Source organism: Metabacillus sp. cB07, from assembly GCF_016839225.1.
Taxonomy (GTDB): domain Bacteria; phylum Bacillota; class Bacilli; order Bacillales; family Bacillaceae; genus Bacillus_P; species Bacillus_P indicus.
Map to the genome: position 1 here is coordinate 2,853,697 of NZ_CP069296.1, position 57,671 is coordinate 2,911,367.

At 40.3% G+C, this 57,671-nt stretch carries 61 protein-coding genes and 1 pseudogene (2 of these 62 only partly in view); 21 read left to right on the plus strand and 41 right to left on the minus strand.

Annotated elements, in window-relative coordinates; translation table 11 throughout:
• Positions 1–389: the 3' portion of a Na/Pi symporter gene (locus JOJ89_RS14710; protein WP_035207214.1), read on the plus strand. The gene continues 559 nt to the left of window position 1, outside the view; 389 of the gene's 948 nt are visible here — the last part of the coding sequence; the start codon falls outside the window, past its left edge; its stop codon occupies positions 387–389.
• A gap of 39 nt (positions 390–428) precedes the next feature.
• Here JOJ89_RS14710 and deoC read toward each other — a convergent pair whose 3' ends face one another.
• The 13 genes from deoC to gpr form a co-directional block, all read right to left on the minus strand.
• Entirely contained in the window at positions 429–1,100 is a 672-nt protein-coding gene (gene deoC / locus JOJ89_RS14715; RefSeq protein ID WP_203288129.1) for a deoxyribose-phosphate aldolase, read from the minus strand.
• A gap of 520 nt (positions 1,101–1,620) precedes the next feature.
• On the minus strand, positions 1,621–2,979 hold the full coding sequence (gene mtaB / locus JOJ89_RS14720; RefSeq protein ID WP_029279562.1) for a tRNA (N(6)-L-threonylcarbamoyladenosine(37)-C(2))-methylthiotransferase MtaB: 1,359 nt from the start codon (positions 2,977–2,979) through the stop codon (positions 1,621–1,623).
• 5 nt (positions 2,980–2,984) lie between these two features.
• A complete protein-coding gene (locus JOJ89_RS14725; RefSeq protein WP_029279561.1) occupies positions 2,985–3,740 on the minus strand; it encodes a 16S rRNA (uracil(1498)-N(3))-methyltransferase in 756 nt (251 codons plus the stop codon).
• A 13-nt stretch (positions 3,741–3,753) separates the two neighbouring features.
• Complete coding sequence (gene prmA, locus JOJ89_RS14730) at positions 3,754–4,692, minus strand: 50S ribosomal protein L11 methyltransferase (protein WP_029279558.1); 939 nt, start codon at positions 4,690–4,692, stop codon at positions 3,754–3,756.
• A 20-nt stretch (positions 4,693–4,712) separates the two neighbouring features.
• Positions 4,713–5,828: a molecular chaperone DnaJ gene (gene dnaJ / locus JOJ89_RS14735; protein WP_203288130.1), complete on the minus strand. Its 1,116-nt coding sequence runs from the start codon at positions 5,826–5,828 to the stop codon at positions 4,713–4,715.
• A 454-nt stretch (positions 5,829–6,282) separates the two neighbouring features.
• Positions 6,283–8,112: a molecular chaperone DnaK gene (dnaK, locus tag JOJ89_RS14740; RefSeq protein WP_029566732.1), complete on the minus strand. Its 1,830-nt coding sequence runs from the start codon at positions 8,110–8,112 to the stop codon at positions 6,283–6,285.
• A gap of 25 nt (positions 8,113–8,137) precedes the next feature.
• Positions 8,138–8,734, minus strand: a complete 597-nt coding sequence (gene grpE, locus JOJ89_RS14745) for a nucleotide exchange factor GrpE (RefSeq protein WP_029279552.1) — start codon at positions 8,732–8,734, stop codon at positions 8,138–8,140.
• Positions 8,735–8,819: 85 nt separating this feature from the next.
• Positions 8,820–9,848, minus strand: a complete 1,029-nt coding sequence (hrcA, locus tag JOJ89_RS14750) for a heat-inducible transcriptional repressor HrcA (RefSeq protein WP_203288132.1) — start codon at positions 9,846–9,848, stop codon at positions 8,820–8,822.
• 143 nt (positions 9,849–9,991) lie between these two features.
• Entirely contained in the window at positions 9,992–11,149 is a 1,158-nt protein-coding gene (hemW, locus tag JOJ89_RS14755) for a radical SAM family heme chaperone HemW (RefSeq protein WP_203288134.1), read from the minus strand.
• A 96-nt stretch (positions 11,150–11,245) separates the two neighbouring features.
• A complete protein-coding gene (lepA, locus tag JOJ89_RS14760) occupies positions 11,246–13,069 on the minus strand; it encodes a translation elongation factor 4 (protein WP_035207325.1) in 1,824 nt (607 codons plus the stop codon).
• A gap of 623 nt (positions 13,070–13,692) precedes the next feature.
• Entirely contained in the window at positions 13,693–14,034 is a 342-nt protein-coding gene (locus tag JOJ89_RS14765; protein WP_029279542.1) for a YqxA family protein, read from the minus strand.
• A 24-nt stretch (positions 14,035–14,058) separates the two neighbouring features.
• Positions 14,059–15,258 (minus strand): stage II sporulation protein P, encoded by a 1,200-nt coding sequence (gene spoIIP, locus JOJ89_RS14770; protein ID WP_203288136.1) that lies wholly within the window; start codon positions 15,256–15,258, stop codon positions 14,059–14,061.
• Positions 15,259–15,326: 68 nt separating this feature from the next.
• Positions 15,327–16,445 (minus strand): GPR endopeptidase, encoded by a 1,119-nt coding sequence (gpr, locus tag JOJ89_RS14775; protein ID WP_203288138.1) that lies wholly within the window; start codon positions 16,443–16,445, stop codon positions 15,327–15,329.
• Positions 16,446–16,649: 204 nt separating this feature from the next.
• On the opposite strand from gpr, the gene rpsT reads away from it, so the two are divergent.
• A complete protein-coding gene (rpsT, locus tag JOJ89_RS14780; RefSeq protein WP_029279536.1) occupies positions 16,650–16,916 on the plus strand; it encodes a 30S ribosomal protein S20 in 267 nt (88 codons plus the stop codon).
• A 37-nt stretch (positions 16,917–16,953) separates the two neighbouring features.
• Here the strand turns inward: rpsT and holA are convergent, their stop codons facing one another.
• On the minus strand, positions 16,954–17,982 hold the full coding sequence (gene holA, locus JOJ89_RS14785; RefSeq protein WP_203288146.1) for a DNA polymerase III subunit delta: 1,029 nt from the start codon (positions 17,980–17,982) through the stop codon (positions 16,954–16,956).
• Between the two features lie 294 nt (positions 17,983–18,276).
• On the opposite strand from holA, the gene JOJ89_RS14790 reads away from it, so the two are divergent.
• Positions 18,277–18,411 carry a YqzM family protein gene (locus tag JOJ89_RS14790; RefSeq protein ID WP_029279532.1) on the plus strand — a complete coding sequence of 45 codons (135 nt, stop codon included), beginning with the start codon at positions 18,277–18,279 and terminating at the stop codon, positions 18,409–18,411.
• Between the two features lie 36 nt (positions 18,412–18,447).
• Here the strand turns inward: JOJ89_RS14790 and JOJ89_RS14795 are convergent, their stop codons facing one another.
• The 3 genes from JOJ89_RS14795 to JOJ89_RS14805 form a co-directional block, all read right to left on the minus strand.
• Positions 18,448–20,796, minus strand: a complete 2,349-nt coding sequence (locus JOJ89_RS14795) for a DNA internalization-related competence protein ComEC/Rec2 (RefSeq protein ID WP_203288147.1) — start codon at positions 20,794–20,796, stop codon at positions 18,448–18,450.
• A 5-nt stretch (positions 20,797–20,801) separates the two neighbouring features.
• On the minus strand, positions 20,802–21,350 hold the full coding sequence (locus JOJ89_RS14800; protein ID WP_029566739.1) for a ComE operon protein 2: 549 nt from the start codon (positions 21,348–21,350) through the stop codon (positions 20,802–20,804).
• Between the two features lie 68 nt (positions 21,351–21,418).
• Positions 21,419–22,048 (minus strand): helix-hairpin-helix domain-containing protein, encoded by a 630-nt coding sequence (locus JOJ89_RS14805; RefSeq protein WP_203288149.1) that lies wholly within the window; start codon positions 22,046–22,048, stop codon positions 21,419–21,421.
• 85 nt (positions 22,049–22,133) lie between these two features.
• Here JOJ89_RS14805 and comER point away from each other — a divergent pair, with 85 nt between their 5' ends.
• Positions 22,134–22,958: a late competence protein ComER gene (comER, locus tag JOJ89_RS14810; RefSeq protein ID WP_029279526.1), complete on the plus strand. Its 825-nt coding sequence runs from the start codon at positions 22,134–22,136 to the stop codon at positions 22,956–22,958.
• Between the two features lie 83 nt (positions 22,959–23,041).
• On the opposite strand, the gene JOJ89_RS14815 is transcribed toward comER, so the two are convergent.
• The 8 genes from JOJ89_RS14815 to JOJ89_RS14850 are packed head-to-tail and all read right to left on the minus strand — an operon-like array spanning position 23,042 to position 28,069.
• Complete coding sequence (locus JOJ89_RS14815) at positions 23,042–23,797, minus strand: class I SAM-dependent DNA methyltransferase (protein WP_029279524.1); 756 nt, start codon at positions 23,795–23,797, stop codon at positions 23,042–23,044.
• On the minus strand, positions 23,794–24,123 hold the full coding sequence (gene rsfS / locus JOJ89_RS14820) for a ribosome silencing factor (protein ID WP_029279522.1): 330 nt from the start codon (positions 24,121–24,123) through the stop codon (positions 23,794–23,796). Before rsfS ends, JOJ89_RS14815 begins: the two co-directional genes overlap by 4 nt.
• Positions 24,124–24,146: 23 nt before the next feature.
• Positions 24,147–24,725 carry a bis(5'-nucleosyl)-tetraphosphatase (symmetrical) YqeK gene (gene yqeK, locus JOJ89_RS14825; protein ID WP_029279520.1) on the minus strand — a complete coding sequence of 193 codons (579 nt, stop codon included), beginning with the start codon at positions 24,723–24,725 and terminating at the stop codon, positions 24,147–24,149.
• On the minus strand, positions 24,715–25,284 hold the full coding sequence (locus JOJ89_RS14830) for a nicotinate-nucleotide adenylyltransferase (protein ID WP_029279518.1): 570 nt from the start codon (positions 25,282–25,284) through the stop codon (positions 24,715–24,717). The genes yqeK and JOJ89_RS14830 overlap by 11 nt, the downstream gene beginning before the upstream one ends.
• 15 nt (positions 25,285–25,299) lie before the next feature.
• Positions 25,300–25,593, minus strand: coding sequence for a ribosome assembly RNA-binding protein YhbY (gene yhbY / locus JOJ89_RS14835; RefSeq protein ID WP_029279516.1), 294 nt, complete (start codon positions 25,591–25,593; stop codon positions 25,300–25,302).
• Positions 25,587–26,429 carry a shikimate dehydrogenase gene (aroE, locus tag JOJ89_RS14840; protein WP_029279514.1) on the minus strand — a complete coding sequence of 281 codons (843 nt, stop codon included), beginning with the start codon at positions 26,427–26,429 and terminating at the stop codon, positions 25,587–25,589. Before aroE ends, yhbY begins: the two co-directional genes overlap by 7 nt.
• Positions 26,430–26,444: 15 nt before the next feature.
• Positions 26,445–27,551 carry a ribosome biogenesis GTPase YqeH gene (yqeH, locus tag JOJ89_RS14845; protein WP_029279512.1) on the minus strand — a complete coding sequence of 369 codons (1,107 nt, stop codon included), beginning with the start codon at positions 27,549–27,551 and terminating at the stop codon, positions 26,445–26,447.
• 2 nt (positions 27,552–27,553) lie between these two features.
• Positions 27,554–28,069 (minus strand): YqeG family HAD IIIA-type phosphatase, encoded by a 516-nt coding sequence (locus tag JOJ89_RS14850; RefSeq protein ID WP_029279510.1) that lies wholly within the window; start codon positions 28,067–28,069, stop codon positions 27,554–27,556.
• A gap of 380 nt (positions 28,070–28,449) precedes the next feature.
• On the opposite strand from JOJ89_RS14850, the gene sda reads away from it, so the two are divergent.
• The 4 genes from sda (at position 28,450) to JOJ89_RS14870 (ending at position 30,594) form a co-directional block, all read left to right on the plus strand.
• Complete coding sequence (sda, locus tag JOJ89_RS14855) at positions 28,450–28,590, plus strand: sporulation histidine kinase inhibitor Sda (protein ID WP_029279508.1); 141 nt, start codon at positions 28,450–28,452, stop codon at positions 28,588–28,590.
• 423 nt (positions 28,591–29,013) lie between these two features.
• Positions 29,014–29,553, plus strand: coding sequence for a CDP-diacylglycerol--serine O-phosphatidyltransferase (gene pssA, locus JOJ89_RS14860; protein WP_029279506.1), 540 nt, complete (start codon positions 29,014–29,016; stop codon positions 29,551–29,553).
• Positions 29,554–30,270: 717 nt separating this feature from the next.
• Positions 30,271–30,411 carry a YrzI family small protein gene (locus tag JOJ89_RS14865; protein ID WP_081414168.1) on the plus strand — a complete coding sequence of 47 codons (141 nt, stop codon included), beginning with the start codon at positions 30,271–30,273 and terminating at the stop codon, positions 30,409–30,411.
• Positions 30,412–30,453: 42 nt separating this feature from the next.
• Positions 30,454–30,594 carry a YrzI family small protein gene (locus JOJ89_RS14870; RefSeq protein ID WP_081414169.1) on the plus strand — a complete coding sequence of 47 codons (141 nt, stop codon included), beginning with the start codon at positions 30,454–30,456 and terminating at the stop codon, positions 30,592–30,594.
• Between the two features lie 172 nt (positions 30,595–30,766).
• On the opposite strand, the pseudogene sigK reads toward JOJ89_RS14870, so the two are convergent.
• From sigK to JOJ89_RS14885, 3 genes and pseudogenes are all read right to left on the minus strand, one after another.
• Positions 30,767–31,312 (minus strand): annotated as a pseudogene (gene sigK / locus JOJ89_RS14875) (RNA polymerase sporulation sigma factor SigK); the annotation flags it as partial.
• Positions 31,299–32,927 (minus strand): recombinase family protein, encoded by a 1,629-nt coding sequence (locus JOJ89_RS14880; RefSeq protein ID WP_203288151.1) that lies wholly within the window; start codon positions 32,925–32,927, stop codon positions 31,299–31,301. The gene JOJ89_RS14880 and the pseudogene sigK, both read right to left, overlap by 14 nt.
• Positions 32,928–32,949: 22 nt before the next feature.
• Positions 32,950–33,099 carry a hypothetical protein gene (locus JOJ89_RS14885; RefSeq protein ID WP_203288153.1) on the minus strand — a complete coding sequence of 50 codons (150 nt, stop codon included), beginning with the start codon at positions 33,097–33,099 and terminating at the stop codon, positions 32,950–32,952.
• A gap of 143 nt (positions 33,100–33,242) precedes the next feature.
• Between JOJ89_RS14885 and JOJ89_RS14890 the strand changes: the two genes are divergently transcribed.
• From JOJ89_RS14890 to JOJ89_RS14905, 4 genes are all read left to right on the plus strand, one after another.
• Positions 33,243–34,124, plus strand: a complete 882-nt coding sequence (locus JOJ89_RS14890; RefSeq protein WP_203288155.1) for a tyrosine-type recombinase/integrase — start codon at positions 33,243–33,245, stop codon at positions 34,122–34,124.
• Between the two features lie 218 nt (positions 34,125–34,342).
• Positions 34,343–36,049, plus strand: coding sequence for a recombinase family protein (locus JOJ89_RS14895; RefSeq protein ID WP_203288157.1), 1,707 nt, complete (start codon positions 34,343–34,345; stop codon positions 36,047–36,049).
• Between the two features lie 344 nt (positions 36,050–36,393).
• Positions 36,394–37,314 (plus strand): tyrosine-type recombinase/integrase, encoded by a 921-nt coding sequence (locus JOJ89_RS14900; protein ID WP_203288159.1) that lies wholly within the window; start codon positions 36,394–36,396, stop codon positions 37,312–37,314.
• Positions 37,298–37,807, plus strand: coding sequence for a hypothetical protein (locus JOJ89_RS14905; RefSeq protein ID WP_203288161.1), 510 nt, complete (start codon positions 37,298–37,300; stop codon positions 37,805–37,807). Before JOJ89_RS14900 ends, JOJ89_RS14905 begins: the two co-directional genes overlap by 17 nt.
• A 73-nt stretch (positions 37,808–37,880) precedes the next feature.
• On the opposite strand, the gene JOJ89_RS14910 is transcribed toward JOJ89_RS14905, so the two are convergent.
• Entirely contained in the window at positions 37,881–41,057 is a 3,177-nt protein-coding gene (locus tag JOJ89_RS14910) for a type ISP restriction/modification enzyme (protein ID WP_203288163.1), read from the minus strand.
• A gap of 1,028 nt (positions 41,058–42,085) precedes the next feature.
• Here JOJ89_RS14910 and JOJ89_RS14915 point away from each other — a divergent pair.
• Together JOJ89_RS14915 and JOJ89_RS14920 are read left to right on the plus strand one after the other, a co-directional pair.
• On the plus strand, positions 42,086–42,460 hold the full coding sequence (locus JOJ89_RS14915) for a hypothetical protein (RefSeq protein WP_203288165.1): 375 nt from the start codon (positions 42,086–42,088) through the stop codon (positions 42,458–42,460).
• An 87-nt stretch (positions 42,461–42,547) separates the two neighbouring features.
• Positions 42,548–42,949, plus strand: coding sequence for a DUF3888 domain-containing protein (locus tag JOJ89_RS14920; RefSeq protein ID WP_203288167.1), 402 nt, complete (start codon positions 42,548–42,550; stop codon positions 42,947–42,949).
• Positions 42,950–42,996: 47 nt separating this feature from the next.
• Here JOJ89_RS14920 and JOJ89_RS14925 read toward each other — a convergent pair whose 3' ends face one another.
• Positions 42,997–43,605: a hypothetical protein gene (locus JOJ89_RS14925; protein WP_203288169.1), complete on the minus strand. Its 609-nt coding sequence runs from the start codon at positions 43,603–43,605 to the stop codon at positions 42,997–42,999.
• A gap of 119 nt (positions 43,606–43,724) precedes the next feature.
• Here JOJ89_RS14925 and JOJ89_RS14930 point away from each other — a divergent pair, with 119 nt between their 5' ends.
• From JOJ89_RS14930 to JOJ89_RS14950, 5 genes are all read left to right on the plus strand, one after another.
• Complete coding sequence (locus JOJ89_RS14930; RefSeq protein ID WP_203288171.1) at positions 43,725–44,033, plus strand: hypothetical protein; 309 nt, start codon at positions 43,725–43,727, stop codon at positions 44,031–44,033.
• A 186-nt stretch (positions 44,034–44,219) separates the two neighbouring features.
• Positions 44,220–45,170 carry a DUF4288 domain-containing protein gene (locus JOJ89_RS14935; RefSeq protein WP_203288173.1) on the plus strand — a complete coding sequence of 317 codons (951 nt, stop codon included), beginning with the start codon at positions 44,220–44,222 and terminating at the stop codon, positions 45,168–45,170.
• A gap of 78 nt (positions 45,171–45,248) precedes the next feature.
• Positions 45,249–45,926: a DUF2711 family protein gene (locus JOJ89_RS14940; RefSeq protein WP_203288175.1), complete on the plus strand. Its 678-nt coding sequence runs from the start codon at positions 45,249–45,251 to the stop codon at positions 45,924–45,926.
• A gap of 194 nt (positions 45,927–46,120) precedes the next feature.
• Positions 46,121–46,495 carry a tetratricopeptide repeat protein gene (locus JOJ89_RS14945; protein WP_203288177.1) on the plus strand — a complete coding sequence of 125 codons (375 nt, stop codon included), beginning with the start codon at positions 46,121–46,123 and terminating at the stop codon, positions 46,493–46,495.
• Between the two features lie 93 nt (positions 46,496–46,588).
• The gene (locus tag JOJ89_RS14950; RefSeq protein ID WP_203288179.1) at positions 46,589–47,044 is read left to right on the plus strand and encodes a hypothetical protein; all 456 of its coding nucleotides are present in this window, start codon (positions 46,589–46,591) and stop codon (positions 47,042–47,044) included.
• A gap of 336 nt (positions 47,045–47,380) precedes the next feature.
• On the opposite strand, the gene JOJ89_RS14955 is transcribed toward JOJ89_RS14950, so the two are convergent.
• The 4 genes from JOJ89_RS14955 to JOJ89_RS14970 form a co-directional block, all read right to left on the minus strand.
• Positions 47,381–48,685 carry a hypothetical protein gene (locus JOJ89_RS14955; RefSeq protein ID WP_203288181.1) on the minus strand — a complete coding sequence of 435 codons (1,305 nt, stop codon included), beginning with the start codon at positions 48,683–48,685 and terminating at the stop codon, positions 47,381–47,383.
• 12 nt (positions 48,686–48,697) lie between these two features.
• A complete protein-coding gene (locus tag JOJ89_RS14960) occupies positions 48,698–49,630 on the minus strand; it encodes a hypothetical protein (RefSeq protein ID WP_203288183.1) in 933 nt (310 codons plus the stop codon).
• Positions 49,608–50,753, minus strand: coding sequence for a hypothetical protein (locus JOJ89_RS14965; protein ID WP_203288185.1), 1,146 nt, complete (start codon positions 50,751–50,753; stop codon positions 49,608–49,610). Before JOJ89_RS14965 ends, JOJ89_RS14960 begins: the two co-directional genes overlap by 23 nt.
• 336 nt (positions 50,754–51,089) lie before the next feature.
• The gene (locus JOJ89_RS14970; protein ID WP_481825261.1) at positions 51,090–51,299 is read right to left on the minus strand and encodes a hypothetical protein; all 210 of its coding nucleotides are present in this window, start codon (positions 51,297–51,299) and stop codon (positions 51,090–51,092) included.
• Positions 51,300–51,536: 237 nt separating this feature from the next.
• Between JOJ89_RS14970 and JOJ89_RS14975 the strand changes: the two genes are divergently transcribed.
• Positions 51,537–52,283 carry an SGNH/GDSL hydrolase family protein gene (locus tag JOJ89_RS14975; protein WP_029279502.1) on the plus strand — a complete coding sequence of 249 codons (747 nt, stop codon included), beginning with the start codon at positions 51,537–51,539 and terminating at the stop codon, positions 52,281–52,283.
• 47 nt (positions 52,284–52,330) lie between these two features.
• Here JOJ89_RS14975 and JOJ89_RS14980 read toward each other — a convergent pair whose 3' ends face one another.
• From JOJ89_RS14980 to JOJ89_RS15000, 5 genes are all read right to left on the minus strand, one after another.
• Entirely contained in the window at positions 52,331–52,570 is a 240-nt protein-coding gene (locus JOJ89_RS14980) for a YrhC family protein (RefSeq protein WP_029566742.1), read from the minus strand.
• A gap of 87 nt (positions 52,571–52,657) precedes the next feature.
• A complete protein-coding gene (locus tag JOJ89_RS14985) occupies positions 52,658–53,791 on the minus strand; it encodes a bifunctional cystathionine gamma-lyase/homocysteine desulfhydrase (protein ID WP_203288187.1) in 1,134 nt (377 codons plus the stop codon).
• A gap of 1 nt (position 53,792) precedes the next feature.
• Positions 53,793–54,716, minus strand: coding sequence for a PLP-dependent cysteine synthase family protein (locus tag JOJ89_RS14990; protein ID WP_203288189.1), 924 nt, complete (start codon positions 54,714–54,716; stop codon positions 53,793–53,795).
• A gap of 82 nt (positions 54,717–54,798) precedes the next feature.
• Entirely contained in the window at positions 54,799–55,497 is a 699-nt protein-coding gene (gene mtnN, locus JOJ89_RS14995; protein WP_203288191.1) for a 5'-methylthioadenosine/S-adenosylhomocysteine nucleosidase, read from the minus strand.
• A gap of 62 nt (positions 55,498–55,559) precedes the next feature.
• Complete coding sequence (locus tag JOJ89_RS15000; RefSeq protein WP_203290359.1) at positions 55,560–56,201, minus strand: class I SAM-dependent methyltransferase; 642 nt, start codon at positions 56,199–56,201, stop codon at positions 55,560–55,562.
• Between the two features lie 362 nt (positions 56,202–56,563).
• On the opposite strand from JOJ89_RS15000, the gene JOJ89_RS15005 reads away from it, so the two are divergent.
• Entirely contained in the window at positions 56,564–56,764 is a 201-nt protein-coding gene (locus JOJ89_RS15005) for a DUF2536 family protein (protein WP_029279492.1), read from the plus strand.
• A gap of 29 nt (positions 56,765–56,793) precedes the next feature.
• On the opposite strand, the gene JOJ89_RS15010 is transcribed toward JOJ89_RS15005, so the two are convergent.
• A complete protein-coding gene (locus JOJ89_RS15010; protein ID WP_203288193.1) occupies positions 56,794–57,483 on the minus strand; it encodes a DUF1510 family protein in 690 nt (229 codons plus the stop codon).
• Positions 57,484–57,537: 54 nt separating this feature from the next.
• Positions 57,538–57,671: the final stretch of a peptidoglycan D,D-transpeptidase FtsI family protein gene (locus JOJ89_RS15015; protein ID WP_203288195.1), read on the minus strand. Its footprint extends 1,609 nt past the window's final position; 134 of the gene's 1,743 nt are visible here — the last part of the coding sequence; its start codon lies off the right edge, out of view — the gene reads right to left on this strand; the stop codon is at positions 57,538–57,540.

The window sequence follows — 57,671 nt, forward strand, 5'->3', positions numbered from 1 at the left end:
TCATTCACTCAAGCGCTGCAGCCGCAGGCATCATTATGAGCTTTATGAATGCAGACCTACTGACTCTCAGCGCCGGCATAGCCTACATTCTCGGAGCCAATATCGGAACGTGCATCACCGGTTTGATGGCATCAGCCGGAGCCGGGCATGAAGCCAAACTGACAGCCTATGCCCATGTCTGGCTCAATGTCCTTGGAGTCGCTGCCTTTTATCCATTTATTGCTTTCTGCAGCGGTATTGCAGAGCATTTTGCAGCCGAGCCTGATTTGCAGCTGGCCCATTTCAGTCTCGTGTTCAATGTCGTCAGTTCGATTGCCGTCCTTCCTTTTGCTGAACCATTCGGAAGATTTGTGGAGTCTTCGGCCAGGTTTGTTAATAGAAAGCATTAAAAAAAGCTGCCGGATTTCTCCGTCAGCTTTTTGCTGTTATTAATAATCTGAAGTTGACGTTTCACCATTTACAATGGCAATTCCAGCACTTGCACCGATGCGCGTAGCGCCTGCTTCAACCATAGCCAGTGCACCTGCACGGTCACGGACTCCGCCTGAAGCTTTAACGCCGATATCAGGGCCTACTGTTTTGCGCATAAGAGCGATGTCTTCTACAGTTGCGCCTCCAGTTGAGAAGCCAGTAGATGTTTTAACAAAGTCAGCTCCTGCTTTTACAGAAAGCTCGCATGCTCTGACTTTTTCTTCGTCAGTCAGAAGGCATGATTCAATGATTACCTTCGTAAGCGCTTTTCCTTTAGCTGCATCGACAACTGCGCGGATGTCACGCTCAACAAGCTCATCGTTTTTGTCTTTTAGGGCACCGATGTTGATGACCATGTCTACTTCAGTTGCACCTTTTGCAATTGCATCGCCTGTTTCAAATGCTTTCGTTTCAGGAGTAGATGCTCCAAGCGGGAAACCGATTACTGTGCAAACTTTTACTTCTGTGCCATTTAGAAGGGCTGCTGCTGTTTCAACCCAAGTCGGGTTTACACAGACAGATGCAAATTTATATTCTTTCGCTTCTGCGCATAATGTTTCGATTTGTGATTTAGATGTTTCAGGCTTTAAAGCCGTATGGTCGATCATACTGCCAATGTTTACTGACATATGTACTACCCCTTTTCCATTATTATAGTCGTCTGACCTCTTACATCTTATCATTTTTTTGATTGAAATACGAGTACAAGTTTAATTTACACCGGGAAAATAATTATAAACCTGCTTTCGGTAATTCTTTTCAATTGGGTTTGTATTTGTACCCGCTCCCTTTCGCTCCAGTCACTTGCTTTCCGCGGGGAGTGCCTGAAGCTTCCTCGCTGCGCTTGCGGGATCTTCAGTGCCCTCTTTATGCCCCAGAAAAGCGGAAGCGCCCGTTTTGCTCCGGCAGTCAGAAAAGAAATCACCCGAAAAGTCCGGTTTTGACTTTTTGGGGGATTTTGTTCTGACAGAGGAGTTGGGCGCTGGAGCTGGACAAGGAGTCAAGTGCCTTCCGCTGCAGTCCACTGGAGTTTTAATTTCGCTCGCTGAAACGTAAGTACTCTCTAAAATAAAACTTTACTTTTAGGAGCCTTTCAAAAGAAAAAAATCCGAACTAAGTAATTCCCAGTTCGGATTTTTCTTTTGCTGTTTATGAAATCTGGCGGACCGCTTCTGCTGTGGTGTCTTCGTCCATGACACGGACGAATTGTCCTTCTGAGTACGGATAGCCTGCTTTTGTGATTTTTACTTTTACGATTTTGCCGACCATTTCTTCAGAAGCCGGGAATACGACTTTCAGATAGTTGTCAGTATATCCTACATAAAGGCCGCTCTCGGGAGATTCTTTGTACTCTTCTTCAGGAATGACCTCAAGTACTTCTCCTTCGTAATCTGAAGCATATTCTTTTGCAAGCTGGTCTGACAGTGCAATCAGCTGATGAACGCGTTCGTTTTTAATCTCTTCGTCCACCTGATCTTCCATTCTTGCAGCAGGTGTTCCGGTACGTTTCGAGTACGGGAATACGTGAAGCTCGGAAAATTTGTGCTCTTTAATAAAGTTGTAGGTTTCCATGAATTCTTCTTCTGTTTCGCCAGGGAAGCCGACAATGACGTCAGATGTAACAGCAAGGCCCGGCAGCGCTTGTTTCAGGCGCGTTAGACGCTCTGCGAAAAATTCCATTGTGTACTTGCGTCTCATTCTTTTCAGCACTGTGTTAGAAGCGGATTGAATTGGAATGTGCAGATGACGGACAATTTTGTCCGACTGATCCAGTACTTCAATCACTTCGTCTGTAATTTGGCTTGCTTCAATAGATGAAATCCGGATGCGTTTCAGTCCTTTTACCCGTGCATCAAGATCGCGGAGAAGCATCGCAAAGTTGTAATCTTTCATATCTTCGCCGTATCCGCCTGTGTGAATGCCGGTCAGAACAATTTCTTTGTATCCAGCATCAACAAGCTGCTGAGCCTGATTGATGACTTCCTCAGGGTCACGTGAACGCATGAGTCCGCGTGCCCAAGGAATAATGCAGAATGTGCAGAAGTTATTGCACCCTTCCTGGATTTTCAGGGAAGCACGTGTGCGGTCTGTGAAGGCAGGAACGTCCAGTTCTTCATAGACGCGCGCCTTCATGATGTTGCTGACGCCGTTGATTGGCTGTCTTTCTTTTTTGAACTGCTCGATATAATCAAGCATTTTAATGCGGTCGGATGTTCCAACTACAATATCGACTCCTGGAATAGCCATAATTTCAGCAGGAGAAGTTTGTGCATAACAGCCGGTTACACAGATGACGCCGTCCGGATTTTTTCTGATGGCGCGGCGGATGACCTGGCGGCTTTTTTTATCGCCCGTATTTGTAACGGTGCATGTATTAATAACATATACGTCTGCTTTGCTTTCAAATTCAGACCGCTCATAGCCTGATTCTTTGAACAGCTGCCAGATCGCTTCTGTTTCGTAATGATTTACTTTACAGCCAAGTGTATGAAAAGCTACTGTTGGCATGGGATTCACCTCGATAATTCAAAATGATAGGAAACAGCAGACAAAAGGTATAGAGGAGCCGTTTCCGTCCTTAAAATTCTTGGCCCAAGTCCGCAAAGGTTGAATCCTGCGGCTGTCAGCTGCTCTGTTTCTTCTTTCGTCAGGCCGCCTTCCGGTCCAAACACAGCAAGAACCGACTGCCCCGGACTGCACGACTGCAGCACCTTTGCAAGGTTCGACATCTCGCCTGTTTTGGCTGATTCCTCGTAAGCGGCAATTTTATAATCATAAGACTCTGAATGTCTTAAAAGCTCTTTAAAACTTTGAGGCTCAGAAACATCGGGAATCACATTCCTGTACGATTGCTCTGAAGCTTCTTTCACGATCTTTCTCCAGCGGTCCGCTTTCTTGCCTGCTTTTTTTTCATCAAGCTTGACAACGGAACGGGCAGCATTAAAAGGGATAAACGAAGAAGCACCAAGCTCAGTGCCCTTTTGGAAAATCCACTCGAGCTTATCCCCTTTAGGCAGCCCGCTCGCAATCGTGACCTTCACAGGCAGTTCATTGTCCGCATCCTGCCATTCCAGGACAGAACATACAACCGCATCTTCGTGAAGCTCTGCGATTTCACACAGCGCAGAAAAACCGTCTGCTGTACAGCAGACAATTTCATTGCCGGGCTTCATACGCATGACACGGGAGATGTGATGAACATCGTCTCCCGTGATGGTTATTCTGGATGGACTATTTTCTTTTGTTTCCTCGATAAAATAACGCTGCACCGATGAGCACCTCTTATTTTTTTCTGGCGATAAAGGCCACCCAGTCTTCCATGACCACTGTTTCTTCAATCTCAAAACCGGCTTCGATCAGGCCATTTCTGACTTCTGCCTTTTTGTTTAGGATAATGCCTGAAGTAATGAATAATCCGTCCTGCTTCAGGATTTGATTGGCGTCACCTGCAAATCTCAGAATGACTTCAGCCAAAATATTCGCAACAACAACATCAACCGGCCCTTCGACACCGTTCAGGAGGTTGTTCTGTGTAACCGTGACTGTCTCATGCACTTTGTTGAGCTTTGTATTAAGCCGTGCCGCATCTACTGCAACCGGATCAAGATCCATTGCCTGTACATGTTTTGCCCCAAGCATTGCGGATGCAATGCTTAGAACGCCTGAACCGGTACCGACATCGACAACCGTGTCATTTTCTTTTACAGAGCGCTCAAGCGCCTGAATGCATAAAACGGTCGTCGGATGTGTTCCTGTGCCAAATGCCATTCCAGGATCAAGCTCAATGATGAGCTCATCCGAATGGACGGGAGTATAGGTTTCCCATGTTGGAACAATTGTGAACCGCTCTGAAATTTTGACAGGGTGGTAGTACTTCTTCCAGGCTGTAGCCCATTCTTCCTCATTCACTTCACTGATTGATATATCATTCTTCCCTAAATCAATATCATGAATAAGCAGATTGTTCACAGCTTCTTTAATTTCTTCCACCGTTTCCCCGAGAAAACTGTTTACGGGAAGATATGCTTTAATAATAACACCTTCATCAGGATAATCATCAGAATTGAGGTGGTAGATTTCTCCATACACACTTTCGCGCTCTTTTAACAGATCCATCTGATCTTCAATTACGACTCCGCTAGCTCCCGCCTCATGCAGGATATTGGAAATCGGCTCAACCGCTTCCTGTGTTGTATGAATACTTAACTCAGACCATTTCATTCTACCAGCTCCACTTCTGTTTATTCACCCTTGAAAGCACGTTTCACTTTATCAAAAAAACTTTCTTCATGCTCATCCGGTCTGCCGCCGCTCATTTCAGCAAATTCGCGCAGCAGTTCTTTTTGTTTTTCATTAATATTAGTAGGTGTAAGCACCCGGATAACAATGTGCTGATCTCCCTGGCCATAGCCGCGCACATTCGCGACGCCTTTGCCCTTCATGCGGAATTTGGTGCCCGTTTGTGTACCTGCAGGCACCTTCAGCTTCACTTTGCCGTGAAGGGTCGGAACCTCAATTTCATCTCCAAGAGCAGCCTGTGCAAATGTCAGAGGCATTTCGCAGTAGATGTCATCGCCGTTGCGTTCGAAAAACTCATGAGGCCTTACATTAAAGACAACATAAAGGTCTCCTGCTGGACCGCCGTTTACGCCTGGCTCACCCTGTCCGGATACTCTCAGCTGCTGGCCGTCATCAACACCGGCAGGAATCTTAACCGAGATTTTCTTGCGCTTCTGCACTTTTCCGGCTCCGCCGCATGTTGAACATTTGTGTTTGATTTGTTTGCCTGTCCCGCTGCAGTAATGACATACTCTGCGGTTGACAATTCTTCCAAATGGCGTGTTCTGTTCAACGTTCAGCTGGCCTGAACCGCTGCAGTGCGAACAGGTTTCAGGTTTTGTTCCGGGCTTGGCTCCGGATCCGTCACACGTGTCACATGTTTCTTCTCGCGGAATTTCGATGGTTGTTTCTTTGCCGAATACAGCTTCTTCAAAGGCAATCGTCATTGTATACTGCAGGTCTGCACCCTGTCTCGGCGCATTAGGGTCGCGTCTTCTTCCGCCTCCGAAAATAGAGCTGAAGATATCGTCAAAACCGCCGAATCCTCCGCCAAAGTCAGAACTGCCAAAGCCCTGATTTGGATCAGCATGGCCGAATTGATCGTATTGAGCCCGTTTTTGGTCGTCAGAAAGGACTTCGTATGCTTCTGTAATTTCTTTAAATTTATCTGAAGCGTCTGCTTCTTTGTTAATATCAGGATGATATTTTTTTGACAGCTTGCGGTACGCTTTTTTCATCTCATCCTTAGACGCGCTCTTACTTACTCCAAGCACTTCATAGTAATCACGCTTGCTCATAATTGCTCACTCCCGAATTCTCACATAAAGTAAATTGTATCACTCGATTTGGCATGATTGCAAGATAATGTTTGTATGGGCATTTCTGTACCTATACATTATTCTTGACGGCTGAAAGTGTCTTTGTAATTTGTCAGTTTCAGCATAAATTGATCACTCTGCAGTCATACCCGTCCCTTTCGCTCCAGTCACAAGATTACCGCGGGGGGTGCCTGGAGCCTCCTCGCTGCGCTTGCGGGGTCCCCAGTGCCCTCTTCATCCCGCAGGAGTCAAGTGCCTTCCGCTTCAGTCCGCTGGAGTTTTGGTGACATATGAAAAAACATAGCCATTTACAAATAGATCCATGATTAAAAAACTATCCTGCTTTTGGCAAATCTCCAATCGCATGTTCTTTCTTCATCAAAAAAAGCCAAAGTCAAGACAAGCCTGACTTTGACTTTCGGGATGGCGACACTTATTTCTTGTCGTCATTTACTTCTTCGTATTCTGCATCAACGACATTGTCGTCCTGGTTAGAAGCGCCTTGTGCACCTTCAGCACCCTGCTGCTGTTTTGCAGCTTCTTCGTACAGTTTCATTGACAGCTGCTGAACGATTTCCTGAAGCTCGTCTTTTTTCGCTTTGATTTCTTCAAGTTCGTTTTTCTCAATGGCTGCTTTTAAAGCGTCTTTTGCTTCATTTGCTTTAGCAACTTCCGCTTCGTCCACTTTGCCTTCAAGATCTTTCAGTGTCTTTTCTGTTGCGAAGACAAGCTGATCTGCTTCATTGCGAAGTTCTACTTCTTCTTTGCGCAATTTATCTGCTTCAGCATTTTCTTCTGCTTCTTTTACCATGCGTTCGATCTCGTCATCGCTCAGGCCTGTAGAAGACTTGATTGTGATCGCCTGCTCTTTATTTGTTCCAAGATCTTTTGCACGCACGTTTACGATACCGTTTTTATCAATATCGAATGATACTTCGATTTGAGGTACTCCGCGCGGTGCCGGCGGAATGTCAGTAAGCTGGAAACGGCCAAGCGTTTTGTTGTCTGCTGACATTGGACGCTCACCTTGAAGAACGTGAATGTCTACAGCTGTCTGGCTGTCTGCAGCTGTTGAGAACACTTGGGATTTGCTTGTTGGAATCGTCGTGTTGCGCTCGATTAATTTCGTGAACACGCCGCCCATTGTTTCAATTCCTAGTGAAAGCGGAGTTACGTCAAGAAGAACAACATCTTTAACGTCTCCAGTAATAACGCCGCCCTGAATTGCTGCTCCAAGCGCCACTACTTCATCAGGGTTAACGCCTTTTGACGGCTCCTGGCCAAGCTCTTTTTTGATTGCTTCCACAACGGCAGGAATACGCGTTGATCCGCCGACAAGGATAACTTTATCGATTTCTGATTTAGATAGACCTGCATCTTTAAGAGACTGGCGAACCGGTCCCATTGTTCTTTCAACAAGGTTTGAAGAAAGCTCTTCAAATTTAGCTCTTGATAATGTTACTTCCAGGTGAAGCGGTCCAGCTTCTCCAGCTGTAATGAATGGAAGTGAGATTTGTGTAGATGAAACGCCTGAAAGATCTTTTTTCGCTTTTTCAGCTGCATCTTTAAGACGCTGAAGAGCCATTTTGTCTTTAGAAAGATCAATGCCGTTTTCTTTTTTGAATTCAGCTGTAAGGTAGTCAATAATCACTTGGTCAAAGTCATCTCCGCCAAGACGGTTATCACCTGCAGTTGAGCGTACTTCAAATACTCCGTCGCCAAGTTCAAGAACAGAAACGTCAAATGTACCGCCGCCAAGGTCGTATACAAGAATCGTCTGATCCTGATCTGTTTTATCCAAACCATATGCAAGTGCTGCAGCAGTTGGTTCGTTGATGATGCGCTCTACTTCAAGACCAGCGATTTTACCTGCATCTTTAGTAGCCTGGCGCTCTGCATCATTGAAGTATGCAGGAACAGTAATAACGGCTTTCGTTACAGGCTCGCCAAGATAGTCTTCTGCATAAGCTTTCAGATGCTGAAGGATGATTGCAGAGATTTGCTGAGGCGTATTTTCTTTGCCCTCAACCTCTACTTTGTAGTCTGTACCCATGTGGCGTTTAATGGACATGATTGTGTTAGGGTTTGTGATCGACTGACGCTTCGCAACTTCCCCAACCTGACGCTCGCCATTTTTGAATGCAACGACTGAAGGAGTCGTGCGGTTGCCTTCTGCGTTTGGAATAACCTTAGGTTCGCCGCCTTCTAATACAGCGACACATGAGTTTGTAGTACCTAAATCGATGCCGATAATTTTCCCCATCGTAGAAAACCTCCTGATATGTAGTTTATTGATTCACTTTCACCATTGCTGGTCTGATGATGCGGTCTTTTAGCTTATACCCTTTTTGGAACTCTTCAATAACCGTTCCCGCTTCAAAATTCTCATCTTCCACCTGCATGACAGCCTGGTGAAGATGCGGGTCAAACGGCTGGCCTTCTGCCTGAATGGCTTCAGCGCCTTCGTTTTGAAGTGCCTGGATCAGCTGGCGGTATACCATATCCATGCCTTGCAGCAGAGACTGTGTTTTTTCGTCATCTGTATCTATTTTTAACGCTCTTTCAAAGTTATCAAGAGCTGGCAGAATGTCGGTAATGAGATTTTGAGAACGATACTTTTGAGCAGATTCCATATCAAGGCGGGCACGTCTTCTGAAGTTATCTAAATCCGCCTGAAGACGGTACATGCGGTTTTCTGTATCGCTGAGCTTTGCTTCAAGCTCCTCAATTTTAGCTTTCGCATCAGATAACTCGCCTGAATCCTGCTCCTGAGCTTCCTCCTGGCCGGCCTGAGCTTCAGCTGCCTCTTCTTCCTGGCTGATCACTGTTTCTTCTTGCCCGGCTGCCCCATTTTCTTTTAAGCTTTCTTTTGCTTCGTTAGTCAATTTCTTTCACCTCCCTTAAAGGATAAACATCATGGAAAGGAGCGGAAAACGGTTTTTCCGCTCTCTTACAATATGGACAATTGTTTTACGAGTGATACAAATTTGTCAGCGCCTTGGACATGTCTTTTGTCACTCTCTGCAGCAGGCTGATAACCCGCGAATATTCCATTCTCGTCGGGCCAAGCACGGCAATGCGGCCGATCTGCCTGTTGTCAACGGAGTAGGTTGCGGTGATCAGGCTGCAGTTTTCCATTGCGATATTTTCATTCTCTTTGCCGATTTTAATTGTTATGCCTGAATCGTTGGCATTTAAAATATTGTAAAGTTCCTGTTCCTGTTCAATCATCGTAAGCAGCGTTCTGACCCTTGAGATGTCATTGAATTCAGGCTGACTGAGCATGTTTGTCTTTCCGCCGAAATAGATCTTTTCATTGCTGTTCAGCGTAAACGTTCCAGTAAGCACCTTCATGACAGCGTCATAATTCTGGATATGATTTTTCAGGAGACTGACGATTTCTTTATAGATTTTGTCATGCAGCTCCACAATCGGCACATTAAAGAGCCTCTCATTTAAAATATTGACCATCTTCTCAATATCCTGGGGAGCTATGCTTTTGGGAAACGAAATCGTTCTGTTCTCTACATGTCCGGTATTTGTCACGATAATGGCAACAGCCGTATCGTCATTGATTGGAACGATCTGAATGCGCTTGAGCCGGTTTTCGTTCACCTTTGGACCGAGAATAATCGATGTATAGTTTGTCAGATCCGATAAGATCTGCGCAGATTTCTGAACGACTTTTTCAAGTTCAAATATACGTTCTGCAAACACAGATTTAATTGTGACAACATCCATATTCGATAGCTTCTGCGGTGCAAGAAGGTTGTCGACATAGTAGCGGTACCCCTTTTCAGAAGGAACTCTTCCAGAGGAACTATGTGTTTTCTCAATAAACCCCATATCCTCAAGATCGGCCATCTCATTGCGGATGGTAGCCGAACTGAACGTGATCGAATCCTTCTTGGACAAGGTCCTTGAGCCTACAGGCTGTGCAGACTGAATAAAATCATCCACAATGACCTGAAGGATTAAAAGCTGACGATCTGTTAGCATTATCATCACCTCTGTTAGCACTCTGTATGTGTGAGTGCTAAATCTATAATAAAAAGTATCAAATCACTCGTGAAATGTCAATTATTTAGACGAAATTCTCATGCCAGATCAGGCAAAAATACAAAGAGGAAGAAAAGGACTGATTACTGTCCGTCCTTTTCAGGAATAACCCCTAAAAACGCCTGGAATACTTCGTTTCCAAGAAGCTTGCCCTTGTGTGTGAGCGAGAGGAAGTCTCCCTTTTCTTCAATCAGCCCATTGGCCATCTGTTCCTTTACCTGCTGTCCAAAAACCTGCTCCATGCGCATGCCGAATTTTTCATAAAACCTGGCACGGCTCACTCCAGCGGATTTTCTCAGCCCAAGAAACATTTCTTCTTCCATTGCTTCCGCTTTAGACACGATGTGCTCACTCGTATATGGAAGTCCTTCGTCTTCAACTAAAGTCATGTATTTTTTCAGCGGGCCGGCATTGGCACGGCGCACTCCGCCTCCATAGCTATGGGCGCCTGCGCCGATTCCGAAATACTCTTCATTGTTCCAGTACGTCAGATTATGCATGCTTTCATAACCGGGTTTTGCAAAATTGCTGATTTCATATTGTGTGAAACCGTGCTTTTCCATCTCTTCCATTAGCAACTCATACATGGCTGCCTCTTCTTCCTGAGGAGGAAGGTGAAGTTTTCCTTTGGACATTAAATTATAGAAAACGGTTTTAGGCTCCACGATCAGCGAATAGGACGAATAGTGCTGAACATCAAGACTGAACGCCGTGTGAAGGGTTTCTTTAAAATCATCCATCGTCTGCCCGGGCAATCCATACATTAAGTCAATGCTGATATTGTCAAAGCCCACTTTTTCTGCAAGGCCAATTGTTTTCATCACATCTTCAGACCTGTGGCTGCGGCCTATTTTTTCAAGCAGCCTGTCATTAAACGTCTGCACGCCAAAGCTCAGTCTGTTTACTCCAAGTTCTTTCATGATTTTCAGTTTTTCCAAGGAGACTTCACCGGGATTTGCTTCTGCAGCATATTCATGAAGACCTCCAACCGGAAATTCTTCAGCAATGGACGTAAGCAGCTTCTCCATCTGAAACTCATTCAGGGCTGTCGGTGTGCCGCCGCCTATAAAGATGGTTTTAAGTCGGTCTGCCGGTGTTTTTTTTACTGTGTTTTTCATTTCCTTGTGCATGCTGTCCAAATACTCGTCTACAGGCTGATTTTTTAAAAAGACTTTATTAAAATCGCAGTAGTGACAGATTTGTTCGCAGAATGGAATATGAAAATATGCTGCCTGAACCATATTTCTCACCTTCTAATAAAGAAGCCGCAGTACACGACTGCGGCAGTAGTTTTTTCTTACAATATCACAGATTTCCGGGGACTCAAAATCATTTGATTAGTTGTCATCCATTTTGAGGACCGCCATGAAGGCTTCCTGCGGAACTTCAACAGAACCAACCGTTTTCATCCGCTTTTTACCTTCTTTTTGCTTCTCAAGAAGCTTGCGCTTACGTGAGATATCCCCTCCGTAGCACTTGGCAAGAACGTTTTTACGCATCGCTTTAATCGTCGAGCGCGCCACAACCTTCTGTCCAATTGCCGCCTGAATCGGAACTTCAAACTGCTGGCGGGGGATCAGTTCTTTCAGTTTTTCAACAATGATCTTCCCGCGGTCATAGGCCGAATCATTATGCACAATGAAAGACAGGGCATCAATTTTTTCGTTATTCAGCAGAATATCCATTTTCACAAGTTTGGATGCTTTGTATCCAATCAGCTCGTAATCGAAAGAGGCATATCCTTTTGTATTGGATTTAAGCTGGTCAAAGAAGTCATAGACAATCTCTGAAAGCGGCAGCTCATAAATAATGCTGACACGGTTCTCATCAAGATACTGCATGTCAATGAAATTGCCGCGCTTAATCTGGCAAAGCTCCATAACCGCTCCAACGTAATCGTTCGGCACCATAACGGTTGCTTTTACATACGGTTCCTCGATCCGGTCAATCTTCTGCGGATCTGGCAGGTTTGACGGATTGTCAACACGGACATCAGATCCGTCTGTCAGAAAAACATTATAAATAACACTCGGTGCAGTTGTGATCAGGTCAATTTTAAATTCGCGTTCGATTCGCTCCTGGATAATCTCCATATGAAGAAGGCCAAGGAATCCACAGCGGAAGCCGAAACCAAGTGCCTGTGACGTTTCCGGCTCAAATTGCAGAGCAGAATCGTTCAGCTCAAGCTTTTCAAGTGCTTCGCGAAGGTCATTGTATTTTGCTGTATCAATCGGGTAAAGTCCGCAGTATACCATCGGGTTCAACTTACGGTAGCCCGGAAGCGCCTCAGTGGCACTGTTTTTTGCATCCGTAATGGTATCACCGACACGTGTGTCTCCCACGTTTTTAATCGCAGCAGTTAAAAACCCTACGTCTCCGACATTAAGCTCATCCATGAGTACAGGTTTTGGCGTAAACACACCAACTTCCGTCACTTCAAACTCTTTGCCTGTTGCCATCATTTTAATCTTCTGGCCGACTTTAACGGTTCCCTCAACGACACGGATATAGGCTACAACTCCGCGGTATGCATCATAAAGCGAGTCAAAGATCAGCGCTTTAAGAGGAGCTTCAGGATCCCCTGTTGGTGCCGGAACCTTCTCCACAACCTGCTCCAGAATTTCTTCAATACCGATGCCAGCTTTAGCTGAAGCAAGAACAGCCTCTGAGGCGTCAAGTCCAATCACATCTTCAATCTCCTGACGCACACGCTCAGGGTCTGCGCTCGGCAGATCAATCTTATTGATAATCGGCAAAATCTCAAGATCATTGTCAAGCGCCAAATAAACGTTTGCCAGCGTCTGAGCTTCAATACCCTGGGCTGCATCTACAACAAGAACCGCACCTTCGCACGCAGCAAGGCTTCGGGATACCTCGTATGTAAAGTCAACATGTCCCGGGGTATCGATCAAATGGAAGATGTACTCTTCCCCGTCTTTTGCTTTATATCGCAGCTGAACAGCATTAAGTTTGATCGTAATGCCGCGTTCCCGCTCAAGGTCCATTGAGTCAAGAAGCTGATTTTTCATTTCTCTCTGAGTCAAAGCAGACGTCTTCTCAAGAATCCGGTCGGCTAGCGTTGACTTCCCATGGTCAATATGAGCAATGATTGAGAAGTTGCGGATCTTGGACTGCCTCTTTAATTTATCGTCTTTATTCATCATAATCGTTCTATCACTCCTACTAAACTGGCCAATGCACTAACTTTGATTATAACAATAGGGGGGGGAACATTCAACACCGAAAAGCGGAGGGGCCCGTTTAGACCTGGCAGGCAGATAAGAAATCACCGGAAAAGGCCGGGTTTGCCTTTTTCGGGGATTTTGTTCTGACAGAAGGTCTGGGCACCGGAGCTGGACATCACCGAAAAGCGGAATCGCAACAATTTGTATCTGGATTATGCCCTACAACTTACTTCTTCTTCTCTGAAGGGCACATTCTTGCCTTGTCTTCTCCCTTCAGTTCACTTCCTCTTCTCTGAAGGGCACATTCCTGCCTGGTTTTCGACCTTCAGCTTACTTCCTCTTCTCTGAAGGGCACATTCCTGCCTGGTTTTCGACCTTCAGCTTACTTCCTTTTCCCTGAAGGGCACATTCCTGCCTGGTTTTCGACCTTCAGCTTACTTCCTTTTCCCTGAAGGGCACATTCGTCCCCGGTTTTCGCCCTTCAGCGATCATCAAGCATCTTAAGGGCTCAATACACTTTTCACTTCTGCCCTTCATAATCCCCAAACAAAAAAAGGAAAGCAGCTGCCCGCTTCCCTCCATCTTATGCAGTATCCCCCTTATTGAAACAGGCTTTCAACCATGCCTGCCAAAAAGCTGATCAGGCCTGTAATGACAGCACTCGCAAACGAGGCAAATGTCTTTCCCAGCTGGGAAAAGAAGTTGAATGCTTCCATGTCTTCGAGCTTTTGCTGCTTTTCTTCAAGGTTGTGTGTGTTTCCGAGGACAGAAGCTTCGAGTTCGCCTGATGCATCATTTTTCACCTCAAAAGCGCTGCTTAACTTCGGGTCTTCATAGCCTTTCATTTTGACGAGGCCGTGGTTTGCCTGCTGCATGCCGAACAGGACCCCAAAAAGAAGAACCGAGCATAGGACAAAGCACTTCAGCATGAATTTTATCATCGTACGTCCCTCTAATCTGTTTGCTTATTTTTTCTCAGCGGCAGGCGCTGCATTTACTTTTTCAGCCTGCCAGTAATAATCTGCAAAAATGTCTGCCACCGCATCCGCTGTTCTGTTCAGTTCTTCAAGGTTATTATCGATTCCGCCAAATTCGATGAGCATGGCGTTTTGTGAAAGATCCTGATTATAGAGACTGTTTGACCCCTGAGATTTTTTTACAAGTACACCGCGACTGAGTCCCGGATACTTGCTTTCAATCAGCTTGTGCAGGTCTGTTGCAAGCTTTGCATTTTTATCATAAAGTGGATTTTTCCCCCCAATAATGAAGGCCACTCTTGCATATTTTTTGCCTCCGATAGTGGTAGTTGTTAAATCATATCGCATTGAATCCCTGTGAATATCAATGACATATTGAATCTCCTTGTTTGAAGCCATCGCGGTTTCGACCGTCGGCCTGGACATCGTATAGGCTTTTCCGAAGGACCATCCTTTTTCATTCAGCTTTTTCATAAAATTGGTTTTATCAACATTCGTGCCGATTCCATTGTTCTGAAGTGCTTTTCCAAGCCGTTCTCCTACAAGGGTTACGTTAGCTTCTGAATGATAGGCGCTGCTAGGCGCCTTCACATTTTTCAGCATAGGCAGATAGGATTCTGTTGTATGGGTGTGATAAATATAGACAACTTTCCGGTCACCTGTCGTTTCGACTGGAGGGGTTTTTGCCTGGTCAGGTTCTTCACCTGCTCCTTCCAAGTCAGCTATTGAAGCCTCCCTCTCTTCAAGCAGCACTTCTGTTGGAGGAGGAGATTCAATCGGCATGGTTGTATAGTCGGTTCCTTCACCGGCTACTAAAATTTCACTGTCAAAAAGAGTGAAACCGGGCAGCTCTCTTCCGAGAAGACTCCGGGGGTCATCCGGATTGATGCTTGTTGCTGCTTTAAAAAACAGGGAGGACACGCTTGGAAGCTTCGTTTCTTTAGGAAGATCCTTTATGAAATAACGGTTTTCAAAACCAAGCAGGTGAATGAATGCCTGTCCGTTAATATTGCTTGTCAGTTCGTTAATTGATTTTGAAGTAATCCTGTATTCAGGCTTGAGCGAGGTCAGTGCGCCTGAGAGCAAAAACACGAGCATAAACAAAGTAAAGCCTAGTGCGAATCCTTTTTTCAAGCTTGTCCCGTTTAGAGTGACGACAATACCGCGAGTTTGACGAAAGTGCTTCATCTTTCTTTTTCCTCCTTAAAGCCTGCCTGCTAAACTATATGCAGCAGAAGGAGAAAATAGACTGTTTTTCAATGGGTATATGATCTTGCGTTTCCTTTGTCCACTTGCTGGTGAAGTGCTTCGTTCAAGCCGTTGGCAACGACGGTCGCCATGTCTTCAATAAAGGTATCAACTTCTTTCGGTGTTACCATCAGATTATGCCCGAGCGGAGAGAGCACCTCATGGATAAGCCTTCTTTTCTCTTCATCTTCAAGCGTGCCGATCACTCCGAGAAACTGCTGTCTGTGTTCATCCGACGGCAAATCTTCATCTGTAAGAACTTTCTTTTTGCCGAACGTCATTCCTGCAGGTGTCAATGCTTTTGAAGGTTTGTCCCCTTCTCTCATTTCTCTGCCGAAATGCTTTAAAATAAAATCGATGGTATCGCTTGTAATGGATACGGCATCTACGACCGTTGGAATGCCGAGGGCAATGACCGGTATGCCAAGAGTATCCATGCTGAGTTCCTTGCGTTTGTTTCCTACACCGGAACCCGGATGGATGCCCGTGTCTGATATTTGTATGGTCGTGTTCACACGTTCAATCGAGCGCGCCGCAAGAGCATCGATGGCAATGACAAAATCAGGCTTGCTTTTATCAATGATGCCTGTAATGATGTCACTAGTTTCAATGCCTGTAATCCCCATAACTCCGGGGGATATGGCGCTGACCGGCCTGAACCCTTCCTGAACATTTTCAGGCTGCAGTTTAAACAGATGCCGGGTCACCAGGAGATTTTCCACAACCTGCGGTCCAAGCGAATCAGGCGTCACATTCCAGTTTCCAAGCCCGACAACAAGACAGCTTGCGTCTTTGGATATGTTCAGCCCCTCCATAAACTGGCTGAACTCTTTTGCAAAGACATCAACAACCTGATCCTGGAGGGCTGTGTCTTTCTGGCGTATGCCCTGAACTTCAAGCGTCAGATAATTGCCTGGTTTTTTGCCGGTCAGCTCTGCTCCCTGTTCTGTTATTTGAAGAGATGTGATTTTGATGCCGTTCTCATCCCTCTCTTTAACTATGACACCTTCTATTTCGGGAGATTTCGCCTTCTGTTCGGGAGTTCTGGACTCATCTGCCATCCCCTTCGCTTCAATGGCTAAATCTGTCCGGACTGAATACTTGCTTAGATCCAATGATTCTTTCACGTGTTTTCCTCCTGGCAAATTAGATTTATTCCTTATTTTTACCGGTTTTGGACCGTTTCATTCCAGGCGGAAAACAGCTGCGAGATTTTCCTTTACAATTATATTGCATTCTATATGCCCGTTTGATAAAATATCACTTGTTCTTATTGTTGATGAAAATATCGAGTATAATAGATCTCGAATGCTTTTTAGGAGGTGAAACGAATGCCAAACATCAAATCTGCGATCAAACGCACAAAAACGAACGCTGAGCGCAATGCACACAACGCTACAATCAAATCTGCTATGCGTACTGCTATCAAAAGAGTAGAAGCTCTTATTGTTAACAACGATGCTGACAATGCTAAAGCTGCACTATCTGTAGCTGCTAAAAGAATTGACAAAGCTGCTCAAAGTGGACTTATCCACAAAAACGCTGCTGCTCGTTACAAATCTCGTTTAACGAAATCTGTAAACGGTCTTTCAGCATAATGCAAAAAAAATCCTCTTCACGGGAAGAGGATTTTTTTTATGCATTTTTCCTGTTAAATAGCTTCAGAAGAAACAGTTCAATGGTCAGTTTCTTATCCATCTTTCCCGTTTTCATGACATAATCAGCTTCTGCCAGCTCATTCATGATGGCTGTAAGCTCGCTGCTTTGAAACAGCTGTGCCTGCCCCAGAGCAAGCTTGACTCTGAAAGGATGCACTTTGAGGTTTCCTGCTATCTGCTGCTGTCCGTACCCGAGTGCAGCAAGCTCTTTCGCCTGCAGGAGGAGCCTGAACTGATTGATTAGAAGGGACAGAATTTTGATCGGTTCTTCGTTTGCTTTCAGCAGGTCATAAAAGATCTGCATCGCTTTTGCCCGGTCTTTGCGGACGACCTTTTCAATAAGTTCAAAAATATTCTGCTCAAGTGTTCTTGCCACTAAAGACGATACCGTGTCCGCTGTAATGGTTCCGCCTTCACCTGTATATGTACTCAGTTTTGAAAGCTCCTGCGAGATGGCCATAAGATTTCCGGCAGTCAGCATATAGAGCATGTCCCGGGCCTCGTTTTGCAGAGTGATGCCATGCGTTTCCGCCAGTTCATTCATCCATTTTTTCGTATCGCCTTCTGAAAATCCGTTCATTTCCACCGTTTCAGCAGTTTTTTTCAGGGATTTTGTGATTTTTTTCCGTTCATCAAGCTTTTCATACGGAGCTGCAATCACAAGAATGGTATAAGGGGCAGGGGAGTTTACGTACTCCTCAAGTTTTTCAATGCGGTGCTCAAGCTTTTCCTTCTTTTTCTCACTAGTTAAAAACGCCGGGTTTTTTAAAATAACCACTCTCCGCTCACCGAGAAACGGAAGCGTTTCAGCATCTTCTATTGCAGCTTCAAGCAGCGTTTCCGACAAATCGTACTGCGCAAGATTAAAATCCATTTCGGACGGTTCCAGTGCAGCATCTATGATCAGCTGAAGGGTTTCCTGAAGGAGATAGGATTCCTTGCCCAGCAGAAGATATACAGGCTTAAGCTTTTTATTTTTCAGGTCTTTCCAGACATTTACTACCATGTAATCACCCAGTTTCCATCATGCTTCTCTCATCGTATAGGTCCTTTGCTTTTTTTTCAAGAGGAAAAGCCAAATGGAACAGGGAACCTGATGACAAGTCCCCTGATTTATATAAACGCCGCCGCATATGACCCGGGTTCCACATACTGGCTGGCGATCGATCTGATTTCTTATAGTGTCCTCTTGCCCCCATCTTTCTATAGGTGTAAAGTGTTGACAAATGGCCGATTGGAAAATGATAGATTTTTTGGCGGATTTGACTTATACTATAAGGCATAATAGGAGGGGTAAATTGTGAATGAATTTGAAAAGAATGTTCAAAGTAAACGCAACGACGCTGTAGACTCTGGAGTGGGATTTGTTGTATCATTTGGTTTTTTCGCCACGATCTTCATCATGGCAACTGTTATTAAGTTAATCGGTTCATGACAACCCTTACATAGAGGCTGCCGGGCAGTCTCTTTTTCATTTTTCCTTTCCTGATACGCTATCGTATGGAGGGTGGATAGAAAATGTTCCATTGTCCCCCTTAAATTTATAAGCAATTGACCCATCCCGGTCCGTGCGGTATGTTTTGGTCCCATTTTGCTCAAGGAGTTTCAGCACATCCGGATGGGGATGATTGTATCTGTTCTTCCTTCCGGCCGAAATCAGGGCGATCTTGGGCTGCAGCTGCTGAAGAAAAGGAACAGAAGTGGAGCCTTTACTTCCGTGATGGCCAATTTTCAGCACATCCGCCCGTAATCCCCTGTAGGCTTCAAGGATCCGCTTCTCCCCGTCATGTTCAAGATCACCGGTAAAAATCCACTTCAGACCACCTATTTCCGCGTACAGAACAAGCGAATCATCGTTTTCACTGTCTGTAATCTCTGCAGGTGATAATACTTTCCACTTGAAGTATTTGTCATCCATAACATCTCCGCTTCCAAGAGCGGTTATTTTTATGCCTTTTGCCAAAGCTTCCTCCACAATTTCTTTTTCAAAGTCCCCTCTTATAAATCCTTTTGGAACGACGATTTCCTTTACCTCTACTTCCCGCAGCAGTTTCAGCGCTTCCCCTGCATGGTCCGCATCCCCATGAGTCAAAATCAGCTTATCAAGCGTCTTTTTACCTTTAGATTTTAAAAACGGCACCAGCGTATCCTCGGCTATGGAGTAGGACGACCGTTTTTCCTGCCAGGCTTCCCTGCTGAACGAGAGAATGCCTCCGGTATCAATCAGATAGGTTCCCTGATTATAAGGCGCAGACACGTATATGGAATCACCCTGACCGACATCCAGAATGACAACCTCTCCTTCTGCCTGGAAGTGTGCAGATTGATGCTGAAGGAAGAGAAGCAGAAAAACGGCTGCCGCCGCCCCTTTCAGCCTGCTGAAAAGGAAGTGCTTTTCAAATGCCACAGCTGCAAAGCAAAACAGGACCGTGTAAAGAGAAAGCACCAGCCATGATGGCTTCCCGAATACAAGCATAAAAGAATATCTGCTGCCTGCAAGCAGCGCAGCATCATTGCTGATGGCAATGACGGCATCAGTCACTCCAATCAGCACGGTTCCTGCAGAAGGAACAGCTGCCTTTAAAAGAAAAGAGCCCAGGCAAAGAGGAAGAACGACCGCTGAATAAAATGGCACAAACAGCAGATTCACAAGCACACTTACTGCTGACACCTGATAAAAGCTTTGCAGGATGATTGGAAGTGAGGAAGCCTGCGCAATCACTGATACAGCTGTGAGCTGATGCAGACGGCTTGAAAATGAGGAAATGATTTTAACGGATAAAAGAAGGGCAAGACTGACTGCGAAGGACAGCTGAAAACCGATGTTAAATAAATAATAGGGATCTGCGGCAAGCATCACAATACATGTAATGGAAATCGCATCTGCAGCTGTGAGCTTTATTCTCAGCTGTTTAACGGCGAGATAGATCATGCTCATGCCGGCAGCTCTCAGGACAGACGGAGCCCCGCCTGCAAGCAGGCTGTATACGGGAAGCAGCAAAAGAAGAATACGGGCAGCCCATTCATGGGTCACACCTGAGCGTATGAGAATGAAGTAAATGCAGGAAACAAGAATGCTGACATGCAGTCCTGAAATCGCCAGCAAATGGATGATGCCCAAATCGCGGTATGCTTTGTTGATCTCATCTGGAATATACTCCCTGTATCCAAAAAGCAGAGCCGCAGCAATGCCTCTTGACTGGGGAGAAAATTCCTCGGCAGCAAACTGAATTCCCTTTGCTCTGTACTCAGCCAGCTTTTCGAAAAAAGAGGAAGCCCCGCCGCTGCAGTCTTTGATCGAATCAGGGGTCATAACCCAATGGATTCTGCTGTTTTTCAAGTAATCATGATAGTCAAACGCATTAGGGACAGTCGCTTTTAATGGATGCGTCAGATGGCCGTTAAATGTGCAGGAGGTGCCTGCTTCAATCTGTTTGGACAGGTTCATAAGTTCCCCTTCAGACTGAACGAAATAAACGGCAGACAGCTTTTCCCCATGGGCATGAATTACGCCTTTCATCTGATTTCCGTCAAACTCAGGCGGCTCTGAAAAGGATGCGCGGAGAACTGTTCTGCCTTCTGTGAATTGTGAAACATTTCGATTGTCGGTTTGGGTGAAATGAATGGTAAAGAAGATAAACGTGAGAAGTGTAAGAACGAAGAGGGTCTTTTTTTTACGAAAGAGTAGGCAGGAAAAGAAGAAAAACACCAATATGAGCATTTGGGGATGATCAGGAGATTTTGCAGCAGCAACACCTAAACCGGATGCTGCCGCAAAATAGATAAGCCTTCCCTGATAGCTTATTTTAGAAATCTGCAAGATATTCACCTTTTAAAAAGCTTGTCTGCTTTTTTTATGAGCATGTCGCGCGCATCCGAATCTTCCGCACTTACATGCCTGAGAAGTTCTTCTACGAACTCTCTTTGCTCCGCTTCAAGTGAATCCGTCTCGCCTTCCACCTGCTCTACTGCAACTCCCGCCTGTTCAAATAATTCGATCGCATAAGGATGATTCCTATAGCTTTTTGCATAATAGACTTTCTTTATGCCGCTTTGAATGAGAGCTTTGCAGCACTGCAGGCAGGGAAAGTGGGTCACGTATATTTCCGCTCCCGCCGCCGGAACGCCGAATTTTGCACATTGAAGCAGCGCATTCATTTCAGCGTGGATAGTTCTTACACAATGGTTGTCGATGACGTAGCAGCCTTCATCTATGCAGTGCACCCCTCCGGCAATGGAGCCGTTGTAGCCGCCTGCTATAATCCTCTTGTCTCTTACAATGGTCGCTCCTACTGCAAGCCGCGTGCACGTGCTTCTTAATGCGAGCAAGTGGCTCTGGGCCATAAAATACTGATTCCAGGAAATTCTGTTCATATTATCCCCCATTTGTAAAAGTGCATGATCTTCTTCTAGTGTACTGATAGTTCTAAAACGCAGTCAATTCATTTTACTGAAATACTGTCTTTCACTTTTTCAAACGACTTTTCTCCGATCCCTGAAACATTCATAAGATCTTCAACGGCTTTAAAACCGCCTGCTTCCTCCCTGTAGGCAATAATGGCCTCTGCTTTTGCCGGGCCTATCCCTGTAAGGGTCTGCAGTTCCTCAGATGACGCCTTATTCAGGTTTACCACTTTATCTCCTCCCGCGCCAGAAGCATGTGCCCCTGCAGGCTGCTGAGTGAGTTCATTCGGGACTTCTCCAATCTTCGGAACCTGGACCACCATACCGTCTTCAAGCAGTGCTGCAAGGTTAATCTGTGCAGCATCCGCGTGTTCAGTAAGTCCCCCGGCAGCATCAATGACATGATGGTATCTTTCTCCAGGCTTCATCTCATAAACGCCGGGCGCTTTCACTTCACCCTTCACGTCCACAATGAGCTCCTCCGGCTGACTTTCCGCACTTTGATCGGTCGTGGTTTCTGCAGGCTCGGATTCCATTAATACAGCCTCTTCATCAAGCAAATCTGCCTTCCCGCCCCCTGAATCTTGCTCCTGAGATTGATAAATAAGCAGAAAAGCAGCTGCAGCGGCAATCAGAACAGCGATTTTATATTTTTTAAGTAATTTCATTTTCAGCTCCTTAGTTGTATTCATAAATGGGAAACAGATTTCATAAAGTGTAGGAGTAAGTATGATAAAAGGAGGGGATGACACATTGAACGCAGGTTTTATTGGAACAGGCAATATGGGGAAGATTCTGATTGAAGCGTTTATTGAATCTCATGCACTTAAGCCCTCAGACATTCATATTACAAACCGGACCTTTGAAAAAGCGGCAAACCTGAGAAAAGAGCATCCTAAACTGAACCTGTATTTAACGCCCGAAGAAATTGCTCGGCAAGCTGAGCTTATTTTTATATGCGTCAAGCCGCTTGATATTCACCCCCTGCTGCTGAAATTGTCACCCTATCTCCGGCATGATCAATGCATTATTTCCATTACTAGCCCAATCAGTGTCGAGCAGCTGCAGTCGGTTGTCAGCTGTCAGGTTGCCCGTGTGATACCGAGTATTACAAACCGGGCATTGTCAGGCGTTTCACTGCTGACATTCGGAAGATGCAGCGGGGATATGCGAAAGAAAATTGAAGAGCTCTTCCAGACCATCTCTCACCCCTTTACAATTGAAGATCAAATTACACGTGTCTCCTCGGATATTGTAAGCTGCGGGCCGGCATTCTTCAGTTATCTGCTTCAGAGGTTCATTGATGCAGCTGTCAGGGAAACAGACATCACAAAAAATCAGGCGGTCCAGCTTACCAGTGAAATGGTCGTCGGTCTCGGGAAGTTGCTTGAAAGCGAGAGGTATACACTGCCAACCCTTCAGGAGAAGGTGTGTGTAAAAGGCGGTGTTACGGGAGAGGGAATCAGTGTGATGGAATCTGAACTGGGCGATGTCTTTGAACACCTGTTTCAGAGGACCCATAAAAAATTTGATCAGGATCTGAGAGAAGTGGGAGAACAGTTCGGGAGATATGAGTGACTATACTAATCATTCTTCAAGCAGCCTTCTATTCCTTCTCCATACGAAAAAAAACCATCAAAAAAAATGATGGTTTTTTAGTGTTAACCCAGTAATCCGTTCTTTCGTGCTGTAAAAAAGATTCTCTCGGATTCTTCGTCAGGCTGATCCTCCGAAAAATCCGCACTTATCTCAAGCAGTTCCAGCCCTGCAGCCGCAATCATATCTTTATAGCAGTCAATGGAGTAGGTTCTTTGCATATGGAATTCATCGAAACGCTCATAAAAAGAATCACGCTTCACAAAAAAGGATAAATCGTGCTCGATGCTGCCGGGCTCATCGCCCAGGAAGCTGTTCCAAATAAAGCTTACGTCCTCATCATTTCCTGCAAAAGTTGCGCCATTAAAGATTTCATGAATTTTATATAATGAGTGCACATCAAAAATAAGCAGACCGCCTTCAGCCAGCTGGTCAAAGGATGCTTTGAAGGTACTTTGGACATCTTCTTTTGACTGCAGATAATTCAGGGAATCACAGCAAATAAAAACACCGTCAAATGATTGATTAAGATCGCTTTTTTCCCGCATATCATGCTGAAGATACTGGATGCTGAGACCAAGTTCGGCTGTCTTCTGATAAGCGACTGAAAGCATTTCTTCACTGATGTCCATGCCGGTAACAGCGTATCCCTTTTGCTTCAGCCTGATGGATATTTCCCCTGTACCGCAGCCTAAATCAAGGATGCGGCTGCCTCCGTTTCCAAATCTCTTCATTCTTTCATGAAGAAAATCCGTCCACTGTCCATACGGGACGTCTTTCATCAGCTCATCGTAAATTTCTGCGAACCCTTTATAAATCATGGAGTGAGAACATTCTCCAGATTCTCATGCGGAGCATCTCCCCATAGCTTTTCAAGCTTATAGTAACCCCGCTCTTCTTTATGGAAAACATGAGCGACAACATCTCCCATATCAATCAGGACCCAGCGTGCTTCATCGAAGCCTTCCAGACGTTTCACGTTAATCCCTTTTTCGCCTGCCTGATCTTTCATCTCTCTTGCGATTGCCTGAACCTGTTTGTCTGAATTCCCGTGACAAATCAGAAAGTAATCCGCAATTAATGAGATTCCTTCCATTTTAAGGGCAACAATATCTTCCCCTCTTTTGTCATCTGCTGCTTTTGCCATGATTTCCAATGTTTCTTTACCAGTCAATAGCTTGTTCCTCCTTTTTCTTCAAACACCAAATAATTATATGATTGCAGAGTCTGCGGATAAATGGGCTGATTTTTTTTCAGCAAAAACAGGATCGTATTTTTCATCGATGCCATCAGCGCCTGATTCAAATCGGTTTCAGCGATTTTGCGCACTTCCTCGGCACCGGGAAAAATTCTTCCGGGCTCGATGTAATCTGCCACATAAATGATTTTATCAAGCAGGGTCATGTTTTCTCTGCCTGAGGTATGGTAACGGATTGCATCAAGGATTTCTGCGTCCTCTATCCCCGCTTCCTTTTTCACAAGGTACGCCCCGACAGGAGCATGCCACAGCTCAGGACTGTGAATCAGCAGATCAGGGGCCATCTTCTGCTCCGTGATGATCTGCTTCATTTCTTCCTTGCTGCGGAACTTTGCATAATCGTGAAAAATAGCAGCTGTTTCTGCTTTTTTGAGGTCTCCCCCGTATCTGTCAGCGAGCTCGATCGCCGTTTCCATCACGCCGATTGTATGAACGTATCTGTGTTCTGTCAATTGTTCTTTTACAATAGCAAGTGCCTGATCACGATTCATATAAATGATTCTCCTCTATATATCCTATCACTTCTTGAGGCAGCAGAAAATCCGCTGACTGCTGCTGCCTGAACCGTTCCCTGATCATTGTGGAAGAAATCTCAATAATCGGAGCAGTGACTTCACAGACAGGATAGTCTGTCTCTGTTTGATAACCTTCCCGTTTCACCCCGACAAATTGAACAAGTTCAGTAAGCATGTCTATATTATGCCACTTCGGCAAATATTCGATCATATCCGCGCCAATGATAAAATAAAACGAGCAGTCAGGGTATTGTTCCTTCAAAAGAACGACCGTGTCATACGTATAAGAAGGCCCGACCCGCTCAAACTCAATACTCTGAACCTTAAATTCCGGCTTCTTTTCTGTACACAGCCTGAGCATATGCATGCGGTGAAGGCTGTCTGAAATTTCTTCTGAGTCTTTATGGGGAGGGTTCTGGTTCGGCATGAACCAGATTTCGTGAAGGTGAAGAGCACTTAGAACTTCATTTGCCATAATTAAATGTCCAAAATGAGGAGGATCGAATGTCCCTCCAAATATCCCAATCTTCTTCATCCTTCAGCCTCCTTGTTATCTGGGCAGCTTCAGCTGCTTGTTCTCTCTGGACTCTTTGTAAAGAACAATCGTATTGCCGATTACCTGCACAAGTTCAGCTCTTGCGCCTTTTGAAAGGGCTGCTGCAACTGTATCTCTGTCTTCTTCGCAGTTTTGCAGCACACTTACTTTTATTAATTCTCTCGCTTCAAGCACATCTGCGATTTGCTGAATCATATTGTCATTGACCCCGCCTTTTCCTACTTGAAAAATCGGGTTCAAATGGTGAGCTTCTGAACGCAAAAAGCGTTTTTGTTTTCCTGTTAACATGAATTTCCTCCTAATTGTGCAAATACGAGCTTACTCATTCTTGCAGTATCCGGTTTTTCACCGGTCCATATTTCAAATGAAAGGGCCGCTTGATAAACAAACATGCCAACCCCGTTCAGGATTCTAGCACCTGCTTTTTCCGCTTCTGTCAGAAAAGCGGTTTTTACCGGATTGTACACGATGTCGCTTACAATCGTCCCTCTTCGGATATTGCTTGCCGCAAAGGGCTTTTCTGTTTCATTTGGATGCATGCCGATGGCCGTTGTCTGGATGATGACATCATAATCAGATAAAAGAGATTCCGCCTCGCTTAATGAAAAGACGTTTCCATCGACCTTATGCGGACACTCCTCCATAAGCATGCGAGCTTTTTCAGGCGTCCGGTTGGCAAGATCAATGGCTGATGCGCCCTCTGATGCGAGTGTGTAAAAAATGGCCCTGGCAGCCCCTCCAGCACCGATAATCAAATACCTCTGCTCATGCAGTGGCTTTTCCATCAGCTGCTTCAGTGATGCCAAATATCCCTGTCCATCTGTATTATACCCGATCAATCTGCCCTCTTTATTCAAAACGGTATTAACAGCGCCAAGCAGCTCTGCGCTTTGATCAAGTTCATCCAAAAAAGGGATAATGGAAATTTTATGAGGAATGGTCACGTTGAATCCGGCAATGCCAAGCGCTCTTGCACCTTCAACCGCAGCTTTGAGGTGTTCTTTTTCCACATGAAAAGCATGATAGGCCGCACTTATTTTCTTATGCTGAAGCTGATCATTGTGAATAAGCGGCGACATCGAGTGTCCGACCGGACATCCTATAAGACCGTATACTTTGTTCAAAAGAATCTCTCCCCGTTAAATTAAGGATGATCTTAATGTAACATTTACGCCTTTAGGCGCGTAAGCCGTTACTTTTTTGTTTCCTTCATTGACAGTTACCCATCCAAGTCCGGAAAAGACAATGTCAGTCTTATCATCCTTAATTGTAAATTCATGAGCTGTCAGTTCCGGGAAGCTTCCGAGCTGGTCTTTTCTTGGCGGAGTCAGCATGTCTCCTGCATGGCGTTCATACAGCTCGTCTGCATTTTCAAGCTTTGTGCGGTGAATCGTAATTTCTGCAGGCACATAGCACGTAAGAGACGTTCTTCCGCCGCTCACGTAGTCAAGACGGGCAAGACCGCCAAAGAATAGAGTCTGAGACTCGTTCAGCTGAAAAACCTTTGGCTTGATCTCTTTTTTTGGAGACAGCAGTTTTAAGTCTTTTTTATCGACGAAATGGGCCATCTGATGGTGGTTAATAATACCCGGAGTATCATATAAAGCTGATCCGTCATCAAGCGGAATTTCAATAAGATCGAGCGTTGTACCAGGAAAATGCGATGTGGTAATCACATCTTTTTCACCCGTCACTTCTTTAATAATGCGGTTGATGAAGGTGGACTTGCCGACATTTGTGCAACCGACGACATAGACATCCTGTCCGTTCCGGTATTCTTCAATCGCTTCAGTGACTTCCGGAATGCCCTGGCCTCTTGCAGAGCTGATCAGAAATACATCCACAGCGTTTAAGCCGAGTTCCTTAGCTTCCCGTTTCATCCAGTTGGTCAATTTTTGTCTCTTGACCGACTTTGGAAGAATATCCGCTTTATTTCCGACGAGCAGAATCGGGTTGCCTCCGACAAAACGCTGAAGGCCGCTCAGCCAGCTGCCGTTAAAGTCGAAGATATCAACGATTTTCACCACAAGTGCGTTCGTGTCGCCGATACTGTGAAGGATTTTCAGAAAGTCATCATCTGTCAGTGAAACATCCTGAATTTCATTATAGTTTTTTAGGCGGAAGCACCTTTGGCAAATGATCTGTTCCTTTTGCAAAGCGCTCTCCGGTGCATATCCAAGCTCGTCCGGATGTTCTGTCTGTATTTTCACACCGCAGCCGATGCAGACAAATTGTTCCTCTGTCACGTTTAATCCTCCCACTGAATCAAGCCTTTTCTTTTCAGAACAGCAAGAATTCTTCTTTCAATTTTGCGGTTAAGTCTCGTTACAAAACCGTCAGTAGATGCAACAGGCACGACTAAAATCGTATGAAAACCGTTGCGGTTGCCGCCAAGGACATCTGTCAGCAGCTGATCGCCAATCACAACAACATCCTTTTTATCAAGCTCCATGTTTTTCAGAGCTCTGCGGAATGCTTTGCCCATCGGTTTTCTTGCTTTATAGATGAAAGGAATTTGAAGGGGATCTGAGAAAGAGCGCACCCGTTTTTCTACATTATTAGAAACAATGGTAACCTTGATGCCATGTTCTTTTACATCTTTGAACCATTCAATAAGTTTCGGAGTGGCACTTGGACGGTCCCATTCTACCAGGGTGTTGTCAAGGTCGGTGATGATGCCTTTTACTCCTCTGTCTTTTAATGCCTGTGGAGAGATTTCATAAATATTCTTCACGTACTCTCCCGGCAGAAATAATTTCAACATTCTATAAACACCTCATCGGACATTTTTTAGCCAAACTACATCATATCTGATTTTAATCTTTCTTTCAAAAGAAACTTGGCATTCTGCAGAAATTCAGAAGAAATCCGGTAAATTTTTCGACAAAATGTTCGGCCTTCCGTTCTGTGGATAAGTCTATTCACATTGTTCACTCATATAGATTCCTCTGCTGATAGGATTATAAACAAGATATTAACAGCTTATCCACTTTCTTCTGTGGATAACAGAACGATTGTTCTATTTTATATTTCGTGTTAGATTGGATTTACTAGAAGAAAATAACATAAAAGTATATGCATGGTGCTTACTTTATAGAACATTATTTCCATAATGGAGGTGCAAGCCGGCAAGCCGGCGATCCTATGAGAAAACTTTCCGATGAACTGCTCATTGAATCCTACTATAAAGCGACAGAAATGCAGCTGAGCGAAGATTTTATAGAACTGATCAAAAAAGAGATCAAACGCCGGTCATTGACTCACGTTTTAAAAGCTTCGAGCTGACTTTTAAAACGTGAAGCTCTCTTCTTTTGCGCTTATCAGCCAATCCCGCGAAAACCTTAACCTCTCCCCGAGACTCTGCAAATGCCGCTTTATTCTTTTCAAAAAGGAGAACAGCAGCCGGTCCAAAAAATAAGCCAGCTCCTCTCCTTTTTCATCCTTTCCTTAGCATGAGTCAATTCAATCGTATTTATAAACAGCGCCTGGCTTAACATGGATTGATGATTAACCTGGACGAATCACATGATTTGGGTTATCATCAAATGTTCATGCTTCTTTTTTCATGCTTATTTATAAAGAAATCATTGGAAAATTATTGTTATAAATGTTCATCCTCCAAAAAAATATCTTTACTACTGTCAATATCATGCATAGAATAAAAGTAGGCCTGAATAGGTCATTTATGCTATTTAAGGAAGTGCCATTATGTTTTTAGCAGGCTATATCGATGCCACATTAAAAAAAATAAAAGCAAATACCGCCAACATGCTGACCCTTGTGAATCTTGGACTGGGCGGCTTCGCCATTATCTATACTCTTAACGACGTGCTGAAGCTGAGTCTTCTGCTTATTTTTCTTGCTGCTCTTGCTGACAGGTTTGACGGAATGGTTGCCAGAAAATTCAACATCGAGTCCGAACTCGGCAAACAATTGGATTCAATGAGTGATATTATATCATTTGGTGTTGCTCCGGCACTACTTATTTATAAAGGAATTCTTTTTGAGCTCGGGGCGCCGGGAGCTTTTTTCGCCGTTTTATTTATAGGATGCGGTGCTTTCAGACTTGCCAGATTTAACATTACAGATAACTGCGGATTTTTCAGTGGACTGCCAATAACAGCAGCCGGATGCATCGCCACCCTCAGTTATTTATGGAAAGACTTCATGCCGGTGCATTCCTATATGTTCCTTCTGATGATTCTTTCTTTTTGTATGATCTCATCCTTCAGAATCCGCAAAATGTAAAAAACACCTCAGCCGAGGTGTTTTTTTTTGGCTATTTGCAGCAATAGTTATTGTAGTAATAGCCTCCTCCTAAAACAAGCAGCAGGATCAGCAATACGACAATAAAAGCGTACCAATAGCCAAAGCCCGCGTAAGGTGCTTAGGGATAAGGATAAGGATATGGTGCAGGCGGTCCGTAGAATGGTGTGCAAGAGCGCATGAGTAAGACCTCCTTTTAAACTGTTCCCTCTAAATTATGTGACACTCAACTAATTGGTATAGGCTATAGCCATAGATTGTCAGCTCATTTAATAAATATTGCCTATTTTTCAAAAAAAGGGTTTACAATTTATCCTTTCGTGGATATAATTACCATTGTAATCAAAACTACGAAAAGGGAGGTCGAATCAAATGTCAATCATGTCAGTGTCAGCACAATGGAATGCAGCTCAATTGAATATACGTCTATTCGGCCGAACTGGTAAACGGTAATTATCCTATTGTCCTTACCGCCGCAGGTTGAGTAGCATTCTCCTGCGGCGTTTTTATGTCCATTTTTATAAAACGCGACACGCCACAGGTATGCCCTGTGGCGTTTTTGTGTCTTTAAATGCTCTTTTCGCAAAATTTGCAGGCATTAGATGATGCATATTACGAGAGTGGACTGAAGCGGAAAGGAACGGTATCGTTTACCAAAAACCTGAACTCATTATTATCATTTAAAGGAGGTGAGAAAAAATGACGATCAACCTATTATTTGTATCACTTACAATCAACCGCAGAAAACAGACGCTTGAACAAGTGCAGCACGAAGAACAAGTTTTCAAATCATACGAAGCCATGCAGAATAAATGCTTCCAAATGTATAACGGCATCTAATGAACAAAAAAAACAACAAAGAAAAACAGGAGGTGAAACGATATGACGATCAACCTATTGTTTGTAAGCCTGACAATCGAACGCAGAAAAAAATCAATCGAAGAGATCCACCACGAAGAACAAGTCTACAAATCTTATGAAGCCATGATGAACAAATGCTTCCAAATGTATAACGGAAACTAACACCCCACCATACTTAAAAAACGAAAGGAGAGAGCGAAAATGATGATTCAAATGAAACTCAGAATGCACCTTAATGTGGAGAAGGATACCGGCTAGAAAAGCGGAGCCGGCCGAAACCTGACATATACCAACATAAAAAAGCGAAGATCTTTTTAAAAGATCTTCGCTTTTTTCATCCCTTCCCCTTTTGCCGGCCCTTCTGCTGGCCCTTTTTTTCCTTTTCCGCCCTGTAAAATTCATGGAACATTTTCATGAGTGCCCTCTTTTCGATCCTCGACACGTAACTCCTTGAGATGCCCAGCTCCTTTGCGATTTCCCGCTGCGTTTTCTCTTTTTGCAGGTCAAGGCCGAATCTGCCTACAATGACTTCTTTCTCCCGTTCATCCAGAATATCGATAAATTCTTTTACTTTTTCTAGTTCCATGTTCAGCTGAATCGTATCGATGACGTCTTCTGACTCTGATTTCAGCACGTCAATCAGGCTGATTTCGTTCCCCTCTTTATCCTGGCCGATCGGATCATGAAGGGAGACGTCCTTTTTGGTTTTCTTTAATGCCCTCAGATGCATGAGGATTTCATTTTCAATACATCTTGCCGCGTACGTAGCGAGCTTTGTGCCCTTGCCTTCTGAATAGCTTTCAATTGCTTTTATCAGACCAATCGTGCCGATTGAAATAAGGTCCTCCGAGTCCTCGCCGGTATTTTCAAATTTCTTGATTTTGCAAACTCAATTCAGGGTCTGATTTCTGAGACGGTGCATTAATAGCTCCTAAGATTGTTACATTAACTGTTTCAAGATCTTCTTCAAATTTCAAGACTATTTCATTAATCAAATTTTCAATAATGTATCTTTTTTCTTTAAATGACAGTAAGAATGAATTTTTTTCAAGCATACTTGAAACATTTGAAATAACTTCTTTGATTAAGTTTTCATCACTAATATAGGCATTGTAGTCATTAAGATAGTTTTGATATTTCTTTTGCTCTTCATCCAAAGTTTTTATTTCAGAAGAAATTTTAAGAAATTCAGCAGACATTTCTTCTTCTTCTATAAACCCTTTGACGAAAAGCTGCTTAACCCGCTCCCTTTCTTTCTGTTTTTTGTTCAATTGTGTTCCTAGCCTTTTGAGCGTAATTTCAATATCATCTATAGAACCTAGATGATTTTCTTTAAAAGTGCCAATTAACTCCTCAGGTGAATTAATTATTTTTATTACTGTATTCCAAATAAAACTTTCTAATAGGTCCGCTCTAATGGACCTACTTTGACATTTTTGAACACTAGGCCCATATTTTTTGGGAAATAGGTTAGGGCACCTATATACGGGATATTTATTTACTTCTCCTGTGATTTTATTCTTTTTACTATTGTAGGTCGTTGCTTGGTACATTCTTCCACAATAGCTGCATCTTAATATAGATTTTAAAAGGTACTCATATTTCTGATTACCAGACTTTTTTGTGTTTTTCACTTTTTGTTCCTGAGCAAGTTTAAATAAGTCTTCATCAATTAGAGCTGGAACGTCTATGATAATCCAATCTGTAGGATCCCTAACCGTATACTCTTTTCGAGGTTTACCAGATGCGGTCCTTTCACCTTTAACTTTTCTAGACTTTCTTCTATTGTAATAATACTTTCCAGTATAAATTGGCGATGTAAGAATACGTCTAATAGAACTTGCATTCCAATTCTTACTTTCTTTTCGTTTTGGTTCAGCTCCCAGTTCATATAGCTTATTACCAATTTCACGAAGAGTTAATTTGTCATATACATACCATTCATAAATCTTTTTTACAAAGAATTCTTCATCCCTATTTATTGTAAGTTGTGAATTAGTTAAATCATACCCATAAGGTGGTACTCTCATAGGCATAACTTTCTTTTCTTTTCTTACTGCCTCTAGTCTCCCTCTCGTAGTTCTTTTTTTAATAAGAGCTAATTCATATTGAGCAATTGAACTTTGCATATTAAAGAAGAGTTGACCTTCAGGAGTATTCTTATATTCTGTATCCACAAAGATGAGTTCTACATCGAATCTTTGCAACTCTCTACAAATTAAGAGTTTGTCGGTTAGATCCCTGCTTAATCGGTCAGGGTGTACGCAAATAACTGTCTTTACTAACCCTTTAGAAACATCTTCTCTTAAGTTGTTCAATTCCGGCCTATCCAAGTCTTCTCCTGAAACTCCTTCTTCTCTATACAGACTAATTTCGCTTGATTTGACATTAAGCTCTGTAGCTTTTTTAAAACATAACTCCTTTTGAGAATCAAGACTATATCCATCAATTGCTTGCGAACCAGTTGATACACGTATATAGATAGCTGTTTTCAATGTACTCACCCTGTTGACTGATTTATTTGTCTTTCAAATCAAACGCTTTTCTTAATAAGAAATTAAAAATGGATTTCTTCGCATTGAATAATGGATGGTTTGAATCCAACTTCGCATTGGTTTTTAAAAATTCATCCTTATCACTAAGCTTTATTTTAATCGGTTTTCTCATAGGTCTCCCCCCTATAGCTCTAACTTATATCTATGCGGGAATGCTCGTACACATTGCTCCCTTAATTACCTTGATGCTCAGTCATTGATACATAAGAGTTGTTATGTGCTTAACCAATAATTCCCTTGAATAGGAGCCTGGCTATGGATTATGTAACTGCTTTAGACAATTTCATTACTTATTTGAAATTCGAAAGAGAAAGCTCTTCTCACACTTTATCCGCGTACAGGAGGGATATTTTGGATTTCATTGATTTTTTGAACGTTAATACGGACTTAGAAATTATTGACGTAAAAAAAAGCATCTGCAAAGATTACGTTCATCACTTATACACAATAAAAAACTACAAAGGCAATACAGTTAGAAGAAAAATTTACGCAGTAAATTCTTTCTATAACTTTCTACTGGACGAGGAAATAATTTCTGAAAACCCATTTAGAAAAGTTAGATTACCAAATAAAAGGAGGAACATACCGGTTTTTCTGACTACTCAAGAACTGGATAAGTTAATTTTCACAGCTGAAAGACACCCCAACAAAACATCAGGAATGAGAGATCTAATTTGCATTAGCATATTAAGATACACAGGTTGCCGAAGAAATGAATTATTAAATCTAAAATGGAAACACATAAATTTCATCGATGGTTCAATTAAATTTACTGGTAAGGGTAATAAGGAACGTTTGGTACCAATTCACCCGAAATTAATGAAGTATCTTCAGAAATATAACCTCCAATCAGAATCAAATTGGGAGGGTTACATTGTTAAAGGACAAAAAAACAATAAACTTTCCAACTCAAGTCTAAAAAAAATTACAGAAAAATACCTTGTCTTCTCAGGTCTATCTAATAAGAGTATTACGCCTCACAAGATTCGGCATAGCTTTGCTTCTGAATTGTTAAGAAATGGCGTTGACATTCGTTTAATTCAGCAATGGTTGGGTCACGAAGAAATTACCACTACAGCCATCTATACGCACGTTACCTTTGATCAGTTAAAAAATGTATGGAGTGATGAAGTATGAAAAAAAGACTATCTGTAAAAGAGGTAACCTTCGTAGTACAAGAAAACTCGGGAGATCTGTGGTATGAAGAAATAAATAACTGGATTTTTCATTCGTCTTTTGCAAATAGAAATCAGCATTTTTCAAAAAATGAAAACAAGCTTTTGTAGGGTTAAGTGGCTTTTATCAATACTGGAAAGACATCTAAGAAATGAATCCGCACTGAAAAGAGGTATTTTATGACAAATAATAATACTCGTGAAGACTTCTATGCAGTTTACAGACGAGTTTCTTCGGATAGACAGGTTGAAAACGGTGAATCTTTAGAAACTCAATATGCTTTAGCTGAAAATTTTGTTATGAAGCAAGATAAACAAATTCACCTTCTTGATTATTGTGAACAGGGTATTTCCGCTAGCAAGATACACTATTTAAAAAGACCTGCATTAAATAGGATGCTCGAAGATGCAAGAAAAGGATTATTTTCAACACTCTTGGTTTTTAAACGAGACAGATTAGATCGATCCAATGATTTCCACATAATAAAATATCTTTTAATAAAAGCTAAAGTGAAAATTGTTTATCTCGATCCTAACGAGCTTAACATTCAAGATGATATCTATGGGAATTTACTTGAATCGGTAATAACATCTATCGCTGCTATTGAGCCTAAATTAACTTCAATTAGAGTGAAGTCTTATTTCGAAGAGAAATCAAAAAAAGGATTATGGAAAACCGGCAAGCCACCATATGGGTTATATTACGACAAAGAAACTTCCTCACTAATCTCCATTCCAAATGAGAGCGAGGTAATCAAAAAAATATTTCATTATTACGTTTATGAAAAATTAGGTTATAGGAGCATTGCAATTAAGCTTAATAATGAAAATATTCCTTTTAGAAATAACAAAGGTATTGAAAAGCAATGGTCCACTTCAAACATTAAGTCAATTATTTCTAACCCTATATATAAAGGATATATTAGACTAAATAAAGATGATGGAAGTAATGGGTTAATTCAATCAACAGAAATGGACACGCCCATCATCCCCCCTACCATTTTTGATATGGCAGAGCAAATAAAGTTGAATAGGCGAAATTATACTGTAACGCCTAGAGAAATAAAAACAAATTTTTTACTAAGTAAAATTCTCTATTGCAGCTGTGGTAACAAAATGATTGGAGTAGATAATTCGTACTCATACATCTCTAAGAGAACCGGAGAAAAATCATATAGGAAGTATATATACTACAGCTGCGGTTTATATGCTCAAGGAAAACATAAAGGTATTTGCAATGTAAAAAGAATTAATGCAGATATACTCCATAAAATTACCATCGACAAGTGTTGTAAATTATTTGAGCCAAGTAATTATGACAGAACATTAGATAAGCTTGAAATCAAGCAAACAGAAGCAATCTGTGAAACAAAAATAAGGATTAAAGAAATTAGCCGAAGAGTTTCAGAAATGAATCGTAAAATTGAAGTCATATTTGAAAACCTTGAAGCATCAACTCAAATAGAGATCGTAAAGAAATACGAAAAAAGGTTGGAACTAAGAACAAATGAATTAAAAAATTTGCAAACTGAACTTTCACACCAAAAAAGATATTATAACGATTTAAAAGAAAAGGTTTGGACTTTAGAAGAGGTAAGTGAGAAGTTGAAAAATTGGGGTTACAAAATTTATGAAGTTAAACCAGAAGTGCAGCGTAGAATGCTCCTTGATGTAATAAGTAAGGTTCAGTTGAACGAACAGGGAGAGCTTTTTATAGAGCTAAAATTAAGCCTAGACAATTTCGAAGCAAGAAATAAGGAAGAAGGTGCACATAACAACTCTTATGTGCACCTTTTTCCTTATTTTATATTTGAAAGGGTTTTTTTTACTTTCAATGGTATTATGCTATCTAGATTCCATTTTATACATAGAATCTTAAGTTTTTAAGTGGTAATTTTTAGAATGTTTATTATTATGGCTATGCAAAATAATATGATTAGACAACTCCCCCCGACAAGAGAAAGTTGTCTAACTCAGAAAACTTAGCGATACCCCTTGTAAATATTGAGATTTTTTTGCTATCTACAATACAAAAGGATGTGATCACTATATTTTTATTATGAACAAAAGGGTGATTGTTACTCTTATTTATTTAAGAAAAACAAAAAAAATAAAAAAAAATAAAAAAGGTCCAAAAATATATTGAATCCCCGCAAAAGTATCTCATTAATATGGAAAAAAGGGTGATGCCCGATTAAATCATTAGATACAAAGGAGAGAGCTGATTTTGAATGAGCAAAAAACCTAATTGCGTATCTGTAAAATCAACAATTGAGACCTATCTCGGCTTAGTAACAACTGAAAATACCTTCAAAGTGAAACTTTTTTGGCTAAACAAATTCACAGCTACTTTACCAAAATGCAATGAAACTTTTGTATCAGAGATATCAATTGATCACATAAATAAATGCCTAAAAAAATGGCACGAAGAGTATGACAACTCAAATACATTTAATTTGGGCAGGCAAGTTTTGCTTGGTTTTATTAAGTGGCTCAAGGATGAAGACTTTGTCAGTATAACTCTAAAGAAGACGAATACCATTTGCAGAAAGAAGCCGAATAGTGGTTATAGAGCTCCATATGAAAACCGAGAAATTAAAGAATTAGTTAAGCAGGCTAAAAACAGTACGGATAAAAGATGCTTGTTGGTAATGATCTTACTAGTTACCATTGCTCCCAGAGCCTCCGAAATAGCAAAATTAAGATGGAAAGATGTTTTCAGAAAAAATTCGTACATTACCTTACAAAGAAAAGGAGGTGAATTACAGGAAATACCTATATGTTGTGAGATTTCCAATCTTTTCGATCAGCTTTATATATATCTTTCAGAGCCCGATCAAAACACGTACGTTTTTTCATCAGATAAAAAAGCGGTTCCTGATCGATTTGAAATTTACAGAATAATCAAGCAACTATCGGCGGTATCTAATGTCAGTTTTAAAGGAGTTCATATTTTCCGTAATAACTTAGCTAATGAATTTGATGAACTCAAGATAGAAAATTCAATTTTTTTGAAAAACTTTGGCTGGAAAGACGAAAGAATGAAACAAATTTATGTGACTAGTACTAATGATGAGAAGATGAAAAACATTCAAAAAAGTCTTTTGGAATCTAAGGATTTAAGGAGGGGTATTAATGACAAAGCGTTCTAAACAGATATATGATGAACTCCTGTATGAATACGCAGATGAAAACCTGAGGGTGAAAATTGATAATGAATTGTTTAAAGATTTAAAAATTAACAAACCTTCTTTCACGAGAATGTCAAAGAAGTGGGTTGAGTCAGATATCGCCAAATGGGTCGATACAAGCACAATTCAACTTATCATTAAAGAGTCAGATGCTCCTGAAGACATTGCCATTGAAGAAGAGGATCCGTTTTCAAAAAACAGAGAAGTAAATTTAGATAACACTGAAAATTCCAGCAGTGCTCAAGTGCCAAATTATTTATTGGTATTTGTATCAGAAATGATTGAAAGAAAGCTCAACACCAAGCTATCTAAAGAATTGAATCTTTATCTCAGGAAAAAAATTGTATCATTTGATGACTGGGAAAATGCAGTTAAAAACATCCTCATCTCAGATATTCCTGAGGAGCAGCTAAAATTATACTTGGATTCACTGTTGAATAAAGTGGCTTTTTAAAGCGAATTTTTATAGGGATCTTGTATGTGACCTCCAAGGAAAACACACACAAGATCCCTATAATCTAATTTGTTCAATCTAAAATGATGACATCATCAATTCGTTTCATAATATCGCCTGTTGCTTTTAATGCTTCAATTAATAATTGGTAATGCAGGATTTCTTCATAATCTAATTTTTTGCCCACTCGATCCTTTAGCCATTTTTGTGCTGGTTGATAACCTCCTATGTAAAATCCCCATAATTCCTCAGAAATATTATCGAAATATTGGTGTTCATTTATCCATATTCGACCTAGTCTCAAGCTTTCATTTGTTATTTCCCAATTCTTTTTAACAATTTTATTCGTGATTTTGTTATCACCATCAATTGGGTATTTGGTCTGAACTGCTCCCTCATAAAGTTTATCCATTAAGTGAACTTCTCTTAGCTCGGATCCTAATTTTACTAATTCCCAAAATTTTTCATTATCATTAGGATACGGTATCCGTGGAAAATCAATCTTCATATACTCAATGTACTTTTTCCGATATTTATTTGAATACAATATTGCATAAATGTAATCCAGCAGATCGATAGGAGCAAATGTCTTTTGGTCCAATTCTTTCTCCGGAGAAAATTCTAAATTAAGCATTTCGCTTATTTTCCTTATTAGCTCTAGATTAAGATTTGGTAAGCGTTTTGACTCAGAAAATAAACTTTCTTCATCTTTAACATATAAAGGTAAGTGATATGATTGTATGGTTCGTTCGGCACACTTCATTTCTGAAACATATTTACTTACAAGAAAACTATCGATAGTATTTGATTTATTTTGCCTACTTACCAACAGTCCCACATTTTGTTCTAACAACATATGCTTCATTGTTCTGTACCTAGGTCTTCCCAAAAAACCTCCGGATTTTTGTGTTAAAGCAGTATATCTAACATCAAAAGGCTTAAATAATATTGGTACTACAGCATAATTTTCGGCTAATATGTCCTTTTTTGCATTCTCAATTGTCCAAGTTCCATCTTTAACTCCATATTTTGTTCTTAACTGATTCACGTCGAGAGATTTTAAGTCCTGTAAGATTTCTTCTATTTCATTTCGAGTGAAATGTATAGTCATTTTATCATTTTTAGTTTGAATTCCAGTATTTTTTTCAATAAAGAGATCCTCTACAGAAAACCCATCCTCGTAATTCGTATTGTTATGCATTGAATTATCTGTAAAGAAGAAATAAGGTTCTATAGGCTGTAGTTTCTTCCACTCTACTGTGTGAATGGTTTGCGAATTAAGAAAATCATATTTGTCATTTCTATAACCATAAAGATCTTTATGATATACAATAGCTTTCTGCTTTTTAGCATTTTTCTGTTTTTTCTTTATGAAGATATTTATTGAAACTCCTTGTCCGATATCAAAGACATTCTGATCTATAGAACCATCAGGTGCAGTTTCTTTTTGCTTTGAATTTCCGTGTAAGTCTAATATATAAATTTTATCGAATGTTTCCATTAACTGTTCACGCATTTTTCTGTGTGTAACTCCGCCTAAAAAACTGTTACTCGATATGTATGCTAAAACACCTTCACCATTTTTTTCAATGAAGTAATGGCCATACCGAATGAATTTTATGTAGTCATCATCTAAATTTATTTTCTTTTCGTCCAAGCCCTTTTTATAGGTTGTTAAAAGCTTTTGTATCCAGTCTCCTTTATTACTTGAACTAACCGAATACGGTGGATTTCCCATAACAACCATTATTGGTGAATCTCGTTTAACATAATTGGCTTCATTGGCTTCACTACTAAGCCAATTGGCAAATAATGTACCCGTATCTGGATGATGCTCCTCTAGAGTGTTAGTAAGATACACATTAAATCGTTGGTCCTGATTTTTTTTTGCTTCATACCCTGTTTCCATTAATAACATATCTAATTTTAAATGTGCCATAGAATACGAAGCCATTAATAATTCAAAGCCATAAATTCTTGGTATAAGATTATCTTCTACATATTGTCCCCAAGCACCTTGAATTGATTGAAAGTTATGTGTGTATATATACCTTATTGTTTCAGCTAAAAATGTGCCAGTTCCAGTTGCAGGATCTAAAATTTGCACTTTGTGAACTTCTAGTTCTTCATAAACTGCTTTTCTTTTACGAGTGCCTTTTGTTAACCCAACAATCTCTTTTTTAATTTTAGTTTTAGCAGTATCAGCAAGCCCTCGACCTAATGAAAAATCTTTCTTTAAAATGTAATCAACAGCTTTTACAATGTACTTAACAACAGGTTCCGGTGTATAATACACACCTCTAGCCTTCCTGAGATCCGGGTCGAAAGAAGATAAGAAAGTCTCATAAAAATGAATGATGGGATCTGTAGTCTGTGTACTTTTACCGAAATTGTTAAGTATTGCTTTAACATCTGTCGCTCTAAAGACATCAGCTAAATTGTCGACTGTGGTTATTATCCTTTCATCGATATCGTAACCCGCTACGTATTGAAATAGCTTCCTTAGAAACGGATTGGTTTTAGGTATTAATTCTGCTGCTTCCTTTCGATCAAAACCTTCTAAAGAAGTATCGTGTAGACGTGCTGCAAACATTCCATAAGCCAAAGTTTGAGCATAAATATCAGCAAATTCTTCAGGTGTCAGGTCATTTATTAAAATTCTTCTAAAGGATTCATATTGGTCTTTTAAAGATGTATTTTCTCTGGTCTTCTCATCTGAAACAATTGCATTTGCTAAAATACTTTGTAGAAGCCTGGCTTTTCCAGCCATCATTTCAGCTAGTTTTTTCGGAGATTTAATTGTTTGACCACTGTAGGCAACAAACTCAAGAATAAGATCCTTAAAGTGATTGAAATTTTCATTTAGTGGAGTAATTTTGGAACCCTCAATAGTACCAATCCTTACTTCATAAACTAATTCTCCTTGTTTGTAAAACTTAAACCATAAGTAGTCCGTAATAATTAAGTTGTCTAATGCAGACTTGTATCTAAAGAATTGTTCATTATATTGTTTAGAATTGAGATCTTTCCCTATATCCTTTGCTTCAATGTAACCTACAGGAATATTATCTTTGGTTAAAACATAATCCGGATTACCACAATCAGTTACATTGGTTGGTTCATTTGTAATTTCTATACCAGTAGTTAAATTTCTTAATAATGATTCTAGATCCCCTCTATAACTGTGTTCTTTGGAAATTCCAGAAGCATAACGTTTAGCAATTTGATTCAAATAATCAGATATTTGCATAAAAACTATCCCCAACTCACTTTAGTTTATTCACTATTTATGTAGGAATATTTTATCATTTTATGCATAAAATTGTTACTTATTTCAATTGGTCTTAGCGTTATTTAAAATAACTAATAGGAAACTTTAAATTGCTAATATGGTCTACATATATTTTATGCGGGCTAACGTTATACCTTTTTTTAAGTTCCGTGAACATTGCAGAATAAGCATTTTCTGCAACAATAAGGTATTCATTTCGCCGTTTATGAAAATCCCTATTAGTAATTACAAACATCCAATTAAGTTCTCTTGGAGTTTTAACCTTTATAAAAAATGCATTCATCTTTATTTCTGTCATTGAATCATAATACAGAACCTGTAGTTTTAGATCTTGAATTTTTTTATTATTCAAGTTATTTAATTCGTAGACATAAGCTTTATTAAATTTCACCATTACCAGCCCCTTAATTGTGTTATCTAAAAGATAAATTTAGGAGAAGGAATTGTAAAATCTTTAAAATTGGATTTTCCATCAAAAAAAACCTCAAAATTCATCTTTCCGCATTGAATTTGAGGTATTTAACAGATTAATTATAGTTTTTCACCCTATAAAAAACTATTTTTATAAATAACTACAATCTTAAAAGGTACCTTTAAACCTAACGGGTTCGGTTCAGAGGTGCAAAACAGGAAATTACAAAGTAATTCACACACCATTTAACAGCTAAGATGGTGTGTTTTTTTATTTGTGAAATTTAAACAGGAGGTTGGGCAATTGTGATAAAATGGAAATGTCGGTTATTCCATTAAAGGGCAGTTTAATGGAATAATACTTCCAAGAAAAAAGGATAATTATGTTAAAAATCTGTGTGAGATTGTGAAGAAATGTACTTAAACTAAAGGACAGTTTAATTCAACTATAGGGATATTAAACGATGTATTTTTTATATCGTAAACTAACCCGTTTGTAGCTGTTATTTAGGTATTTAATCTTAATATGATGGAAAAATACCTATAACACTTACATCCAGAGGTGGTAATAATTCGTGAACAAATTAGTCATATTAGTCATTGTTGGATTACTCTTGGTAGGTTGGGAATATGAAAGCTATGGAGCTCCTAAAGAAGAGTTGCTTGAAGAAGCTTTATATTCTCGGAACTATTCATACCTTGACAAAACTTACTCAGAATTCATCTTGTGTCCAAAAATAGATAAAATCGAAAGGGTAGAAGGTGACATACGTAGACATAACGTTTATGCAAGTGCTTTAAACTACGACGGGCATCATAATGGTCCGTATGATAAGATCAATATTATTCTGACTGATACTCCTGAATATGGTGTTAAAATAAACAAAGTTACAATTCAAAAAGGTATTTCTGAAAAAGAAAGCCTTAAACAATGTAGACGGAAGAACTAAAAAATTTTGTTGAGCTAACGGTGACGATTGCTGAAAACTCTTAATAACCAACTCAATGTGTGGGAAACTAAGGTTGAGGTGATTTTTATGAAAAGGGTTGCATCAACAATTCTTTTATCTTTTTTACTGATTGGTACTAATAATCCAGTTTTTTCAGCAACCATCAATGAAACGGATAGTGAGTTATGCGATGCACTAAAATATTCACTGATTTTAAGCAATAGCAACCAAATAAACAAAGCGATTGGTGAGATCTATAAAAATGATAGTGATGTACCTGAGCCACTTACCTGGGATGCATACAGCACTCAGATTCTGAAAATCAAACAATTGAATGGTATGGGCGGAGGTTATGAACTAACATTAAAAATTTACCCATATTATCGAGCCCATATTACGTATGGAGAAGATGAAATTGTAGTAAATACAGATGGAGAATTAATTAATTTTAAACATTTAAAAACATATCCGGTAGTTGATTTTAACTAATTAACTACTCGGGGGCAATAAATGAAGATTTTCACCCCCATATAATGTTATTGGTCAGATATTGAATTGGCGATTTCAGCTAATACTTCTTTTGCGTCTATATTTACTTCATCAGAAATGCTCAAAATGTATTGGAAGCCAAACTTTTCAACCACCATTAGATTAAAACCTCTTACCCTTTTTGAAAATATAGCTGTGCTGCCGTCCTTTAATTTAACGATTTGTGTTGGGTGTTTATTTTCAAACTTAATACCGTTTCTAACCGGCCTAACCGATAAACTGTATGTGTTTTTAGGTTTATCTTCATTTACATAAACAACTTCAAACTGGTCATTAAGGTTTCCATCTAAATCAGAGAATCGGCCAAAACTATGGGTAAATGTTATTGGAGGTAACCTGTTGGGTAGTACAATTTTCTTTTTAAAGTGCTCACAACTGATCTGAAGTTCCTCATAGATGTATCCGTAACCAATCTGAAAATAATCACTCGAGGTCCTATCAACACTATCGCTTGCATTTGCCGACTTAATTATAGGTACAATAAATAAAAGGCAGACTAGCACGACAATCCTAATAATAACCACTTCCTTTTTAATATTCTTTGTTGAAGTATTCAGGATATTATTTGCATAAATCGAATATGTATGCTGAATCACATTATTCAACGATCGGGGGCGATTATCCAAGAAGGGATAATCGCTTCTTTTATTGAATTCTTTTCGAAGAAAGTAAAGAATAATAGCCAGTATAACTAAAAATACAAGGTGGTAACAAAATGGGGTTTGATGTAGTTTTATACAATTGTGATGGATGTAAACTAAAGGACATTTTTGAAATATCAGAAGAACTCCATAGTGAGATTTTCAATTCAAAGAAGACGTGGCGTAGTTATATGGAACTTAGGAAATTAAGTGATTATTATCTTACAGACGAAACCTTTTCAGGTGAGAGGTTATCTAATTTAATATCAGACCTGATTAATTACAAGCTGTTTATTCCTGCAAATCACCTTGCAGAGTACGAAGCATTTATCGCTACAATTTCTAGGTTTGAAATAGGTAAAATTCATATTGCTGGCGACTAACATTACCTGGATCTTATTCCACGATTGGGGGCGATTGCAGCAAAGCGGATCGCCTTTTCTTATTGAGTTAGTAGGCAGGGTTTTTGAATAAGCACAATAATCAGGGGCGTTGACTCAAGAAGGGATTTACGCCTGTTTTATGGAATCATAACATTTATGAAATTTGTTCTAAAAGGGAGATTAGAAATGGATTTAGATTTACTAAGAAGACTATTAGAATCTGAAGAAACCGAGAAAGCAGAAATCCTTTTGGACGATATTGGAATTAAAAAGGAATTGAAAGCAGTTCCTTTACTAGTCGAATTTTTGAAAAACACCAAAAGTGCAAGGTTAAGAAATTCTATAGCAGTTGCATTAAGTGATATCGGAGATGACTCAGCTTTGCAACCAATAATTGATGTCTTAAATCACCCCAAAACTTTAGGGAACCGTGGTACTTTATTATATGCGTTAGAACCATTTGATTGCTCAATGCATTTAGATACGTTGGTTTATCATTTAATTACAGGGAATTTTGAAGTTAAGGCACAGTCTTATCAGTTAATTCAATCAATAAGAAATGATATTGATGATAAAGTCTTGTTAGATTGTATGACTAAGATAAAACAAGAACTACATTCCTTAACGCAAGAACAAGAAATCTTGGAAGAAACATTACACGCTCTTTCGTCACTCAACAATGAAAAAAATACGGAAACAAGTTGTGAATGGTTCTCGGTAAAACTCTTATTCGAGTGTATTATCACCGGAAAACCAGACCCCGAAACAATAGACAAAAACTACAATAATACTCACAAAACCTACGAAGAAAGTATCATCCTGGTGAAAGCAACATCTTTTAATGATGCTTATTCAATTGCTGAAGAAAAAGCTATAGAGGCAGAAATTGAATATACCAATCCTTACGATGAACGTGTGAATTGGAAATTTATTGAGGCGTTGGATTGTTTTATTTTAGGAGAAGAACTTGGGCCGGGTACTGAAGTATACTCTCGTTATTTACGGATCTCAAAGAAGCTGATCGAAAGTGAATTCATTTCGCAATACTATCCAGAAACAGACGAAGAAGAAGGAGATGTCGATCTGAATTTCATTTTAAGAAACAAAGAGTTTAACGATAGACCGAAACGAGATTAAATCTGTACGGATCTTCAGAAGTCCTGGACGATTATCCAAGAAAGGATAACCGCGTCAGGTCTAAAGGGAGGTAAAAATTTGTTAGATTATATTTGGGTTGATGACAAGTCACCTATTTTAAAACAGCTTCCTAAGAACTTTAAATCCGCAGCCTTATTACTTCACCCTTTTGTTCAAATGCCCTCAGGTTGGGAGGGAAATGTGAGAAAAACCCCCTACGAACACATCTATCCAAGTAATGAAGAGATTTTTAATATTGGAAAGCCTATTTCTTGGCGGGAAATTATGAATCTTAGCGGATTAAAATCTTACAAAGAAATAGCCGTTGCCTTGTTAACTTCCACCGGTGCTCTCAAGAAAGAATATGAACGTGCTGATTTGGCTAGCAAGTTAAATTCATCCCTAAACCAAGACCTGTATTATCCAGCTGAGGATAGTACATCTATATTCTTGTTAGAGAATTTACTGACTGTGCTCTACTCAAAAGGTGCTCATAAATTGTATTTTTCAGAGCCAACATTCGGTAATAGTGGTTCATTAAATTTATATGATACTACGCTCATTGAAATTTGTAATCTATCTGGTAATGAGTTAATTGTTACTGATGAAAATATGGATAACGCTTTTATGAGTTTATTTGACTCCTTTGCAACCTTGTTGATTACGAATGAAGAAAATATTGAGCATACAGTTCAATTGATGAATTGCGAAGCTGTCGTATGTACAAAAAACACATTTATTGACTGGTATTTTTAAAAGGGAACTTACAACTTAGAAGTTTATTTAATTTTAATAAGGAACCACTTCCATTTTAGTTAGTTTTATTAAGCAATCGGGGGCGATTGCAGCAAAGTGGATCGCCTTTTCTTATTGTGGATTGGACAGGGTAGCTCAATAAAAAATATTATGATTTATGAATCTCAAACAGGTGTGGGTAGGTAAACAAGAATATGGACAAATATGAAAAGGCACGTAACTTATATTATTTAGGATTAGAAAATTTCGAAAATGAGGATTATGAAAATTCCCTACAATCCTTTATTGAATCCAATAAATTAGATGAACATTCACGTACTTATGCGAGAATTTATGAATGTTTAAAGAAGTTAGGAAAAAATAAAGAAGCTAAAGAGAATATAGAAATAGCTTATAAAAAAAATCCAATGCAGGATAAAGTGACGCTGCAATATGCAGAAGAGTTAGTATTTGATGGGAAAGTGTGGTTGGCTAAAGAAATTTTGGAAAAGTTATTGATTAGAAATGCAACTTACGGTCCTGCTAAAAGGCTACTTGAAAAGATAAATAAGGGTAACTTCTTGAACTAACCATTTGATCGACATAAATGTGTAGCTATTCCATTAGTAAATTGACGATTTACTAAGTGAATTGACTGATACTGCGTAACTGGAGGGAGTAATTTGCTTGAAAAACTTAGAAGATTTTTTATAAATCAGAGGCAGAATGAGATGGATGAAAAATATATTTCAGTATTAGAAAATGAGATAAACGAAGAGTTGCAAAGAAAAATTGGTGAATTAGAAAGGATAGCAGAAGATATAACTAAGGTTCTTGAAAGAAAATATTCAAGGATATTCGAAAATCAAGGAAAGAAGAATCTAAGAATATGGATTTGTAGAGATATTGATGGTGATGAAATTGACGATATAACTGCTGAGAAGTGTCTTGAAAAAGAGTATCGGTCTCAAATAGCAATAAATTACGACGGTCTGGAATTTGATAATGATTTTTATGCTGCCATTGAGTTATGGTATTACTTTGGTGGTTACTTCAAAGGTTCTGGAACTTTATATGACTTATCTAAGAATGACCTTGAAAATGATATTGAAGAAACTTTAAAGACATTACTTAGATAATTCTCTAAATTATTGTTTAACAATCGGGGGCTTTAATGGAATAAGAAAGGGGACTCCAATTTAAAGTTGGAGTTCTTTTTTTTGCTGTACTGTAATACCGGTTAACAAATAGCAATATAAATAGCACCTCAATCAGCAGGACTTTGCTGCTAAACAAAGTCCTGCTGATTTCTATGAGATTTGATAGGTTAAATATGAATAGGAATTACAAGTCATCCCTTATATATCAACAAAAAAGCATACCAATTCATATGCGAATTAGTATGCTAATTGATATGTTATTTAACCTGTTATTTAGCAGTTTGCACCTTTAAACTGAACCCGTTACTTTAAACCTTAAATTTGTTTTATGCTTTCAAAGAATTCTTTTTCTTTTGTTTCATCGATAAGATTAAGAAGAATAGATTTGTCTTGATAATTTTCAGACACTCTTTCTAACACAATGTTACCCAAGGATCTTAATCTTCTTAGTTTAGCAGGATTTTTAATTCTTTTCTTTATTTTCTTATTGGTTTTTAAAGCATCAATAAATGCGTCAGCTGCTGCATCATCAAATTTTTCAAACATCCCAGGTATTCTAATACTGGCTCCGTTAGCATAAAAATCAGTCCTAGAATAATTTGCAGAACCACCAACGTGCCCAATATAAGTTTGGGTTAATGCGTTTACATATTTATATAACAATTCAATAGGAACGCTCCCTGCAAACCTCTCTAATTCTTTTACACATTTATCTTCAACATTGAACACATCCAGATTATCAAATAGCTCGTTAATGACCGGCTCAATAATGTATTTCTTAGCATTTAACGTAAGATAAATATTTCCACCTACAGTTTCTACAAAGGAAAAAGACAAATGAATAGATGTGCTGTTACCACTGATTATTTGTTGATCTACTCTCCTAATAATTTGCATCTTTACTTGTCTAGAAAGAACCTTCCACAAAATTGGTGCACAAAATTCAATATTAGAACGCATTACAGTACTACTATTTTGATGAGTATAAGATGTAAATAATCGATTTGCTAATTCATTTTTATATTTTTCAGGTAAATCACCTAGTGCATTTTCTATTCCTATTGCATTACGGTCGTATTGCTCGGTAGCCATAATAGACATATACTCCTCTAAGTCTATTATTTGCATAGGATATTCTTCATTTAGCACATATTTTATACAGTCATCCATCATTGCAAGTACCTTAATAATTGAGGGATCTGTACTTTTGGGGTGACCACTAAAAATATGTCTCGTCTCTTTTGCGTGCCTCAAAACTTTGCTAGCTTCCCAACCAATAACACCAATCTTATACGCTCCTTCAATAAGTTGATCATCATTTACGTAATTTTGGAAATCCTCATAGCTCTTAATTTCCCTTTGTAATTCAATTTCTTTATTAAAAAGAGTAGTACTTCGAAAGATTATTTTATTTCTTAAATCATCAACTACTGCATTCCAAAAAGCTCCGATTGCACTTCTATAACCACCCACTGGTAAAACTCTAATGGCTTCTTCAATGTATGGATTATCTTGCATTTCTTCTCTGACATTAAGAATACTTTTTTTTATAAGTAAATAAATTTCATCACTTGTACCAACTTTTATATTATTGGGAGTTACAACAAGGTCTCTGTCCATTTTTTCTCCAATCTAAATTATGTCAAATATTGTAACTTGCTGATAACTTTCTTTTTTCTCAGCAGGTTCTTTTTTCAATCTTTCAAGTAACTTTAAACTTAGGTCTCTATAAGCTTTGTCGGTACTATAATGAGAGCCTGACTTAATCTTACTTAACTGCCACACTTTTTTCTCAGGAAGCCAAGATAAATAATCTTTTAATTCTTCATTAGAAGCCAATCTTAGTATTTTCTTCACTTTTGTTAACACCGATTTCTTCACATCTGCTCCAATTATTTTATGTAAATTTGGAATGCTGCAATAACATTCTTGTATTATTTTATCTAAATTCAAGTTATTTATATCTTGTTTTCCTAAGGCGTATATTCTTACAAATAATCTTGAAGCAATGTCATACAGTGTTGAATCTTTATCATAATAGATGTATTTAAAGGGAACATCGATATTAACATTTGTATCTTTTAATTTTTCTGCTATTTGTTCATCGATTACCTCATTGTGAAAAACCTCTATTGCTTTAACTCCAACTCCCAAAATAGGAAAACCGTACTTATTTTTGCTAATAAACTCTTGCACACTAGGAGCTTTTTTTAAATTCACACCAATGAGTGCCTGACACTTTGTGAGGTTTTGATCATTATCTATATTGGACAGTTTTAAAAATTCGTCCCAGTTAATTTTCCAGTATCTTTCTAATTGATCGTTAGAAAGGTTGGAAGCATTTAATCCCTTTAACTCAAATGCTAAACAGATGCACTTTTCTTTATTCCAAAGAAGCAAATCAAACTTAACATCGCCTTTTGTTAATTTTATTGATTGCTCTATAGCACTTATGGAATATCCTTCTTGAAAGAATATATTATTCGTTGCATTATTTTCTTGCATACATAGACTTATCAAGATATTTAATAAATCAAGTTCGCTATATAATTTCGAAGAACTCACTTCCACTATCTCCTTTCATTACAGAGGTGGCATCAATTGATTGATGTATATTTGTTAAAAGTCTAGCAACCGAATTCCCACAGGAGCCCAAAGGCAATACAACAACAATTTTATCCTTTGATATTTCAAATTCTAACGTTTTACCGAAATTACCCATATGAAGATCCACTGCACTTACTCTACAAAAGTTTTCATTTACCCAATCAGGTATTCCCCATAAATTAAATGGTTTTTTACCGGCAAAAAGGATTTCGATTAATTTTATTAGGTCTATATCTTTTCTATTTAAACTAATCTCTATTGGTCTTCCGTCAATCATATTTTTATTTGTATTAAAATTTAATGAATATTTATTTTCTATTTCGAAAACTTTATTCTCATAAGTTTGTAAAACGCTTTTTAATATGTGCTCGTGTTTAAAATATGAATTTCCTTTTGCAGTTATTTTCCCGTTAAATGTTATATCATCTACAATATATGATTTATCTGATTCATTAGTAGGACTCAAAAGGCTAATTTTATTTATTCCTACGATAGTCTTTAATTGTTCGTCTCTCATAAGAAGACTTATTAACGGTTCTACATATAGACGCTTAATGTTCATATTCAAAGTATCCTGATTGTCTAATATTAAATCATCAATTTCTTCTCTTTTTAGATATTCTGTAAATGATACACCTAATCCATATGTGTTCCCGAATTTTTTCAATCCCAACAAAAATGGTATCGGCAACCACATTTGATCTACATTTTTCATTTTAAGAATGGATGAATGAAAATAATCACTGAATTCAGCTTTTGAAATAGAATGTAAAACCCAATATCTATCATTAGAGGTATCAATATAAATATCTCCTTGATCTGAATCTGAATGATTTATAAAGAAATTACTCTCTTCAGTGGATTTTAATTGAAAATCAACTTTACGTATTTTCGCATTCAATTTTGCAAAAAATTTATGTATATATTTTTCTTTATCATTTGATTTACTAATGTGATTTTCGATAATATATGACTTCAATTGGTTGGTTGCTTGAACCTGATTATTTTTAAATTTTTGATGATTTCTATCTAAGACGTCTTCAAATAATGTAGACATTTCTCTAAAGTCCTTAATTTTCAATTTCCCACCACCTTTTAACCCAAATTTAATAATTTTTTCCATTCGTTGTTTAATTAATATAATAAACTTAATATTTATTTTATTAAAGGTAAACTTATACTTTTTTTCAAATAAAAAGTAAATTTTATTTGTATTGCCAGCACAGAATATTTTCGAGATTATACCAGTTAAATAAAGGGGCTTCTTTTGTAAAAAACATTTATATGTTACAGATATTATGTTGTCCGTTTTATGGCTCGTCCAATTTATAGAGATGCATTTTGCCCTTTGATTTTCTTAATATAAAGGCACTTTTCAATATATATTTATTCTGGATTCTTTGACTTTCCTTCGTGATTATAGACTCTTGACGATGTGCGCCACCAGCCGCAGATTGTGCTCGATCAGCATATTACGGGCATGCTCATCCCCTGTTGCCATCAGCCTTAAGTATTTTTTTTCTTCGCTTGCTGACAATGGCTGAGGGAAGGCATTGTTTTTGACATAAGATACTAAAAAGACCAGCTCTTTTAATAAGTATCCTAATGCAGCTAAAACTCCTGACATTGACCCACCTCCACGAACAGATTGTAGGCAGCTGCCTATAATCAAGTCTATGTCCGGAAGGGTGTGAAAGTGTCTGTACTACGAAAGATTGCGGAAGTCCTTCCAGTTTTTCACCAAAAATGAAGCGCATACATTATGACATTTTTGAAAACTCTATTGATTCTTCCTTCTTTTTCATCAATAATGAATGCTGGTGCTGTCAAGCCCTTGGCCATCTTATGTTGGAGGTTGTTTTTTTTGAAAAAATACTTGTCTCTCGCTGCTTTTCTTTTGTTTTTTCTGCTGCTGATCAGCTGCGGAAACCGATCAGATAGATATACCATTGTTGCCTTTGGCGACAGCAACACGCGCGGAGCAAACTGGACCATCCGAAATTATCAGGATACAGATAAATGGGTAAACCTCGTCAAATCCACTCTCCCTGTAAACGATGGACAGACGTTCATTCATAATGCAGGAGTAGGAGGAGAAACGACTGAGGATGCAAGAAAACGGTTTAGACGGGATGTGCTGAACACAAAACCCGATCTTGTTTTCATCATGTTTGGAACGAATGATGCTGTGATTCTGCCAAACGGGCAGCCAAAAGTCACACACAGCCGCTTCAGGGAAAATCTGCTTTACTATGTAAATGAGATTAAAAAGAACGGCGGAAAACCCGTTCTGATGACATGCCTTCCTATAGTTGAAGGAAACGGCCATGACAAGCTTTACTACACGAGATATCCGAAAAAACTCTATTCCCATACAGACGGGGCACGGAACTGGCATAATTCCTATAATGACATTACCCGCGAAATTGCGTTTAAAAATGACATCACCTTAATTGACAACTGGACGACCATGGTGCAGGCTGCCGGAGGCGACTCTGATGAACTGCTGCTTAAAGCAGGAATTATTGACCCATCCGGAAATCATATGACTCCGCATGGAGCAAAGCTGATCTATGAATCCATCTTAAAGAGCAAGGTGCTTAACCAATAAAAAGAACCCGTTCAGATAAGAACGGGTTCTTTGTTTATAGTAGAAGACTATGCCTGATCCTGCTCATCCAGCCGTTTCTTGTATGCCAGAGAACGTTTAAAGCAGTAAAAGGCCCCTATAAGAAAAAGTCCAGTTGTGCCCATCATCGCGTATTCCTGAATGTCGCCAGGCTCCCCGCCCTTTGCAGGGACGAGCATGCCGATATATAAAAATACACTGACTGCAAGAAGGACAAAAGCATATCTCTTAAAGTCTGTCATTAAATGCTTCATCTGTTTTGTATTCAAACCAATCACCTGCCTGAATATGTGTCTATAAAAACCTTAACATATCAGAGCAGGCAATGATGCAGGCAAATACAGGCAGCAGAGGAATTAGTTTAATGCATGTTTCAGATCTTCAACAAGGTCCTCCGCATCTTCAATGCCCACTGAAATCCGGACCAGGCCATCTGTGATGCCAAGCTCTCTTCGGCGCTCTGCCGGAATGGATGCATGCGTCATTTTAGCCGGAACTGAAATCAGGCTTTCAACTGCGCCAAGACTCTCTGCCAAAGTAAAGTATTTTACTTTTGAAAGCACTTCTTCCGCCTTTTCTTCGCTGCCGACATCAAACGAAACCATTCCGCCGAATCCGCCTGACTGCTTTTTCGCAATTTCATGATTAGGATGATTTGCAAGGCCCGGGTAGAATACTTTTTCAACTGCCGGATGCTCCACTAGAAAATCAACGATGGCTGCCGTATTCTTCTCATGTGCTTCCATACGGAGAGCGAGTGTTTTAATGCCGCGCATCAGAAGCCATGAATCCTGGGGACCAAGTACTCCACCTGTAGAGTTCTGAACAAAGTGTAGTTCTTCTGCCAGTTTTTCAGACCTGACTACTACAAGGCCGCCGACTACGTCACTGTGTCCGCCAATGTACTTTGTTGCGCTGTGCAGGACGATGTCAGCTCCCATTGAAAGCGGGGTTTGCCAGTAGGGCGTGCTGAACGTGTTGTCTACGATCGTCAGCAGTCCGTGTTTTTTCGCAAGTGCCGCTGCCGCTTCGACGTCCGTAATTTTAAGAAGCGGATTTGTCGGTGTTTCAATGAACAGGGCTTTCGTGTTTTCTTTTACCGCAGCTTCAATTGTAGAGAGGTCGCTTGTGTCAACGAAAGTAGAATCAATGCCCATACGGTTCAGAACCTTTGTCATCACACGGTATGTTCCGCCGTAAACATCATCAGTCAGGATCACATGATCTCCGCTGTTGAACAGCATCATGACGCCTGTTATGGCAGCCATGCCGGAACCAAATGCAAAGCCTGCATGACCTCCCTCAAGATCCTTGATCAGCTCTTCCAAAGCATGGCGGGTAGGGTTTCCTGTGCGGGAATACTCGAATCCTTTATGATTGCCGACTCCGTCCTGTTTATAGGTGCTTACCTGATAAATAGGTGTTGATACCGCTCCTGTGTGCGGGTCTCCGACAATGCCCCCGTGAATCATTTTCGTTTTCTGTTTCATGCTAGATTCCTCCTTCGTAAATCTTTTTGCTTAAATACCGTTCACTGCTGTCAGCAAAGATGGTCACTATGTGTGAGCCCGGGGCCGCTTTTTCTGCCTCAAGAAGGGCTGCATGCATTGCTGCACCTGCTGAGCTTCCGACTAACAGACCCTCTTTCACGGCAAGCTCTTTCACTCTTTTAAACGCGTCCGTGTCCATGACTGTATGAATACTGTCAAAATACGTTTCATCCATATAACCCGGGAGGAATTCCATTCCGATTCCCTCTGTTTTGTGCGGTCCGGATTCTCCGCCGTTCAAAATTGATCCTTCAGGTTCTACTATGACGGTTTTCACACCGGGGTTTACCTCTTTTAAATACTGCGCCGTTCCCATAAACGTTCCGCCGGTTCCTGCCCCTGCGAGAAACACATCAATTTTCCCATCGAGCTGCTCCCACAGCTCAGGTCCAAGCGTTTTATAGTACGTGAGCGGATTTGCAGGATTCCCAAACTGCTGAGGGCAGTAGGATCCGGGTATTTGCTCACTAAGCTCCTGAGCTTTCTTGATGGCGCCCTTCATTCCATCTGCTGTCGGGGTATTGACAACTTCTGCCCCGAGCGCCCTCATGAGATCCTGTTTTTCCATGCTGAACTTTTCGGGGACGCAAACAATCACTTTTACGTTCCTGCTGATTGCGGCAAGCGCAAGCCCGATGCCCGTATTGCCAGCAGTCGGTTCAATAATCGTTCCGCCTTTTTTCACCTTGCCTGTTCGTAATGCTTCATCTATCAGTTCAGCGCCAAGACGGTCTTTAATGCTCCCGCCCGGATTCATAAACTCCAGTTTTGCAAAAAGGCGCACGCCGTTTGGAAGCGGAAACTGGGTCAATTCCATCAGAGGCGTTCTGCCGATCAGTTCTTCAATGCCTTTTACGACTTTCATTCTGTCCACTCCTGTGATAAGAATGTCTGCACTCTTATCCTGTTATCCTTAAAAAAGAGGATCATTGCGATCCCCTCTGTTTTTAGCTTTTTAATGCACGGACAATGCTTAAAACAAGCTCTGCGGAATTTTTTGCAGCTGTTTCCAAGTATTGTTCGAATGATACATCCGATTCTTTTCCTGCAATATCAGACAAAGAGCGGATGATGACAAACGGTACGCCGAATTGATGGGCAGTCTGAGCTATGGCCGCAGCCTCCATCTCAACTGCGTATAGGTCTTCAAATTTTGTTCGGATGTATGCGACTCTTTCAGGATCATTCATAAACGAATCACCGGTGGCAATCAGACCTTTCACAACCTGAATTCCTTCCTGTGCCTGAGCCTGCTCGGCAGCAATTACAACGAGCTTTTCATCCGGAAGGAAAGCGGCCGGCATGCCTGGCACTTGACCGTATTCGTAGTTAAATGCCGTCACATCTACATCGTGATGTCTCACCTCTGTAGAAATGACGACGTCTCCAACATTCAGGGAATGATGAAAACCTCCTGCTGAACCTGTGTTAATGACCACATCAGGTTTGAAGCGGTCAAGCAGGATTGCGGTGCTTACTGAAGCATTCACTTTCCCAATTCCTGATTTCAGCAGGATGACGTCCATCCCGCTGTATGTTCCAGTTGTAAATTCGCTTCCTGCGATAGTTTCGGTTTTTGCATGTTCAAGCTGATCTCTTAAAATAGAAACTTCTTCTTCCATTGCTCCAATGATGGCTGCTTTCATTTATTGTTCCATTCCTTTCAAAAGGGGTTTTTGGCCGGCATCAGCCTGAAACGCGGTCGGTATTATTTTTTTACGGCTTCTATCAGCCACACAAATTCGTTGAGCTGCGTGAAGTCGGCAGTGAATGAATGTTTTTCAAGGATGCCGCGCATGACTGAATGTGTCGTGTAATATTCTGTTTCAAGGTCGGCTGCCAAGTTTAAGTAGTGCTGTTTTTTTGCTTTTTTGATCATGGCCACGTAAGCCTCCTGATCTTCAAACATTGTGTCAGCAAACACTATTTTACCACCTTTGCCGAGAAGACGGGCATAAATTGCGACAGCTTTCTCTTTTTCTTCATCTGTTAAATGATGAAACGCATACGTACTAACAACCGTGTCTATTTCCCCTTTTGGAACAGGGAAGGTGAGAAAATCACCGTCGCTGATCTGAGCCTTGTTTCCAAGCTTTTCAGCTGCTTTTTCTCTCATCGTCTTCGATGGTTCGATTCCGTAGACCTGCTTTCCTTTATTCAGCAGTTCTGCTGTCAGGTTGCCGGTTCCGACTCCGAATTCAAGGACGAATTTACCAGATTTGGATGCTACAGCTTCAAGAATGGCGCTGTAGCCGCTGAACACATCTTTATATTCTTCATCATGTCCGACTACAGTCGAATCATACGAGTGAGCCCAATCTTCAAATAGTTCTACAAACTCTCTTCCCATCATGCACCAATCCTTTGATGATAATTTAAATAATTCCTATGTGTATACTATGATTTAAAAATAGAACTGTTCTTAATTTACCACACGGTTTGTTTAACAGGCAATGAAAAGACTTTCCAGAAGGGTATTTTATGAGATATTCTATAGAAAAGCGGAAGCGCCCGTTTTACTCCGGCAGTCAGATAAGAAATCACCCGAGAAGTCCGGGTCCCGCCTTTTTGGGGGATTTTGTTCTGACAGTAGAGCCTGAGCGCTGCAGCTGGACAAGGTGTCGAGTGCTTTCCGCTGAAGTCCACTAAGTTTAAAACTTTTATAGCGTTACTAAATAGTAGCAGAAGAATATATATTTGGAGGCATCTAATATGTTTAAACTGGAGTTCATCAAAGATAAAGTGGAATTTTTCGAGTCGGAGAAGCTTGCAGATCTTGAGAAGAAGATCAGTGAGCAGATTGAGATCAATAAAGCGATTCTGCTTGAGGTGCATTCGGTTTCCCACCAGATGCATGTAAGTGAAGAAGGAAGACGGTTTTACAGCGCTGCGGTGCATTTTAAGGCAAAATAAAAAGGTGAGACGTTTTGTCTCACCTTTCATCAATTTTCAGGCTGTTTCAGTTTTTCGACTCTGACCGGCTTCCAGCCTTCGTTTTCAACCCAGGTAATCTCTACTTTGTAATTTTGTGTTTTGTCTTTTGAAGAAATGGTTCCTTTTGCATCATTCGGACTGCCGTTGTTTCCGATAAACCAGATGGTCATATCTGATTCGCTCAGTCCTGTAGCATAACTCATAGCCTTGATCATTTCAGCCCAGTCCTGTGAGCTTTTGTCATATTGGGCAACGTGGGGCTCAGATTGCGAAGTTCCGACCGGCTTCCAGCCTGGATTTTCAATAATCTGATCTACGTTTGAATTCGGATCGCCTTCTGTTACGACAGGTTCACCGACTTCTTCATTTTCTTCGCCGTTTTCTTCGGCCGTTTCGTCTTTTTCTGCTTCATCTGCATCTTCTGTGCTGTTTTCTTCGGTGTTTTCTTCAGATGCTTCAGCTTTTTCTTTATCTTGTTGTCCTTTATTCTCATCATTCTTGACGGTACCTGATGCCGTCTCTTCGTTTGCTTTTTCTGACGCCTTTTCGCTGTCATTCCCGCCAAGCAGCAGCTGTGATCCAATGACTAGAATTAATAGCGCTACAATTCCAATTAAAATGTTCAGGACAACATTTGCTTTCCGGCGTTTATCACGGTTTTCAAAGCGTGATCCTTTACTTAGATTGCTCAAGTGCATTACACTCCTTTATCCCTCTAACATTCTGTCTTATTCTATCATTAGATTGCGTTTCTATCTAGTAGAAGCATTTTCTAATCGGGATAATTCAGCTGCGACATCATAAAAGATGCTGTTGGCCGAGGATGTTTCACTTTGAGTATCCAGTTCAACAACCGCAAGGGCATATTTGGGATTGTTTGAAGGAA

Bases quoted from the DNA above. Each gene is read 5' to 3' on its own strand.
- deoC (WP_203288129.1), bottom strand. From the start codon at position 1,100: ATGTCAGTAAACATTGGCAGTATGATCGACCATACGGCTTTAAAGCCT.
- mtaB (WP_029279562.1), bottom strand. From the start codon at position 2,979: ATGCCAACAGTAGCTTTTCATACACTTGGCTGTAAAGTAAATCATTAC.
- prmA (WP_029279558.1), bottom strand. From the start codon at position 4,692: ATGAAATGGTCTGAGTTAAGTATTCATACAACACAGGAAGCGGTTGAG.
- dnaJ (WP_203288130.1), bottom strand. From the start codon at position 5,828: ATGAGCAAGCGTGATTACTATGAAGTGCTTGGAGTAAGTAAGAGCGCG.
- dnaK (WP_029566732.1), bottom strand. From the start codon at position 8,112: ATGGGGAAAATTATCGGCATCGATTTAGGTACTACAAACTCATGTGTC.
- hrcA (WP_203288132.1), bottom strand. From the start codon at position 9,848: ATGCTAACAGATCGTCAGCTTTTAATCCTTCAGGTCATTGTGGATGAT.
- hemW (WP_203288134.1), bottom strand. From the start codon at position 11,149: ATGGTTCAGGCAGCATATTTTCATATTCCATTCTGCGAACAAATCTGT.
- lepA (WP_035207325.1), bottom strand. From the start codon at position 13,069: ATGAATAAAGACGATAAATTAAAGAGGCAGTCCAAGATCCGCAACTTC.
- JOJ89_RS14765 (WP_029279542.1), bottom strand. From the start codon at position 14,034: ATGATAAAATTCATGCTGAAGTGCTTTGTCCTATGCTCGGTTCTTCTT.
- spoIIP (WP_203288136.1), bottom strand. From the start codon at position 15,258: ATGAAGCACTTTCGTCAAACTCGCGGTATTGTCGTCACTCTAAACGGG.
- rpsT (WP_029279536.1), top strand. From the start codon at position 16,650: ATGCCAAACATCAAATCTGCGATCAAACGCACAAAAACGAACGCTGAG.
- holA (WP_203288146.1), bottom strand. From the start codon at position 17,982: ATGGTAGTAAATGTCTGGAAAGACCTGAAAAATAAAAAGCTTAAGCCT.
- JOJ89_RS14800 (WP_029566739.1), bottom strand. From the start codon at position 21,350: ATGAACAGAATTTCCTGGAATCAGTATTTTATGGCCCAGAGCCACTTG.
- JOJ89_RS14805 (WP_203288149.1), bottom strand. From the start codon at position 22,048: ATGAAATTACTTAAAAAATATAAAATCGCTGTTCTGATTGCCGCTGCA.
- JOJ89_RS14815 (WP_029279524.1), bottom strand. From the start codon at position 23,797: ATGATTTATAAAGGGTTCGCAGAAATTTACGATGAGCTGATGAAAGAC.
- rsfS (WP_029279522.1), bottom strand. From the start codon at position 24,123: ATGGCAAAAGCAGCAGATGACAAAAGAGGGGAAGATATTGTTGCCCTT.
- yqeK (WP_029279520.1), bottom strand. From the start codon at position 24,725: ATGAATCGTGATCAGGCACTTGCTATTGTAAAAGAACAATTGACAGAA.
- JOJ89_RS14830 (WP_029279518.1), bottom strand. From the start codon at position 25,284: ATGAAGAAGATTGGGATATTTGGAGGGACATTCGATCCTCCTCATTTT.
- yhbY (WP_029279516.1), bottom strand. From the start codon at position 25,593: ATGTTAACAGGAAAACAAAAACGCTTTTTGCGTTCAGAAGCTCACCAT.
- JOJ89_RS14850 (WP_029279510.1), bottom strand. From the start codon at position 28,069: ATGTTGAAATTATTTCTGCCGGGAGAGTACGTGAAGAATATTTATGAA.
- sda (WP_029279508.1), top strand. From the start codon at position 28,450: ATGAGAAAACTTTCCGATGAACTGCTCATTGAATCCTACTATAAAGCG.
- pssA (WP_029279506.1), top strand. From the start codon at position 29,014: ATGTTTTTAGCAGGCTATATCGATGCCACATTAAAAAAAATAAAAGCA.
- JOJ89_RS14865 (WP_081414168.1), top strand. From the start codon at position 30,271: ATGACGATCAACCTATTATTTGTATCACTTACAATCAACCGCAGAAAA.
- JOJ89_RS14870 (WP_081414169.1), top strand. From the start codon at position 30,454: ATGACGATCAACCTATTGTTTGTAAGCCTGACAATCGAACGCAGAAAA.
- JOJ89_RS14885 (WP_203288153.1), bottom strand. From the start codon at position 33,099: ATGAGAAAACCGATTAAAATAAAGCTTAGTGATAAGGATGAATTTTTA.
- JOJ89_RS14890 (WP_203288155.1), top strand. From the start codon at position 33,243: ATGGATTATGTAACTGCTTTAGACAATTTCATTACTTATTTGAAATTC.
- JOJ89_RS14895 (WP_203288157.1), top strand. From the start codon at position 34,343: ATGACAAATAATAATACTCGTGAAGACTTCTATGCAGTTTACAGACGA.
- JOJ89_RS14900 (WP_203288159.1), top strand. From the start codon at position 36,394: ATGAGCAAAAAACCTAATTGCGTATCTGTAAAATCAACAATTGAGACC.
- JOJ89_RS14905 (WP_203288161.1), top strand. From the start codon at position 37,298: ATGACAAAGCGTTCTAAACAGATATATGATGAACTCCTGTATGAATAC.
- JOJ89_RS14910 (WP_203288163.1), bottom strand. From the start codon at position 41,057: ATGCAAATATCTGATTATTTGAATCAAATTGCTAAACGTTATGCTTCT.
- JOJ89_RS14920 (WP_203288167.1), top strand. From the start codon at position 42,548: ATGAAAAGGGTTGCATCAACAATTCTTTTATCTTTTTTACTGATTGGT.
- JOJ89_RS14930 (WP_203288171.1), top strand. From the start codon at position 43,725: ATGGGGTTTGATGTAGTTTTATACAATTGTGATGGATGTAAACTAAAG.
- JOJ89_RS14935 (WP_203288173.1), top strand. From the start codon at position 44,220: ATGGATTTAGATTTACTAAGAAGACTATTAGAATCTGAAGAAACCGAG.
- JOJ89_RS14945 (WP_203288177.1), top strand. From the start codon at position 46,121: ATGGACAAATATGAAAAGGCACGTAACTTATATTATTTAGGATTAGAA.
- JOJ89_RS14955 (WP_203288181.1), bottom strand. From the start codon at position 48,685: ATGGACAGAGACCTTGTTGTAACTCCCAATAATATAAAAGTTGGTACA.
- JOJ89_RS14970 (WP_481825261.1), bottom strand. From the start codon at position 51,299: ATGTCAGGAGTTTTAGCTGCATTAGGATACTTATTAAAAGAGCTGGTC.
- JOJ89_RS14985 (WP_203288187.1), bottom strand. From the start codon at position 53,791: ATGAAACAGAAAACGAAAATGATTCACGGGGGCATTGTCGGAGACCCG.
- JOJ89_RS14990 (WP_203288189.1), bottom strand. From the start codon at position 54,716: ATGAAAGTCGTAAAAGGCATTGAAGAACTGATCGGCAGAACGCCTCTG.
- mtnN (WP_203288191.1), bottom strand. From the start codon at position 55,497: ATGAAAGCAGCCATCATTGGAGCAATGGAAGAAGAAGTTTCTATTTTA.
- JOJ89_RS15000 (WP_203290359.1), bottom strand. From the start codon at position 56,201: ATGGGAAGAGAGTTTGTAGAACTATTTGAAGATTGGGCTCACTCGTAT.
- JOJ89_RS15005 (WP_029279492.1), top strand. From the start codon at position 56,564: ATGTTTAAACTGGAGTTCATCAAAGATAAAGTGGAATTTTTCGAGTCG.
- JOJ89_RS15010 (WP_203288193.1), bottom strand. From the start codon at position 57,483: ATGCACTTGAGCAATCTAAGTAAAGGATCACGCTTTGAAAACCGTGAT.